This is a genomic window from Longimicrobium sp., assembly GCA_036389795.1.
Taxonomy (GTDB): domain Bacteria; phylum Gemmatimonadota; class Gemmatimonadetes; order Longimicrobiales; family Longimicrobiaceae; genus Longimicrobium.
In genome coordinates, this window is sequence record DASVWD010000189.1 from 1 (window position 1) to 54,940 (window position 54,940).

Annotated in this window: 42 protein-coding genes; 14 read left to right on the forward strand and 28 right to left on the reverse strand. The window is 73.3% G+C overall.

The window, feature by feature from the left end:
• Both VF746_23035 and VF746_23040 read right to left on the reverse strand, forming a co-directional pair.
• Positions 1-1,046: glycine betaine ABC transporter substrate-binding protein (locus tag VF746_23035; protein ID HEX8695305.1), on the reverse strand; the 1,046-nt coding region annotated here is incomplete at its 3' end.
• A gap of 328 nt (positions 1,047-1,374) precedes the next feature.
• A complete protein-coding gene (locus VF746_23040; GenBank protein ID HEX8695306.1) occupies positions 1,375-2,127 on the reverse strand; it encodes an ATP-binding cassette domain-containing protein in 753 nt (250 codons plus the stop codon).
• 213 nt (positions 2,128-2,340) lie between these two features.
• Here VF746_23040 and egtB point away from each other — a divergent pair, with 213 nt between their 5' ends.
• The 5 genes from egtB (at position 2,341) to VF746_23065 (ending at position 6,779) form a co-directional block, all read left to right on the forward strand.
• On the forward strand, positions 2,341-3,663 hold the full coding sequence (gene egtB / locus VF746_23045; protein ID HEX8695307.1) for an ergothioneine biosynthesis protein EgtB: 1,323 nt from the start codon (positions 2,341-2,343) through the stop codon (positions 3,661-3,663).
• Positions 3,656-4,621 carry an L-histidine N(alpha)-methyltransferase gene (gene egtD, locus VF746_23050; GenBank protein ID HEX8695308.1) on the forward strand — a complete coding sequence of 322 codons (966 nt, stop codon included), beginning with the start codon at positions 3,656-3,658 and terminating at the stop codon, positions 4,619-4,621. The genes egtB and egtD overlap by 8 nt, the downstream gene beginning before the upstream one ends.
• An 8-nt stretch (positions 4,622-4,629) precedes the next feature.
• Entirely contained in the window at positions 4,630-5,910 is a 1,281-nt protein-coding gene (locus tag VF746_23055; GenBank protein HEX8695309.1) for a glutamate-cysteine ligase family protein, read from the forward strand.
• Between the two features lie 277 nt (positions 5,911-6,187).
• Entirely contained in the window at positions 6,188-6,469 is a 282-nt protein-coding gene (locus tag VF746_23060) for a hypothetical protein (GenBank protein ID HEX8695310.1), read from the forward strand.
• A gap of 34 nt (positions 6,470-6,503) precedes the next feature.
• Entirely contained in the window at positions 6,504-6,779 is a 276-nt protein-coding gene (locus VF746_23065; GenBank protein HEX8695311.1) for a type II toxin-antitoxin system HicB family antitoxin, read from the forward strand.
• 99 nt (positions 6,780-6,878) lie between these two features.
• On the opposite strand, the gene VF746_23070 is transcribed toward VF746_23065, so the two are convergent.
• The 16 genes from VF746_23070 to VF746_23145 all read right to left on the reverse strand — a co-directional run bounded on the left by VF746_23070 (position 6,879) and on the right by VF746_23145 (position 24,425).
• Positions 6,879-7,772: a hypothetical protein gene (locus tag VF746_23070; protein HEX8695312.1), complete on the reverse strand. Its 894-nt coding sequence runs from the start codon at positions 7,770-7,772 to the stop codon at positions 6,879-6,881.
• A gap of 193 nt (positions 7,773-7,965) precedes the next feature.
• Entirely contained in the window at positions 7,966-9,300 is a 1,335-nt protein-coding gene (locus tag VF746_23075) for a dipeptide ABC transporter ATP-binding protein (GenBank protein HEX8695313.1), read from the reverse strand.
• Complete coding sequence (locus VF746_23080; GenBank protein ID HEX8695314.1) at positions 9,300-10,463, reverse strand: ABC transporter ATP-binding protein; 1,164 nt, start codon at positions 10,461-10,463, stop codon at positions 9,300-9,302. The genes VF746_23075 and VF746_23080 overlap by 1 nt, the downstream gene beginning before the upstream one ends.
• An 82-nt stretch (positions 10,464-10,545) precedes the next feature.
• Entirely contained in the window at positions 10,546-11,160 is a 615-nt protein-coding gene (locus VF746_23085; GenBank protein ID HEX8695315.1) for a Uma2 family endonuclease, read from the reverse strand.
• 3 nt (positions 11,161-11,163) lie between these two features.
• Positions 11,164-12,381, reverse strand: coding sequence for an oligopeptide ABC transporter permease (gene opp4C, locus VF746_23090; GenBank protein HEX8695316.1), 1,218 nt, complete (start codon positions 12,379-12,381; stop codon positions 11,164-11,166).
• Positions 12,382-12,387: 6 nt separating this feature from the next.
• Positions 12,388-13,371: an ABC transporter permease gene (locus VF746_23095; GenBank protein ID HEX8695317.1), complete on the reverse strand. Its 984-nt coding sequence runs from the start codon at positions 13,369-13,371 to the stop codon at positions 12,388-12,390.
• 1 nt (position 13,372) lies between these two features.
• A complete protein-coding gene (locus tag VF746_23100) occupies positions 13,373-15,106 on the reverse strand; it encodes an ABC transporter substrate-binding protein (protein HEX8695318.1) in 1,734 nt (577 codons plus the stop codon).
• A 20-nt stretch (positions 15,107-15,126) separates the two neighbouring features.
• A complete protein-coding gene (locus VF746_23105; protein ID HEX8695319.1) occupies positions 15,127-16,791 on the reverse strand; it encodes an ABC transporter substrate-binding protein in 1,665 nt (554 codons plus the stop codon).
• A gap of 246 nt (positions 16,792-17,037) precedes the next feature.
• Positions 17,038-18,687, reverse strand: a complete 1,650-nt coding sequence (locus VF746_23110) for an ABC transporter substrate-binding protein (GenBank protein ID HEX8695320.1) — start codon at positions 18,685-18,687, stop codon at positions 17,038-17,040.
• Between the two features lie 64 nt (positions 18,688-18,751).
• Complete coding sequence (locus tag VF746_23115) at positions 18,752-19,591, reverse strand: lipoate--protein ligase family protein (GenBank protein HEX8695321.1); 840 nt, start codon at positions 19,589-19,591, stop codon at positions 18,752-18,754.
• A 131-nt stretch (positions 19,592-19,722) separates the two neighbouring features.
• Positions 19,723-20,136: a hypothetical protein gene (locus VF746_23120; protein HEX8695322.1), complete on the reverse strand. Its 414-nt coding sequence runs from the start codon at positions 20,134-20,136 to the stop codon at positions 19,723-19,725.
• 29 nt (positions 20,137-20,165) lie between these two features.
• Positions 20,166-20,900: a hypothetical protein gene (locus VF746_23125; protein HEX8695323.1), complete on the reverse strand. Its 735-nt coding sequence runs from the start codon at positions 20,898-20,900 to the stop codon at positions 20,166-20,168.
• Positions 20,901-20,993: 93 nt separating this feature from the next.
• Positions 20,994-22,214, reverse strand: coding sequence for a hypothetical protein (locus VF746_23130; GenBank protein HEX8695324.1), 1,221 nt, complete (start codon positions 22,212-22,214; stop codon positions 20,994-20,996).
• A 99-nt stretch (positions 22,215-22,313) separates the two neighbouring features.
• Positions 22,314-23,003, reverse strand: coding sequence for a metal-dependent hydrolase (locus VF746_23135; protein ID HEX8695325.1), 690 nt, complete (start codon positions 23,001-23,003; stop codon positions 22,314-22,316).
• 111 nt (positions 23,004-23,114) lie between these two features.
• Entirely contained in the window at positions 23,115-23,507 is a 393-nt protein-coding gene (gene gcvH / locus VF746_23140; GenBank protein HEX8695326.1) for a glycine cleavage system protein GcvH, read from the reverse strand.
• 246 nt (positions 23,508-23,753) lie between these two features.
• Complete coding sequence (locus tag VF746_23145) at positions 23,754-24,425, reverse strand: hypothetical protein (protein HEX8695327.1); 672 nt, start codon at positions 24,423-24,425, stop codon at positions 23,754-23,756.
• Between the two features lie 443 nt (positions 24,426-24,868).
• On the opposite strand from VF746_23145, the gene VF746_23150 reads away from it, so the two are divergent.
• From VF746_23150 to VF746_23160, 3 genes are read left to right on the forward strand one after another with little or no spacing between them, the layout of a single operon-like run.
• Positions 24,869-26,032 carry an HlyD family efflux transporter periplasmic adaptor subunit gene (locus VF746_23150; protein ID HEX8695328.1) on the forward strand — a complete coding sequence of 388 codons (1,164 nt, stop codon included), beginning with the start codon at positions 24,869-24,871 and terminating at the stop codon, positions 26,030-26,032.
• Positions 26,029-28,812, forward strand: a complete 2,784-nt coding sequence (locus VF746_23155; GenBank protein HEX8695329.1) for an ATP-binding cassette domain-containing protein — start codon at positions 26,029-26,031, stop codon at positions 28,810-28,812. The genes VF746_23150 and VF746_23155 overlap by 4 nt, the downstream gene beginning before the upstream one ends.
• Positions 28,809-30,944 carry an ABC transporter ATP-binding protein gene (locus VF746_23160; GenBank protein HEX8695330.1) on the forward strand — a complete coding sequence of 712 codons (2,136 nt, stop codon included), beginning with the start codon at positions 28,809-28,811 and terminating at the stop codon, positions 30,942-30,944. Before VF746_23155 ends, VF746_23160 begins: the two co-directional genes overlap by 4 nt.
• Before the next feature lie 2,917 nt (positions 30,945-33,861).
• Here the strand turns inward: VF746_23160 and VF746_23165 are convergent.
• The 4 genes from VF746_23165 to VF746_23180 form a co-directional block, all read right to left on the reverse strand.
• On the reverse strand, positions 33,862-35,700 hold the full coding sequence (locus tag VF746_23165) for a serine hydrolase domain-containing protein (protein HEX8695331.1): 1,839 nt from the start codon (positions 35,698-35,700) through the stop codon (positions 33,862-33,864).
• A 171-nt stretch (positions 35,701-35,871) separates the two neighbouring features.
• A complete protein-coding gene (locus VF746_23170) occupies positions 35,872-37,659 on the reverse strand; it encodes a serine hydrolase (GenBank protein HEX8695332.1) in 1,788 nt (595 codons plus the stop codon).
• 66 nt (positions 37,660-37,725) lie between these two features.
• Complete coding sequence (locus tag VF746_23175; protein HEX8695333.1) at positions 37,726-40,359, reverse strand: ABC transporter permease; 2,634 nt, start codon at positions 40,357-40,359, stop codon at positions 37,726-37,728.
• A gap of 62 nt (positions 40,360-40,421) precedes the next feature.
• Entirely contained in the window at positions 40,422-40,757 is a 336-nt protein-coding gene (locus VF746_23180) for a PadR family transcriptional regulator (protein HEX8695334.1), read from the reverse strand.
• A gap of 2,649 nt (positions 40,758-43,406) precedes the next feature.
• Here VF746_23180 and VF746_23185 point away from each other — a divergent pair.
• The gene (locus VF746_23185) at positions 43,407-43,538 is read left to right on the forward strand and encodes a hypothetical protein (protein ID HEX8695335.1); all 132 of its coding nucleotides are present in this window, start codon (positions 43,407-43,409) and stop codon (positions 43,536-43,538) included.
• A 211-nt stretch (positions 43,539-43,749) separates the two neighbouring features.
• Here the strand turns inward: VF746_23185 and VF746_23190 are convergent, their stop codons facing one another.
• Together VF746_23190 and VF746_23195 are read right to left on the reverse strand one after the other, a co-directional pair.
• Entirely contained in the window at positions 43,750-44,640 is an 891-nt protein-coding gene (locus tag VF746_23190) for a hypothetical protein (GenBank protein HEX8695336.1), read from the reverse strand.
• 132 nt (positions 44,641-44,772) lie between these two features.
• Positions 44,773-45,150: a hypothetical protein gene (locus tag VF746_23195; protein ID HEX8695337.1), complete on the reverse strand. Its 378-nt coding sequence runs from the start codon at positions 45,148-45,150 to the stop codon at positions 44,773-44,775.
• A 350-nt stretch (positions 45,151-45,500) separates the two neighbouring features.
• On the opposite strand from VF746_23195, the gene VF746_23200 reads away from it, so the two are divergent.
• Positions 45,501-47,279 (forward strand): hypothetical protein, encoded by a 1,779-nt coding sequence (locus VF746_23200; protein HEX8695338.1) that lies wholly within the window; start codon positions 45,501-45,503, stop codon positions 47,277-47,279.
• 346 nt (positions 47,280-47,625) lie between these two features.
• Here VF746_23200 and VF746_23205 read toward each other — a convergent pair whose 3' ends face one another.
• Positions 47,626-48,309 (reverse strand): GntR family transcriptional regulator, encoded by a 684-nt coding sequence (locus tag VF746_23205; protein HEX8695339.1) that lies wholly within the window; start codon positions 48,307-48,309, stop codon positions 47,626-47,628.
• 320 nt (positions 48,310-48,629) lie between these two features.
• On the opposite strand from VF746_23205, the gene VF746_23210 reads away from it, so the two are divergent.
• A complete protein-coding gene (locus VF746_23210) occupies positions 48,630-49,349 on the forward strand; it encodes a phytanoyl-CoA dioxygenase family protein (protein ID HEX8695340.1) in 720 nt (239 codons plus the stop codon).
• Between the two features lie 150 nt (positions 49,350-49,499).
• Here VF746_23210 and VF746_23215 read toward each other — a convergent pair whose 3' ends face one another.
• From VF746_23215 to VF746_23225, 3 genes are all read right to left on the reverse strand, one after another.
• Complete coding sequence (locus VF746_23215) at positions 49,500-50,117, reverse strand: hypothetical protein (protein HEX8695341.1); 618 nt, start codon at positions 50,115-50,117, stop codon at positions 49,500-49,502.
• 284 nt (positions 50,118-50,401) lie between these two features.
• Positions 50,402-51,214, reverse strand: a complete 813-nt coding sequence (locus VF746_23220; protein ID HEX8695342.1) for an undecaprenyl-diphosphate phosphatase — start codon at positions 51,212-51,214, stop codon at positions 50,402-50,404.
• Between the two features lie 36 nt (positions 51,215-51,250).
• Entirely contained in the window at positions 51,251-52,711 is a 1,461-nt protein-coding gene (locus tag VF746_23225; protein HEX8695343.1) for a sodium:solute symporter, read from the reverse strand.
• A gap of 255 nt (positions 52,712-52,966) precedes the next feature.
• Here VF746_23225 and VF746_23230 point away from each other — a divergent pair, with 255 nt between their 5' ends.
• The 3 genes from VF746_23230 to VF746_23240 all read left to right on the forward strand — a co-directional run bounded on the left by VF746_23230 (position 52,967) and on the right by VF746_23240 (position 54,830).
• Complete coding sequence (locus VF746_23230) at positions 52,967-53,986, forward strand: sigma 54-interacting transcriptional regulator (protein ID HEX8695344.1); 1,020 nt, start codon at positions 52,967-52,969, stop codon at positions 53,984-53,986.
• A gap of 293 nt (positions 53,987-54,279) precedes the next feature.
• Positions 54,280-54,507, forward strand: a complete 228-nt coding sequence (locus VF746_23235; GenBank protein HEX8695345.1) for a hypothetical protein — start codon at positions 54,280-54,282, stop codon at positions 54,505-54,507.
• Positions 54,508-54,605: 98 nt separating this feature from the next.
• A complete protein-coding gene (locus VF746_23240) occupies positions 54,606-54,830 on the forward strand; it encodes a hypothetical protein (GenBank protein HEX8695346.1) in 225 nt (74 codons plus the stop codon).
• The last annotated feature ends 110 nt before the right edge of the window (positions 54,831-54,940 follow it).

The following is a 54,940-nucleotide window of genomic DNA, read 5'->3' on the forward strand; positions in this document are numbered from 1 at the left end:
ACCGCGCGGACCCATGCCTCGGCCCCCGCCGGCCGCACCCGCTCCAGCGCCACCCCCAGCGGCACCGCCACCACGATCGCGCCCAGCAGCGAGGCGGCCACCAGGAAGAGGTGCCGCAGCGTGAGCCCGGCCAGCAGCGTCCGCCGCTCCCACAGGTATCCGCCCAGCGACCCGCCGCCTCCCCGCGCCGCCGGGCGCGCGCCCGGAGCGGCCTCCCCCTCCAGCAGCCCCAGCTCGCGCAGCGCGTCGGCGGCCACCCGCGCCACGGGCTCGCCGTCCACCTCCACGCGGCGGTTCAGCACGCGCATCCGCCGCTCGTCGAGCCGTCCGCTGAGCCGCGACAGCTCCGCCACGCCGCGCGGCGAGTCGCGCCACATCCGCGGGCCCACGAGCGCGGCGGCCTGGTAGGGCGGGAAGAAGCGGCGGTCGTCCTCCAGCACCACCAGGTCGTAGCGGGCGAGCAGGCCGTCGGTCGAGTAGCCGTCGACCACGTCCACGGCGCCCTCGGCGAGCGCGCGGTACTTCACCGCCTGTACCAGCGAGCGCACCTCGCGCGGGCGCAGGCCGTACGCGCGCGTGAGCCCCGGCAGCCCGTCCGGCCGCCCGATGAAGTCCGGCGTGAGCCCCGCCACCAGCCGGGGCGAGGCGCGCGCCAGGTCCGAGAGCGTGGCGAGCCGGTAGCGCCGCGCCGTCTCGCGCCGCACGGCGATGGCGTAGGTGTTCTCGAAGCCGAGCGGAGGCAGCCAGTGCACCCCCCAGCGCGCCTCGAACTCGCGCGACACGATCCCGAAGACCGAATCGGCATCGGGGATCGGCTGGCGGTCCAGGATCGCCAGCAGCCCGGTGCCCGTGTACTCGGGGTAGACGTCGATCGCCCCGGAGCGCAGCGCCGCGAACGCGATCTCCGTCGCCCCCAGCCCCAGCCGCCGCTCCACGGCGAGCCCGCGCGCCTCCAGGAGCTGCGCGAACATCTCCGCCAGCAGGTAGCTCTCCCCGAACGGCTTCGACGCCACGATCACCGGCCGCCCGCCCCCCGCCTGCCGCATCGGGCCCGCCTGCGCCGCCGTCCCGGAGACGACGAGGCAGTCGAGGAGCAGGAGGAGGAATCCGAACTGGAGCAGAAGCCTCAGCGGTGAGACTCGGCTCGATCTCCGGGCGGTTGAAACCGCGGCAACGACCACACGCAGTCCGCCTGCGCGGACGAGCGGGCTGCGCCCGCGCGCTTCGCGCCTGGAGCCAGCCTGCCCGTGCCGGAGCCGGCCCCCGCGCTGGAGGAGTCCGCGAAGGCGGACTTTGCGCAGTTGTCGCCGCGGATTCATCCGCCCCCGGTCGGAAGCGGGACGACGGAAGACCCGAGAGGATGAACGGGCTTTCTCATCGCTGAGATTCCTCCCCTCTCAGCCTCGCCCGCGCCAGCAGGTCGCGCACGTACTCCGTCGCCGGCGCGGCGACGAGGGTGGCCGGCGCGGCCACCTGCTCGATGCGGCCGTTGCGGAGGACGGCGATGCGGTCCGCCAGCAGCGCCGCCTCGTGCAGGTCGTGCGTGACGAAGAGGGCGGTGATGCCCAGCCGGCGCCGCAGCTCGCCGAACGCCTCCTGCAGCTCCGCGCGGGTGATGGCGTCCAGCGCCCCGAACGGCTCGTCGAGCAGCACGATGGACGGGCTCGCCGCCAGCGCCCGGGCGATGGCCACCCGCTGCCGCTGCCCGCCCGACAGCTCCCGCGGCCACCGCCCGCCGAACGCCTCCGCCGGCAGCCCCACCCACCCGAGCGCCTCCGCCGCCCGCCGCTCCGCCCGGCCGTCGCGCAGCAGCCAGGGGACGAGCGCCACGTTGCGCAGCACCGTCCAGTGCGGCAGCAGCCCCCCGTCCTGCGGCACGTAGCCCACGCGCCGCCGCAGTTCCACCGCGTCCACCGACCGCGCGTCCGCGCCGTCGACGCGTACGGCGCCCGCTTCGGGCTCGGTCATGCGGTTGAAGCAGCGCAGCAGCGTCGTCTTTCCCGACCCGCTCTCGCCCACCAGCGCCACGCACTCCCCCGCGCCGACCTGGAGCGACACGCCGTCCAGCGCCACGGCCGGGCCGTAGCGCTTCGTCACCCCTTCCGCGGCGAGGACGACGTCGCGCAATGCGCTCACGGGGAGGAGGGGTGGGGCGGGAACCGTCTGGTCATGGGATGGATTCTCCTGGTGCGCTTGCGCCGAATCCCCCGGCCCGGATCTTGTGACAAAGCCGGCACAGGGACGGCGCGACGTGCGCAAGCAGAGCGTGGCGCGGGGGAGCCCGCGCACGTAGCTTACAACGCGCCCTTCCACGCTGACAACGCCCTCCCCGCCCGATCGATGCCCGCGAGCAACGGAAGCACCCCCACGCCGCGCGAGATCGCGGCCCTGCTGCTGGACGCCCGGGAGCGCACGCTGCTGCTGGTGGCGCCGGTGTCCGAGCCCGAGCTGCAGGCCCAGCACAGCAGGCTGATGAGCCCCATCGTGTGGGACCTGGGGCACATCGCGCACTTCGAGGAGCTGTGGCTGCTGCGCAACCTGGAAGGGCCGGTGGAGTTCGGGGAGATGCCGGGGATGTTCAACCCCTTCGAGAACCCCCGCTCCACCCGCGGCGAGCTGCGCCTTCCCGGCCTGGCCGACAGCCTGGAGGTGATGGCCGAGGTGCGCCGGCGCGTGCTGGAGCGGCTGGAAGACGGCGGCGCCCCGGGCGAGGCCGGCCCGCTGCTCCGCGCCGGCTACGTCTACCGCATGGTGGCGCAGCACGAGTACCAGCACAACGAGACCATCCTCCAGGCGCTCCAGCTGAAGGAGGAGCCGCCCTACCGCGCCCCCCGCGCCATCCGCCCCCCCCGCGGCCGCCCCGTCCCCGCCGACGCCGACGGGATGGTGCGCTTCCCCGGCGGCCCTGTGGAGATCGGCACCGACGACCGCAGCGCGGCCTACGACAACGAGCGCCCGCGGCACCGCGTGGAGCTCGCGCCGTTCCGCATCGGCGCCTGGCCGGTCACCGGCGGCGAGTACATGCGCTTCATCGCCGACGGCGGCTACGAGCGCGCCGAGCTGTGGACCGAGGCCGGGTGGAAGTGGCGGCAGGAGGCGGACCTCACGGCACCGCAGTTCTGGGAGAAGCGCGGCGAGGAGTGGCGGTCGCGCAGCATGGACCGGGAGACGCCGGTCGATCCCAACTGCCCCGTCTGCCACGTCTGCTGGTACGAGGCCGACGCGTACGCCCGCTGGGCCGGCGGCCGCCTCCCCAGCGAGCAGGAGTGGGAGGCCGCCGCGTCGTGGGACCCGGCGACGCAGACGAAGCGCGCCTACCCCTGGGGCGACGAGCCGCCCACCGCGCTCGACGCCAACCTCGACCAGCTCTCCTTCGCCACGGCGCAGGTGGGCGCCTACCCGCGCAACCTCTCGCCGATCGGGTGCTACGGGATGATCGGCGACGTGTGGGAGTGGACGTCGAGCGACTTCGGCGGCTACCCCGGCTACGAGACCTTCCCGTACCGGGAGTACTCCGAGGTCTTCTTCGGCCCCGAGTACAAGGTGCTGCGCGGCGGGAGCTGGGCCACCCGGCCCGGCGCCGTCCGCAACACCTTCCGCAACTGGGACTACCCGATCCGCCGGCAGATCTTCAGCGGCTTCCGGATCGTGCGCGATGACTGACCCCGCCGCCTCCCTCCCGGCCGCCGCCGCCGACCCCGCGGTCCTGGCCGACCTGCGCGAGGGCCTGTCGCGCCCGCAGAAGGAGCTGCCGCCCAAGTACTTCTACGACGCGCGCGGCTCCGAGCTGTTCGAGGCGATCACGCGGCTCCCCGAGTACTACCTGACCCGCACCGAGCGCGCGCTGCTGCTGCGCTGGATGCCGGAGTGGGTCGGCGAGCTCCGGCCGCGCGCCCTGGTGGAGCTCGGCGCCGGCAGCGCCGAGAAAACGCGCATCGTGCTGGACGCCATGCTGGGCGCCGTCGGCTTCGCGGCGTACGTCCCCGTCGACGTGAGCGCCGAGTTCCTCGACAGCGCCGCCGCGCGCCTCGCCGCCGAGTATCCCACCCTCGACGTCCTCCCGGTGGTGGCCGACATCACGGCGGAGTTCGAGTTCCCCGACATCCTGCCGCGGCCCACGCTGCACGCCTTCCTGGGGAGCACCATCGGCAACTTCACCCCGGCCGAGGCGGTGGCGCTGCTCGGCCGCGTGCGCCGCCGCATGGCCGCGGGCGACGTGTTCCTGATGGGCGTGGACCTGCGCAAGGACCCGGCGGTGATCGAGGCCGCGTACAACGACGCCGCGGGGGTGACGGCGGAGTTCAACCGCAACATGCTGCGCGTGCTGAACGCCGCCGCGGGAACCGACTTCGATCCCGACGCCTTCGAGCACCGCGCCTTCTACGACCGCGGGCGTCACCGCATCGAGATGCACCTGGTCTCGCGCCGGCCGCAGACGGTCGACGTGCCGGGGCTGGGCCCGGTCCGGCTGTTCGCGGGGGAGACGATCCGCACCGAGATCTCCTGCAAGCACGACCGCGCCAGCGTGGACGCCATGCTCGCCGGCGCGGGGATGAAAGTCCGCGCGTGGGAGACGGACGGCGCGGGCCTCTACGCGCTCCTCCTGGCCACCCCCGCCTGACCACCGCCGTGCCGCTCGACCCCGCCCTCCTGGCCGCGGACCTGCGCGACAACGCCTTCGGCTTCCGCCGCAGGACGGTGCGCCCGCCCGCCATCGGCGCCGAGGTGGAGCTGATCCCGGTGGACGCCGACACGCGCGCCCCGGTCCCCATCGTCTCCGACGGCGGGCCGTCGACGCTCGCGCTGCTCAGGCGCCTGGCCGGGCGCAACGGCTGGCGCGAGGAGCCCTCGCCGTACGGCGCGCCGCGCTTCGTGGTCCCCGACGGCGGCGTGCTCTCCTTCGAGCCGGGGGGGCAGATCGAGCTCTCCGCGCCGCCCTTCCACTCGGCGTCGGCCCTGCTCGCGAGCCTGCGCGTCACGGTGTACCCGCTGGTCCGCGAGGCGCTCGACCAGGGGATCGACCTGCTGAGCGTGGGCGTCGACCCGGTGAGCCCGGTCGAGGCCGTCCCGCTGCAGCTCCCCGGCGCGCGCTACGCCCGGCTGACGCGCTTCATGGAAGACCTGGGCACCGGCGGCGTGCGGATGATGCGGCAGACCGCGGCCTTCCAGTGCAACCTGGACTGGTGCGGCGACGCGCTGGCGCGCTGGCGCTTCCTGAACGCGCTGGCGCCGTACGCCACCGCCGTCTTCGCCAACTCGCCCGTGTACATGGGCGCCGACACCGGCGAGAAGAGCTTCCGCGCGCGCGTCTGGCGCGAGCTGGACGGCGGCCGCACCGGCATCTTCCCCTGCGGCGGCGATCCCGTCCGCGAATACCTGGACTTCGCGCTCGACGCGCCCGCCATCCTGCTGGGCGAGGCGGGCGAGTGGGAGCCGTTCCGCGACTGGAACGGGCGCGGCGCGGCGGCGCTGGACGACTGGCACGCGCACCTGACCACGCTCTTCCCCGACGTGCGCCCCAAGGGCTTCGTGGAGGTGCGTTCTCTCGACGCCGTGCCACCCGAGTGGTACGCGGCGCCGCTCGTCTTCCTGGGCGGCCTCACCTACCACGAGCCCACCTTCGCCGCCGCGCGCGAGCTCGCCGGAGATCCCGATCCCGCCCTCCTGGAGCGCGCCGGGCGGCTCGGCCTGCGCGACGAGCGGATCGCGTCCACCGCGCGCGGCCTGTTCGAGCTGGCGCTCGCGGGGGCCGAGGCGCTGGGCCCCGCCTTCCTCTGCCCCGCCGACCTGGAGGAGGCCCGCGCCTTCCTCGCCACCTACACCCGCCGCGCCCTCTCCCCGGCGGACGACGCGCTCCCCGCGTCCGCGTCCACGTCGGAGCCCGTAGAGCCCGCCCCCGCTGCCGTTTAGCCCGTCACGCCTCCCATGGCGGTTTGGCCTCTTGCGCCGGGTGTCCACCACGTGCATTTTTCAGCCGTTTCGTGCCTTCCCATTCGTCTCGGCAGACAGGCCATGGCGGATCTTGGTGAGAAGACCTTCGGAGAACTCCTAGTGGAAGCCGCCGAGGAGATGCTCGCAGTTCATCGCGGCGAGAAGCAACCCGCGCGCGTCGATTACCTGCCGATCATCAATCGGCAGCACGACGTGGAGGCCGCCTCCGCACTACGACGCGGAACGGATCGCGAGGGTGCGCACGTCGATGGGAGTCTCCCAGCCGATCTTTGCCAAGCTGCTGAACGTCAGCCTGAGCACTGTTAAGGCGTGGGAGAACGAGTACCGCGAGCCGGACGGAGCCACGAAGCGGCTGCTCGAGGTGGCGGAGAAGCATTCCGAAATCCTGCTTGCCTCGCTGGTGGGACATCAGGCTGATCCGCCATATCACATACCAGACCTGGAAAACAGCGGGCCTCACGCAGAGTCAGCAGAGTTAGCAGAGAACTTCTCCGCTGACTCTGCTGACTCTGCGTGAGAAAGTCTTTGCCAGATTCAGCATCAGAGGCGGAATGACGCGCGACATGCAGCACTACCTGCGGCTCCCATACACGACGCGTGTGGCGCCCGACCAGGGGACGCGCGGCGAGCGGCTGTTCCTGGCTTCCGTGGAAGAGCTACCGGGGTGCCAGTCTCACGGAGACACGCCGGAAGAGGCCCTGCTGAACCTGAAGGACGCGATGGAGCTGTACATCGGCTCCATGCTCGAAGATGGGATCGAGCCGCCGGAGCCACGGGGCGAACCGGTTTCCTGGGGCGTGAAAACTGATCGTCCCTCGGCCGCATAGACCGATAATCCGCAGACAAGAGCGGGCCGCCCGGATCATCGGGTGGCCCGCTCTCATCTCGCCTTTCCGCCGCCCCGCGCGCGGCGTTCCGGGCCGGGATCACCTCCCGAGCGGGGGCTCGTTACCGGGGAAGCATTGCGCGAAGCGTGCGGACGAGGAGGCGTCGCGCAGCCGGAGCGCGATCATGGCGCCGAGCAGGGCGGGTGAAAGGCCGACGCTACTGCTGTAGTTAAAGCCGTGTGAATGGCACGTTCCCGCCTGCGGATGCACCACGGCCAAGGAGAGCCTGAAGTCGGCGCCGGCCCTCTGTTCGAACGACACCTGGACGTGCGCGAGCCGTCCCAGGGCCGGCGTGCCCGGGTGCAGCGGCAGCGCCGTCAGCCTTTCTCCCGGGACGCTGAGGGCGTCTTCCGCGATCCGCTCCAGCTCCCTTTCCGTCAGGTCCGCGCGCGGCTCGCCGCTCCACCGGACCACGAAGGGGACCCGCACCGGGGGCCGGGTGTCCGCGAGGGAGGGAGGGAGGGCGATCCGGGCGCCGGGCTCGACGACCGTGACCGTGGAAGAGCCTTCCGACGCGCCGAACGGCGACTGCCTCCCCATCACGAAGGCCCCGTTGCGCAGCCCCGCCCGGTACTCTCCTGGCGGCGAGGTGACCACGAAGGCCCGCTCGGTCCAGAGCGAGTCCCCGGGCGCGACCCGGACGGGGTCCGCGCGGCAGTCCCGCTCGCCGCCCACGTCCGCGACCGCCAGCTCGCCCACGAAGCGGATCTCGCACGGGCGCACATCCACCGCGAGCGTGCTGTCGGAGAGGTTGATCAGGACCGAGCGCACGCGCACGGTGTCGCCCGTGGCGAGCGGCGACGCGTACCCCGAGGTGAGCCGCGCGGCGAAGCGGGGGAGCAGGTCCAGGCCCTGGGCCGCCGCCGGGGCGGGCGCGCCGGACAGCCCCGCCAGGAGCGGGAAGAAGACGAGGGACCGCGGAAGGATGCGCATGACCGCCCTCCGGCCGGGGAAAAAGTCTGGCTCGCGCCGATCCGGCGAGAGCGCCGGCTCCTGAGGCACGATGCTCCCCGGACCGCGCTCGCGTCAAGACATTTCGTACCGCGAGAACGGTCGGGCGGCGCGAACGGAAGCGGGCCGCCCGGCGGTCGGGCGGCCCGCTCCCGGTCTCCGCCGGCCCGGCGGCTCAGGCCGGCGGAGGAGGAGGCGCGCTCCGCTCCGGCGGCGGCGGGCCGCCGGGCGAGGGAACCACCGGCAGCCCGTTCGGCCGGCCGCCGTCGCCGTGGTAGCCGGCGCCCAGCGGCACCTTGATGCACGCGGCGAAGTGGCCGCCGCCCTTGTCGGCCAGCGGGGGGACGATCTGCGCGCACTCGGCGTCCTTGAGCGGGTGCTGGCAGCGCGGGTGGAACGGGCACCCGCTCGGCGGGTTGGCCGGCGAGGGGACGTCGCCCTCCAGCACGATGCGCTGGCGCCGGGCCCGCGGGTCGGGGATCGGCACCGCCGAGAGCAGCGCCTGCGTGTACGGCATCAGCGGGTTGCGGTACAGCTCCCGGCTGTCGGCCAACTCCACGATGCGGCCCAGGTACATCACCGCCACCCGGTCGGAGATGTGCTCCACCACCGACAGGTCGTGCGCGATGAAGATGTAGGTGAGCCCGAACTCGTTCTGCAGGTCCTGCAGCAGGTTGATCACCTGCGCCTGCACCGACACGTCGAGCGCCGACACCGGCTCGTCGCACACGATCAGCTCGGGCTCCACCGCCAGCGCCCGCGCGATCCCCAGCCGCTGCCGCTGCCCGCCCGAGAACTCGTGCGGGTAGCGCACCGCGTGCTCGGGGCGCAGCCCCACCACCGAGAGGAGCTGGGCGATGCGGTCGGCCGCCTTCTGCCCGCGCGCCAGTTTGTGGATGGCCAGCACCTCGCGCAGCATGTCGCCCACCGTCATGCGCGGGTTGAGCGAGCTGAAAGGGTCCTGGAAGACGATCTGCGCCTTGCGGCGGAGCCGCCGGAGCTCGCCCCGGTCCATCTGGAAGATGTCGCGCCCGTCGAAGAGCGCCGCCCCCGCCGTGGGCTCGATCAGCTTCAGGATCGAGCGCCCCGCGGTGCTCTTGCCGCACCCCGACTCGCCCACCAGCCCCAGCGTCTCGCCCCGGCGCAGGTGGAAGCTCACCCCGTCCACCGCCCGCACGTCGCCCACGTGGCGGTTGAAGAAGCCCTTGTGGATCGGGAAGTACTTCTTGAGCCCCTTCACCACCAGCAGCGCGTCTGGGGGCGGCTCCAGGTCGTCGGGCGTCTGGCCGCGCAGGTCGCTGTCGCCCTTGGCCGGGGGGAGCTCGCGCCGCTCCGGCGCCTCGCCCTTCCAGTCCACCGGTGCGTGCGAATGGTAGCCGCCGGCGCTCCGCTCGATCCCCTCGCCGACCAGCCCCGTGGCCGGCTCGCCCGGCCGCTCGCCGCCGCTGCGCTGCCCGTCGCCCGCGCCGCGGCCGCCCGCGGGGGTGCGCCCCTCCGGCGTGGACGCCATCAGGCCACCTCCCCCGTGCCGGGGTCCAGGTCGTCGGGGTCGGCGGCCAGCGGCGTCTGCGCGCCGGTGCCGGTGAGGGCGCCCTCCGGGGTGAAGCCGCCGGTGGTGCGGCGGATCTCCTCGCGCCGCTCCGGGTGCTCCACCAGCCAGCACTTGTTCCTGCGCCCGGGGCCGATCTCGAAGAGCGGCGGCTCCTCGCGCTCGGTCTTCTCCCACCCGTACGGGCAGCGCTCGTGGAAGCGGCACCCCACCGGCCAGTTCGTCGGCGACGGGACGACGCCCGGGATCACCGCCAGGCGCTCGATCTGCTCGCCCAGCTTGGGCATGGAGCGCAGCAGCCCCTCGGTGTAGGGGTTCTGCGGGTCGTGGAAGACGTCGTCCACCGGGCCCTCCTCGAACACCTGCCCGGCGTACATCACGATCACCCGGTCGCAGGTCTCGGCCACCACCCCCAGGTCGTGCGTGATCAGGATGATCGACATCCCCAGCTCTTCCTGGAGGCGGTTGAGCAGCTCCAGGATCTGCGCCTGGATGGTCACGTCGAGCGCGGTGGTGGGCTCGTCGGCGATCAGCAGCTTGGGGTCGCACGCCAGCGCCATGGCGATCATCACCCGCTGGCGCATCCCGCCCGAGAGCTGGTGCGGGTACTCGTCCACCCGCTGGTGGGGGATGGGGATCCCCACCAGCTGCAGCATGTCGATGGCCCGGGTGCGGGCGTCGCGCTTGTTCAGCCCCTGGTGCAGCATGAGCGACTCCATGATCTGGTCGCCCACGGTGAACACCGGGTTCAGCGAGGTCATCGGCTCCTGGAAGATCATGGCGATGTCGTTGCCGCGGATCTGCCGCATCCGCCGCTCGGGCGCCACCGCCAGGTCCTCCATCTCTCCCGCCTCGTTGCGGAAGAGGATGCGCGAGCCGGGCTCGATCCGCCCCGGCGGCACGGGGATCAGCCGCATCACCGAGAGCGAGGTGACGCTCTTGCCGCTCCCCGACTCGCCCACGATCCCCAGCGTCTCGCCGGGGTTCACGTGGAAGCTCACCCCGTCCACCGCCCGCGCCACGCCCGAGTCGGTGCGGAAGTAGGTCCTCAGGTTCTCCACCTGGAGGATCGGCCGGTCTGCGCGGCCGGGGGCCGCTGGCCGGGCCCGCTCGTCCCTCGTCACGTTGATCTCGGTCAAATCAGCCCCCCGTTCCCGGCAAGCTTCCCATGTTCGGCCACCTCGTCCTTCCCGGACTGGACGACGATCACGCGAGCCCCCACTGCTCACGGACCCACGCCTGCTTCGGCAGGGGCTCCGCCCAGAGCCACTCCACGGCGATCCCCATCCCGGGGAGCGCCTCGGAGCGCAGTACCGGCGGCTCGCCGAGCGGCACCGGGTCGTACGCCCCCCCCTCGCCGCCTCGCCGATACGCCTCAACCCTCTTCCGCTCCGGATCGATCAGCCAGTACTCCGCTACTCCGGCTTCCGCGTACTCGAAGAACTTCTCACCACGGTCGAGCCCCCGGCTCCCCGGACTGCTGATCTCGATCACCAAATCCGGCGGGCCGTCCACGAAGGTGCCGTGAAGACGGTCCATGTGCTCGCTGCGGAGAAAGAACACGTCCGGCTCGCGGGCCGCCCGTTCTCGAACCCGCACGGTGTACGGCGCCACGAAGACCTCACCCAGCTCGTGCGCCTCGGCCCAATCCTGAATGATCGACGCCAGGAAGCGCGTGAGCCTGGACTGCGGCTTGTTCCCCGGACTCATGACGTAGACCTGCCCATCCACCCACTCCGCGTGCACCCCGTCATAGGCGTCCAGGAACTCTTCGAAGGTCAGCTCGGCCGGGGGGACGGCCGGGACGGACTGCGTCGCCATGGCTCACGTCCTCAGGCGCGGGTCGAGCGCGTCGCGCAGGCCGTCGCCCAGCAGGTTGAAGGCGACCACGGTCAGCACGATGGCGATGCCGGGGAAGGTGGCGATCCACCAGGCGTTGATCAGCGCGTCGCGCCCGTCGCTCACCATGTTCCCCCAGCTGGGCGTGGGCGGCTGCACGCCGAGGCCCAGGAACGACAGCGACGCCTCGGTCAGGATCGTCTGCCCGATCCCCAGCGTGGCCGACACGATCACCGGCGCCATGGTGTTGGGGATGATGTGCCGGAAGATGATGCGCCCGTCCCCCATCCCCAGCGCCCGGGCCGCCTGGATGAACTCCCGTTCCCGCAGGCTGAGCACCTCCCCGCGCACCAGCCGCGCGGTGCCCATCCACCCGGTGAGGCCCAGCACCGTGACCACCAGGTAGATGTTGGGCTCGAAGAGCGCGATCACCACGATGAGCAGCACCAGGCGGGGGAAGGAGAGCATCATGTCGGTGAAGCGCATCAGCAGGCTGTCGACGATGCCGCCGAAGTACCCCGCGAAGGCGCCCACCAGGGTGCCCAGCGTGATGCTGATCCCCACCGCCACGAAGCCGATGGAGAGCGAGATGCGGGCCCCGTAGAGGACGCGCGAGAAGATGTCGCGCCCGAACTTGTCGGTGCCCATCAGGTGCTGGAGCGACGGCTCCAGGTAGCGGTTGAGGATGATGTTCCCCTGCTCGGCGGGGTCGTACGGCGCGATGAGCGGGGTGACCAGCGTGACCACGTAGAGCAGGAGCATCACCGCGAGCCCCGCCATAGCCAGGCGGTTCTTGCGGAAGTGCCGGGCCGCGATCGACCACTGCGAGTCGCCGTGCAGCCGCTTGGGCCGCTTCGCCCGCACCGTCAGGTCGTAGAGCGCCCACCCCCACACCACCAGGAGGAGGGCGGCCAGCGAGGCCACGGCCACGTACATGTCGACGGGGACGCGGCGCAGCGCGCGCATCCCCACGATGCGGCTCCAGGAGAGGAAGAGGAGCCCCAGCAGGATCCCCCAGGAGATGAGCAGCGTCATCCCCAGCCGCCACTCGCCGCGCAGCAGGTGGCCGAGCCCCGGCAGCAGCGCGGACGCAGCGTAGTGCGCCGGGGTGGTGGGGGCGCGGCCCTTGAGGCCGGCGGCGGGAGGAGCCGTCTGCTGGATCGGCTCGGGGGGCAGGGCTTCGACGTTCGGCGAGGCGCGCATCGGCGGCTACTCCGTGCGGATGCGGGGGTCGACCACCGCGTAGAGGACGTCGGACAGGAGGTTGCCCGCCACCACGATCGCCGCGATCACGAAGCTGGTGGCCATCACCATCGGGTAGTCGCGCTGGAGGATGGCGTCCACGATGGCGCGGCCCATCCCCGGCCAGCCGAAGATCGTCTCCACCAGCACCGCGCCGGAGAGCAGGAACGGCAGGTAGAGCCCCAGCAGGGTGATGATGGGGATCAGCGCGTTCCTGAGCGCGTGCTTGAAGACCACCTTCCGCTCCGAGAGCCCCTTCGCCCGCGCGGTGCGGATGAAGTCCTGATGGATCACCTCCAGCATGCTCCCGCGCATGTAGCGCGCGACGCCGGCCGCCGAGCCGATCCCCAGCGCGATGGCCGGCAGCACCAGGTGCATGACGCGGTCGCCGATCTTCTGCCCTGTCGACATGAACTCGTAGCCCACGCTGGTCATCCCGCTGGCGGGGAACTGCAGCGGCCAGCCGGACTGGTTCGCCTTGAGCGAGAAGAGCAGGATCAGCATCAGCGCGAACCAGAAGCTCGGCATCGAATAGAAGAAGAGCGCCACGAAGGTGAGCACGTTGTCGGCCAGCGAGTACTGCCGCACCGCCTGCACGATCCCGATCAGCATCCCCACCGCGAAGATCACCACCAGCGAGATCAGCGTGAGCTGCACGGTGTTCCAGAGCACCTCGGGGAGGATCTCGCCGATCGGGCGCATCTGCCCGAAGGAGTAGCCGAAGTCGCCGCGCAGGAAGCTCCACAGCCACTTGAAGTACTGGATGTGCAGCGGCTGGTCGAGCCCCAGGTTGCGCCGCATCTGCTCGATCACCTGCGGGCTCACGTTGGGGCTCACGAAGCGCTGGACGGGGTCTCCCGGCGCCAGGTGGATGATGAAGAAGATGAGCGTGAGGATCCCCAGCAGGAGCGGGACCGCCCCCAGGATGCGCCGGGCCAGGTAGCCGATCATCTCACCTCCTCGCCGTGTCTGCCGGGGTGTCGGCCGGCGCTGCGCCGGCCGCGGGCCCGCGCTGCTCGGCGCGCGGGATCCACCACTCCCAGGTGTTCTGGTACGCGCCGAAGGTGTCGACGCGCACCCCCTTGAGCCGCGGGGCCAGCCCCACCACGATGTCGTAGTGGTAGAGCCAGGTGTAGGGCTGGTCCCGCACCACTTCCTCGGCCGCCCGCCGCCAGAGCGGGTTGGCCTCCCGCGCCGTGGGCGCCGCGCGCGCGGCCTCCATGAGCCGCGCCGCCGCGGTGTCGGCGTAGGAGACGATGTTGAACGGCGACCCCGGGGTGAAGAGCGCCGAGAGGTCGGGGCTCAGGTTCACCGCCCAGCTCCCCAGGAGCACCTCGAACTCCCTGTTGATCTGCCGCGTCTGGTAGGTGTTGAACTCGAGCTGCTGGAGCCTGAGGTCCACCCCCACCGCCCTCCACTGCCGCTGCAGCACCTGCGCGAAGTCGGCCCGCCGCTGGTTCCCCGTGTTGAAGAGCAGCGTGAAGCGGAGCCGCCTGCCGTCCTTCTCGCGGACGCTGTCGCCGTCCGCGTCGGTCCACCCCCGTCGCTCCAGGGTGCGCCGCGCGCCCTCGGGGTCGAAGGGGAGCGGCCGCATCGCCCGGGGGTCGTACAGGTCGCGGAAGATCGGCGGGTACGGCCCCGCCGCCGGCACCGCGAAGCCCTCCATCCCCAGCGCCCGCACGGCGCCGGGGACGTCGACCGCCATCCCCAGCGCCCGCCGCACCTCGGGGTCGTCGAAGGGCGGCCCCCGGCGCGGGTTGTAGGCCAGGTACTCCCAGTAGCGCTTCTCGATCGGGGCGAAACGCAGGTTCGGTGCCCGACGCCTCAGGCCCGGGATGGCGTCGAAGGCGATCTGCTTCACCATGTCGACGTTCCCCGTCTGCAGCTCCACCAGGCGGGTGGTGGCGTCGGGGATCACCCGGATCACCAGGCGGTCCAGGTGCGGCCGCACGGGAAAGTGGGGATTCCTCTCCAGCACGATCTGCTGGTCGGGAACCCACTGGCCGACGCGGAAGGGCCCGCTCACCACCAGCGTCTCGGGGCGGCTGAACGCCGGGTGCGTGGCGAGCCCCGCCGGCCCCGCGCCCTCGTACGCGTGCCTGGGCGCCACGGGGAAGCTGGAGACGAAGTGCATCTCCGGCGTGCGGCGGCGGAAGCGGAACAGCACCGTGGAGTCGTTCTCGGCCACGACCGAGTCGAGCGCCGCCAGGTCTTCCTGCCGGGGCGAGGCCGCGCGCTGGTCCTTCATCGCCCGGAACGTCCAGACCACGTCGTGCGCGGTGATCGGCTTCCCGTCGCTCCAGCGGAGCCCCGACTTCATCCGGTAGCGCAGCGCGGAGGAGTCCGGGTACTCCCTGGCGTACTCCCAGTGCCACGCCAGCGCCATCGGGCTCTCGATGGAGGTCAGGAACACCAGCCGCCCGTCCCGCCAGGCGCCCCGGGTGAGCCCCATGTACATGACGTCGACCAGGTCGCCGTCCATCTCCGAGCGGTAGACCACCGGCATCGGGGCTTCCAGGTCGTGCAGCTCGGCGGTGACGGCGGTGCCCCCCGGCTCGGGCTGTCCGCCGCCCGGCGCGGCCCGGCGCGCGTCCTCCTTCTCCCCGGGAGGCTCCCCGCAGGCGGCCAGGAGCAGGAGGAGGACGGGGATCACCGCGAGCGGGGCACCGCGTCTGGCGTTCGGCATGGTCTTCCGGAAAGGGCCGCCTAGCGCGCGCCGCGCTGGCCGGGGGCCAGGTACCACCCGCGGGCCCCCACCCAGTCGCCGCGCGCGTCGGGGTGCACGTTGCGCAGCCGCTCGTGCACGCCCTCCAGGCGGCGGGTGAAGTACAGGAACGTGTACGGCTGGTCCGCCGCGATCTTGCGCTGGTACCGGGCCCACACCGGCTTCGCGGCGCCCCGGTCGACGATCCTGGGCAGCGTGTCGAGGAGCGCCTCGGCCTCGGGGTCGCAGTAGCCGACCCACTGGTACGGGTCGTCGAGCTTCTTGCAGCTGAACAGGTCCGAGTCGTCGATGCGGAACTCGGTCACCCAGCCGATCACCACCGCGTCGAAGTCGCGCCGCTCCACGTCGTTGATGCGGTCGAGCAGCGTCCCCCACTCCAGCAGCTGGGGGCGGACGTCGACGCCCACCTGCTTGAGCTGGGCCTGCACCACCTCCATGATGTCCTGCCGCTCGCGGTTGCCCTGGTTGGTGATCATGGTGAAGCGGAACGGCCGGCCGTCCCTGTCCAGCACGCCGTCGTTGTTCGTGTCGCGCCACCCGGCCTCGGCCAGCAGGCGCCGCGCCCCGGCGGGGTCGTGCTTCAGGTCCGCCCCCGCCTGCGGGTCGTAGTTCCAGTAGAAGGGCGGCACCGTGCTGTTGGCCGGCTCGCCGTAGCCCATGCGCACGCCGCGGATGATGGCGTCGCGGTCGATGGCCATGGTGAGCGCGCGCCGCACCCGCACGTCCTTGAAGAACGGCCGCCGCTCGTTCCAGCCGATGATCAGGAAGGCGCGGTCGGGGAAGGAGAGGAGTCGCGCGCCGGGCGAGCTCTCGATCTGCTCGCCCTGGTCGGGGTTGGGGGCGATGTAGTAGTCGATGCGCCCGGAGAGGAGCTCGGTGAGGAGCGTGGTGGGCTCGGGGATGGCTCGGTAGACCAGGCGGTCCACGTAGGGGCGCCCGCCCAGCTCCCTGGGCCAGCGGTCGTTGGCCTCGAAGACCCAGCGCTGGCCGGTGACGTGCTCCACGAACTTGAAGGGGCCGTTCCCCACCGGGCGCCGGGTGTTGAAGGGGTGGTTGCGCATCTCGGCCGGCCGGGTCCCCTCCAGCACGTGCCGGGGGACGGGGGAGAAGGAGCGCCAGGGGTCCAGGAACTCGGCGTGCGGCTCCATGCGGAAGCGGATGGTGAACGAGTCCACCACCGTGGCCTCGCCGTAGTGGGTCCAGAACGCCGTGTTGGGGAAGCCGGTGTCGGTGTCGCGCACCATGTTGTACGACCACTTCACGTCGTAGGCGGTGGTCTTCACCCCGTCGTGCCAGTAGACGTCGTTGCGCAGGTGGAAGGTGAGCTCCGTGGTGTCGGCGTTCACCTCCCAGCTCCGCGCCAGCCAGGGGACCGGCTCCAGCTTCTCGTTGTAGGTGACCAGCGGCGCGAACAGCACGAACTGCTGCACCTGGTTGGCGGTGTGGTCGGTGGAGGTGAGCGGGTTGATGTCGGGGATCTCGCCGATGGCGCCCACCACCACGGTGCCGCCGAAGCGCTGCTGCTCGGGCACCTCCGGCTCGGCGGCGGCCTTCCCCGCCTCCCCCTTCTCCCTCCCTCCCCCGTCGCCGCCCCCGCAGGCGGCGAGGGCGACCAGCATCCACGCGGAAATCAGGGTCCGCTTCATCGGTAACGGCTCCGGGTGCGGCACTTCGGGACGAACGTCCGTACGACGGACGAGCCCCGCCGCTCGGCGGGGCCGCGTCGGTCTACCGGGCGCGCCCGCCCGATGTTCCGAACGCCGAGTGCTTTAGTCCTGAGTCCTTGGTGTTTTAGTCGTAACTTACAGGTCGTGGAGTGGTGGCTCCACACGCGCCCTGACCCGGCGACCAAGACTAAGGACTAAGGACTAAGGACTAAGCACTAAGCACTATCACCGCCGACGGTCGGCCGGGATCCACCAGTCCCGGATGTTGACGATCTTGCTGCGGACGTCCGTCTCCACGTTCCTGAGCCGCTGCCCCACCCCGGCCAGGTCCTCGGTCCAGTACAGGAAGGTGAGCGGCTGGTCCTGCTGCAGGAGCCGCGAGAAGCGGTCCCAGACCTGCTTGGCCTGCGCGGCGTCGGTGGTCGTGAGGCCCTGCTGCATCAGCGCGTCCGCCTGTGGGTTGCAGTAGCCGGTGCGGTTGGCCGAGTTGGCGACGCGGGCCTGCGCGCAGGAGAAGATCGGGGTGGGGTCGACCTTGAAGGTGTCGAGGCTCCAGTTGGCGATCACCGCCTCGTAGTTGCGCGCCTTGTACTGCTGCAGCATCGACTGGAACTCCTGGGTGCGCACCTCCACGCCCACGCCCACGGCGGCGAGCTGCTGCTGGATGACGGTGGCCATGTCCTGGTGCAGCCGGTTGGCCGAGTTCACCAGCAGGACGAAGCGGAAGGGCTTGCCGCCCTTGTCCAGGACGCGGTCGCCGTTGGAGTCGGTCCACCCGGCCTGCTGCAGGAGCTGCCGGGCCTGGGCGGCGTCGAAGGGGAGCGCGCCGATGTCGGTGTACATCGGGCTCCACGACGGGATCACCCCGAAGGCGGGGACGGCGAAGCCCGGCAGGAGCGCGTCGATGATCTGCTTGCGGTCGATCGCCATGGTGAGCGCGCGGCGCACGGCGGGGTCGCGGAAGAGCTCGTGATTGCCGTTCCAGGCGATGAAGGTGAACTCGCGCGACGGGTAGTGCCGGAGCTCCACCCCCTGCCCCTGCTGCTGGCGGATCTGCTGCGCCTGGTCGGGCTGCAGCGTGTAGCCCACCATGTCGGCGGCGCCGGAGAAGAGCTCGGTGACCATGGTGGTGGCCTCGGGGACCACCCGGAAGACCACGCGGTCCAGGTTGGGGCGGCCGCCGAGCCCGGCGGGGAAGCTCGGGTTGGCGTCAAGGGTGAGCGACTGGTTGGGGCGCCACTCGGCGAACTTGAAGGGCCCGCTCCCCACCGGGTTGCGGTTGTAGGCGTGCTGCGCGAGCCCCGCGGGGGTCACGCCCTGCAGGAGGTGCTTCGGCAGCGGCGGCCACCAGAAGCCGTCGAGCGCCTGGGCGTGCGGGGCCACGAAGTCGAAGCGGATGGTGCGCGGGTCCACCACCGTGGCCGACTTCACCATGTTGAGGTACGCCGAGCCCAGCAGCGACCCCGAGGTGGTGTCCTTGGCCAGGTCGAAGGTGAACTTGACGTCCTCGGCGGTGACGGGCTGCCCGTCGTGCCAGCGGACGTCGGTGCGGAGCGTGAAGGTGACGCTGCTGTCGGAGAGCTGCCAGCTCTCGGCCAGCCAGGGCTTCGGGGCCAGCTTCTCATCGTACTGGATGAGAGGCGTGAACAGCATGTGCTTGATGACGTCGTCGGTGGCGAGGTGGGTGTTCACCACCGGGTTGAACGCCTGGAAGTCGGCCGACACGTCGATGACGGCCGTCCCCCCCGGCTGCGGCGGCCCCGCATCCTTCTCCTTCCCGCTGCCTCCGCGCTGGTCTCCGCCGCCCCCGCACGCCGCCGCCAGCAGGAGCGCGCCCGCGGCCAGCCACGCCTTCGCCCGTCTCGCTGCGCTCATCCCTTCCCCCCCGTCCTCGTCCGGATCCCGCGGCGAGCCCCCCGGCCCGCCGTGCCAGGCGGCGTCACAGATGCCAGGTCCATGCCGGATCGGCGTAGCGCCCGGCGATCCGCCCCGCGCGCTCCGCCTCGGCCCCGGTGAGCCCGCCGGGAGAGAGCTCGATCCCCAGCGCCTCCTCCCACCCCGCGGCCAGCGCCGCGGTCAGCTCGTCCCATCCCGGAGCGCGCCCCAGCAGCGCCGCCAGGCTCGCCGGCGCGCCGTCCGCCGGCGGCTCGCGCTCCGGGCCGCCGGCGTCCCGGTCCCCGGCGGCGAGGACGAAGGAGGCGAGCGCCGACTGGTCGTCTTCGATGGGGAGCGAGCCGTGCTGGAGCACCACGTCACCCAGGCGCCGCTGCGCGCTCCCCACCAGCTTGCGCCCGGCGGCCACCACTTCGCCCTCGACGGGGAGCGCGAAGCAGGGGGCGAGCGAGGGGCCGGGCGCGCGCGTCTGCGTGGCCGGCTGCAGCGCGGCGGGCGCGCCCAGGCGCGCGAGCCCCGCCACCAGCGCGCCGTTCATGGCGGCGTAGGCGGCGCGGGGACCGCCGGACCACGACGCGGGGAAAGCCGCCGCGTAGGTCAGCTCGCGGTGGTGCAGCACGGCGCGCCCGCCGGTGGGGCGGCGCACCACGTCGATCCCGCGCGCGGCGAGCGCCGCCAGGTCGTAGCGCCCGCGCGCCGGCTGGTGCCGTCCGAGGGAGAGGCAGGCCGGCCGCCAGCGGTAGAAGCGCAGCACGGGCGCGCCGCCCTCCGCGACCGACTCGGCGAGGGCCTCGTCCACGGCCATGTTCCACGCGCCCGGCGCCGGGGGCGTGTCGAGCAGGCGCCAGCACGGACGCCCGCGCGCCGCCTCGGTCGGGGGGTGCATGGGGCCCGACGATAGGCGGCGCGCGGGGTGGAGTCAAGGCGGAGTCACCGGCTTCAGGGCCGGACGTGAAAACAAAGGAGCGGCAGGTCCGCTGCCGCTCCACGCTCGTCTCCACCCGTCCAGGCCGGTCGTCAGCCCGCTGCCCTCAGGAGGTCGGCCAGGGGGAAGCGGCGCAACTCCAGGTTGTAAGCCGGCGCGCCGCCCTCCCGGCCCAGCAGGTCGATCAGCCGGCGCGCGGCTTCGCTCGCGTACCAGCGCCGGAACTCGGCCTCGTCCTCGAAGACGAACTGCGCCACGAGCCGGGCCTCGGCGCGGTCCTCCGGCTTCTCCACCGAGAGGCTGGCCAGCCGCGGCTCGGCCGAGAGCCGCTCGAGGAGGGTCGCCGGCACCGCCGGTGCGCCGTCTCCGCGTACGATGGTGGAAAGGGTGTAGACGACCACCGTCCGCGTGACCGGCTGCGGCCGCTGCTGCGCCGCCCCCCGGGCCGGACCGGTGGCGGCGAGCAGAGCCGCGAGGAGCAGGGCGACACGCCAGAGAGATTTCATGAGCCTGGGCTCCATGGTCGGTCCGGCGGTCAGCCGGGGACGTTCGGCTTGATCTGCTTGACCGTGCAGGTACAGACGCAGTAGACCTTGTCGCAGCAGGAGTAGTAGCCGTCGTCGCAGGTCACGGAGCAATTTCCTCCGCCCGGACAGTACGTCGAGCAGGAGGTCGAGCCCACCCCGCCCGACGTGCAGACCGTCTGGCTGAACAGGGGTGATGCGGCGTCCGCGGGCTGCCGGGAGCACCGGCCGAGCGCCTGTGCCGCGTCGGACGAGGCCGACACGGGCACCTGCCACTTCCCGGTCCGCCGGGCCAGCCCGTATCCCGTCCAGGTACGGCCGACCGCCACGTTCGAGCTCGCCAGCCGCCCTCCGGGACCGCCGACCTTCGAGCCGAGGAACAATCCGGCGACGTACGCGTTGCCCGACGCGGAAGTGACCACCAGGCCCGCCGGGTCCGCCACGACTCGCGCGCGCTCGACGCGCGTGAATTCCGGAACCGACGTTGCGTAGCCGCGCTGGAGCACGAAGGCCACGTCCGCGTACCCATCGGCCGGGGCGCCGCGCTCTCCCCCATCGACCGCGACGACGATGTCGCTGCTTCCCGGCAGCGGGTACAGCACGACGGAGCCGTACAGGACCTCGGTGCCGGAACGCTGCGCTGCGCCGGCATCCAGGGATTGCGGCTCCACGGCAACGGGTGGGCCCATCTCCTGGCAGCCGGAAAGCACGGTTGCGCAAACCAGGATTGGAATGAGTCTTTTCATGGAACGAGCGGAGCAGAGTTGTCAAGGGAAGCTTATGTTCACAGTGTACGACAACTCACGTTTCATGTCAACAATTTTGAACCGAATCAGGAGCTATTCGCCGGCCTCCGGTTTCCGAAGCGGGTAGACGCGTACTTCCTCAATCCCCGTATCCGGTGCCTGCCGGACTCCGAGAACGTAGTCCGCTCCGACCTCCAGCACCCGGAATCCTGCAGGGACTTCCACCGTGCCCAGCCACACGCCGTCCGGGTCGAAGACGCTCCAGCGGAACCGCGGATCGTCGTCCGCTTTCGTCTCGAGCACCCACAGGCTGCCTTCCGCGTCCACCAGCATCCGTCCGTGCGCCGGCTTGCGGTCGGGGAAGGGTATGCTGGCCAGGACTCGCTCCAGGCGCGCGCGATCCGGTCCCGAGACTCCCTCCAGCATCTGCTCGCGATACTCCCGCACATCCTCGTCCGTCACGGCGACCGGCTCCTGCCGCTTCCGGAACACGGCCTCCAGTCTCCCGTCCGGCCGGAACCGGCGGACCTCGAACGCATCGGCGGCCGAATAGTAGAACGCGTCGCCGCCGACCGCCGTCTGTGGAGCGGGCGCGAACGGGCGAGCGTACGCAGAGACCCCGGGCCCGTCCTTCACGTAATAAGCCTCTCCGTCGAAGAACGACCCCAGCTTCCGGACCGGCGAGCCGTCCAGCGCGGCGCGCGCATAGGTCGCCTCCCGCCGGTCGAGGCCCTCGCGGGTGTCCGGAGAGAGCTCGGCGCCCGCCTTCACCAGCACGCTCCCGTCGGCGAAGCGCCCGAGCAGCAGGGTGGCGCCGGGCCGGCCCTCCACGACGGGAAGCGGAAGCGTGGCCGCAACGCGTCCGTCCGGAGCGAAGACGGTGAACCGCCGCTGGATGGCGTCGTACGCGATCAGCGTGTCTCCACCGGCCGCCCACAGCCGGTCCAGCCCCTCGAACTCCCCGGGCCCGCTCCCCCGACGGCCGAGCGTGGCGGCGTGCTCCCCGGCGGCGGCGTAGATGCGGATCTCGCCCGTCCCGCCGTTCGCCACGGCGATGCGCCCGCCACTGAGCCGGACCGCCGCCTTCACGTTGTCGAGCAGGTACTCCGGGGGGCCGTCCTCCACGCCGATCACCACGGAGGGGGTGTCCGCCACCCGCCAGGCGGAGGCGCTGTCCCAGGCGGGCGCGGCGCTCTCGACGATGCGGACGTCCGCGCTGTCGCGGACGACGGACGAGCCTCGCGCGTCGACGCCACGGTCGCAGGCGGCCGGGACGAGGCAGGCGATCAGCAGGCCTGGGATCTTGAGTCGCATGGAGGACGAGGGGAAACTGGAGCGTTTTTCGGCACGAAAGCCGCGCCCATGGAGCCACGGAGAAGGGCCGCGCTCACGACGCGGCCCTTCCGTGTGGAATCACACCGTCAGCGTGCCTCCGGGCTGGAGCACCTCGACGCGGGCGCGGTCGCCGACGAGCTGGCGGAAACCGTCGGTGCTCTGCTCGATGAGGGGGAAGGTGTCGTAGTGCATCGGCACCACCACCTCGGGCTGGATCATCTCCACGGCGCGGGCGGCGTCTTCGGGGCCCATGGTGAAATTGTCGCCGATGGGGAGGATCGCCACGTCCACCGAGCCGCGCAGGAGCTGCATGTCCATGATCAGCGCGGTGTCGCCGGCGTGGTAGATCCGCTGGCCGGTGTTCAGGCTGATCAGGAACCCGGAGGGGTCGGTGGTGAAGGTGCCGTCCTTGTCGCCGTCCACGCTGCCGGTGTGGAGCGCCGGCGTCAGCTTCACGCGCCCGAAGTCGAAGAGGTGCGCCCCGCCGATGTTCATCCCGTGCCCGTTCTTGGCCCCCTGGCTCTGGCAGAACGACACCAGCTCGAAGGTGGAGACGACCGTGGCGTCGGTCTGCTTGGCCAGCTTCACGCAGTCGGCGAAGTGGTCGAAGTGCCCGTGCGACACCAGGATGTAGTCGAGCTTCCCGACGTCCTTCACCTTGATGTCGGACTTCGGGTTCTCGTCCAGCCAGGGGTCGATGATGATGCGCGTCCCCTCGTCGGTCTCGAGGGTGAAGCAGGAGTGCCCGTGCCAGGTGAGCGTCGCCATCGGTTTGGTCTCCGGGTCAGGGACGGAAGTGCGAAAGTGCGAAAGTGCGAGCGTGCGAGAGTGCCGTTCTACTTTCGCACTTTCGCACTTCGCACTCTCGCACTGCTGTTCTCAGGCGTCGCCGATGAGCTGCTTGTACGCGGCGGCGTCGAGCAGCGAGTCGACCTGGGAGGGGTCGGAGGCGCGCAGCTTGATCATCCACCCCTCGCCGTAGGGGTCGCTGTTGACCAGCGCGGGGTTGGCGTCGAGCGCGCCGTTGGCCTCCACCACCTCGCCCGTGACCGGCGCGTACAGGTCGGAGACGGCCTTCACCGCCTCGATGGTGCCGAAGGAGGCCATCTGATCGAACGTCTGCCCGGCCTGCGGCAGCTCCACGAACACCACGTCGCCCAGCTCGCCCTGGGCGTAGTCGGTGATCCCCACCAGGTAGACGCCCTCCTGGTCGGTCTTCTTCAGGTACTCGTGCTGCTGCGTGTAGCGCAGGTCGTCCGGGACGTTGGCCATGGGTCCTCCACGCGGATTCCGGTCCAGAAGTCGGGGAGGGTCAGAATACGCGCCGGGCAGGCGGACGGAAAGTGCGAAGTGCGAAGTGCGGGGTGCGAAGTGCGCGGGACGAAAGAGAAGCGCCGGGACCCGGCGAGGGCCCCGGCGCCGCGGCGGCGCGGGAGAGGGTTACGCGAAGCTGCGAGAGCGCGGTTCTACTTAGCACTTAGCACTTCGCACTTCGCACCTCGCACTTCGCACCGGGGTTCAGCGGATCGGGATGCGCAGGCCGAACGTGAGCGGCCACTCGGTCTGGCCGTAGCTCGTGAAGCGGGTCGACTCCAGCTTGAACTCGCCGGTGTAGATCCCGCTCTCCACGTACAGGCCGTAGCGCCCGACGTCCCACTCCAGCCCCGCCCCCAGGTGGAAGACGGGCGCCGTGTAGTCCCGCGCGAACGGGTCGTCGCCGGCGGCGCCGAGCTCCTCCTGGTCGAAGTCGTAGTGCTTGACCCCGCCGCCCGCCACCAGGTACGGGCGGACGTCCAGCACCCGCGGGGCGCGCACCACCGCGTCAAGCGTCAGCAGCGTGACGGAGGTGCGGCTGCGCGTGGTGAAGTCCTCGTCGTCGGGCCGCAGCACGGGGCGCGAGTGGAGCACGCTCCCCCGCAGGTCGATGAACCGCACCGGGGTACGGAGCTCGGCGGCCAGCCCCAGCACCGGCGCGCGGGTGAGCGTCGCGTAGTTGCCCTGCGCATGCTGCCCCAGGACCGTGAAGCCGCTGCTGCCGAGGCTCGGCAGCAGGTGGATCGATGCCCTGCGTGCCCCCGGCGTGGTGTCGGGCGGCTCCTGCGCGGCCGCCGCCCCCGCGAGCGCGAGGAGGGCGAGGGCGAGGGCGAGGGCGAGGGCGGCGGGCATCGCACGAACGAAGGTTTTCTGCATAGAGGTCTCCCTTCCGAAGGGTGACTGCCGGCCCGTGCCGGACGGCGCGGGCCGCCGCGCTGCCGCGGCGCAACACACCCTGCGGGAAGCGCCGGGGTTCCCCGCGAAGGACAAAATGGGACCGGGCGTGTCGCCCCCACACGGCGTTCGTCCCACGACGCGGACGCTTTGCAGCCGCCGCCTGCGTGCTCGTCCCCTGCCCGCGCATCTCGTCCCATCATCGTCTCCGGGTGTTTTCCGCCGATGCAGATTCGAGCGTGGGGCCGTGCGCGCAGCGAGCGCCGACCGCGAGCGCCGGTGACGAGCGCCGATTAGCGAGCGCCTGAAGACGCTCGCTGGAACTACGGGAAGCCCTTCGGGCTGATCGGCGCGACCTCCGGCACCGGCAGCGAATCTCGTCTGCTCCACTTTCGCACTCTCGCACTTCGCACTTTCGCACTTCCATGGCCGTTCCGTTTTCACGCACGACGCGGGCGCTGCGCGCGGATGGGGCGCGGCGCTCCATCGCGCTTCAAGTAGCCGGCGTGCTGCTGCTGGCGGCGTGGGCCGCGTGGCTGGCGGCGGCGCGGCTCACGCTCTACGAGACCTCGGCGGGGGCGCGGGTGGAGGCCGGGCGCGCGGTGCACCCGGTGGACGCGGCGGCCGGCGGACGCGTGGTGGCCGCGCCGGGGCTCAGGCTGGGCGCGGCGGTGCGCGCGGGCGAGGTGCTGGTGGTGCTGGACGCCGGCGCGGAGCGGATCGAGCTGGAGCGCGAGCGCGCCCGCCTGGCCTCGCTCGCGGCGCAGCGCTCGGCGCTCGTGGCGCGGCTGGGCGACGAGGGCGGCGCGCTCGCCCGCTCCCGCGAGGCGCTCGCCGCCGCGGCGCGCGAGGGGGCGGCGCGGGTGCGCGACGCGGAGGTCGGCGAGCGGCTGGCCAGGAGCGAGGAGCAGCGCGCGGCCGCCCTGCACGCCGCGGGCACCCTCGCCGACGCGGAGCTGCAGCGCGCGCGGGCGGCGGGCGACCGGGCCGCCTCCGCCGTCGACGCGGCGCGCTCCACGGCGGCGCTGGAGGAGGCGCGCGGGCGGCAGGCGGTGGCCGAGGCCGAGGCGCGGCTGAACGCGCTCCGCGGCGAGATCGCCGCGGCCGAGGCCGAGGCCGCGCGGCTGCGGGCGGCGGAGCGGCGGTGGACGCTGGAGGTGGAGCGGAAGACGATCCGCGCGCCCGTGGACGGGCGGCTCGCGCGCGTCGAGCCCCTGCGCCCCGGCGGCGTGCTGGCGGCGGGCGCGCGCGTGGCGGAGGTGGTGCCGGACGGGCGGCTGCGCATCGTGGCGGAGCTGCCGGTGCGCGCGACGGGGCGGGTGCGCGCGGGGCAGACAGCGCGGCTCAGGCTGGCCGGCTTCGAGCCCACGCGCTACGGGAGCGTCCTCGCCCGCGTGGCGCGGGTGGGGACGGAGCCGCGCGGCGGCCGGGTGCGCGTGGAGTGCGAGGTGGTCGACGCGCCTCCGGCCATCCCCCTCCAGCACGGGCTGGCGGGGACGCTGGAGATCGCGGTGGCGCGGGTGACGCCGGCGGCGCTCTTCGCGGGCAGGGTCGCCCGGGCGCTGCGCGGGGAGGAGGAGGCGCGGTGAGGCTGCCGTCGGTTGACCGCCCGCGCCGGCTGCTGGCGCCGGAGGTGATCCAGAGCTCGGCGCTGGACTGCGGGCCGGCGGCGCTGGCCGCGCTGGCGGCGGGCTTCGGCATCCCCGCCGGCTACGGCCGCCTGCGCGAGGCCTGCCAGACGGACGTCGACGGTACGTCGATCGACTCGGTCGAAGTCGTGGCCCGCCAGCTCGGGATCGACGCGGAGCAGGTGATGCTCCCGGCCGACCACCTCCTCCTCCCCGAGGCGAACGCGCTCCCCGCCATCGTCGTCGTCCGCAACCCCGGGGGGACCACGCACTTCGTCGTCGCCTGGCGGGCGCACGGGCGGGTGGTGCAGGTGATGGACCCCGCGGTGGGCCGGCGCTTCCACTCCCGCGCGAAGTTCGTCTCCGACCTCTACATCCACGCGCTCCCCGTCCCCGCCGCCGCCTGGAAGGAGTGGGCGCGCGGCGACGAGTGCACCGCCGCGCTCCGGGCCCGCCTGGCGCGCCTGGGGTTGCGGCGCGAGGCGGAGTCGCTCCTCGCCGAGGCCGCCGGCGGTCCGTGCTGGCGCGGGATGGCGACGCTGGACGCGGCGGTGCGGCTCACGGCGTCGCTCGCGGCGGGGGGCGCGCTCGCACGGGGGGCGCAGGCGGGGCGGGCGCTGCGCACGCTGGTGGACGACGCGCTGGCGCTACCGGAGGGGGAGGAGACGGAGGTCGTCCCCGCCGCCTACTGGATGGTGCGCCCCCACCCGCCGGGTCAGGACGGCGAGGAGCGGCTGCTGCTGCGCGGCGCCGTGCTCGTCCGCGCCAGGAGGCTCGTCGACCGGGAGAAGGCGGCCGCCTCGGGCGCCGAGCTGCCGGAGCCGTCGCGCGAGGTGCGGGCGGCGCTCGAGGAGCCGCGGACCAGCCCGGGACGGCGGCTCCTCGGCTTCCTGCGCGAGGACGGCGCGCTCGCCCCGGCGGTGCTCGCCGCGGCGCTGGCGGCGTCCGCGCTCGGCGTCGTGCTGGAGGCGCTCGTCTTCCGCGGGCTGCTGGACGCCGGGCGCGAGCTGGGGACGCCGCTGGCGCGCGGGGCGGTGTTCGCGGCGGCGGTCTTCCTCTCCCTCGTCCTCCTGCTGCTGGACTGGAGCGGCGCCCAGGGGCTCCGGCGCGCGGGGCGGCACCTGGAGGCGCGGCTGCGGGTGGCGTTCCTGGCGAAGCTGCCGCGCCTGGGCGACCGCTACTTCCACAGCCGCCTCACCAGCGACATGGCCGAGCGCGGGCACGCCGTCCACGCCCTCCGCTCGCTCCCCGACCTGGCCGGGCGCATCGTCCGCACGGCGTGCGAGCTGGCGCTCACCACGGGGGCGATCGTCTGGCTGGACCCGCGCAGCGCCGTCCCCGCTCTCATTGGTGTCCTCATCGCGCTCGCCGTCCCCTTCGCGCTGCACGGCTTCGTGGCCGAGCGCGACCTGCGCGTGCGCAGCCACCTGGGGGCGCTCAGCCGCTTCTACCTGGACGCGCTGCTGGGGCTCACGCCGGTGCGGGCGCACGGCGCCGAGCGCGCCGTCCGCCGCGAGCACGAGATGCTGGTGACGGAGTGGGCGCGCGCCAGCCTGGGCCTCTTCCGCGCGCTGGCCGCCGCGGGGGCCGTCACCGCGGCGGCGGGCTTCGGCGCGGCGGCGTGGATCGTCCTGGCGCACGCGGCGCGCGAGGGGGCCTCGGCGGAGCTGCTCCTGCTGGCGTACTGGGCGCTCTCCATCCCCGTCCTGGGCCAGGCGCTGGGCCTGCTGGCGCGCCAGTACCCGATGTACCGCAACGTCGCGCACCGGCTGTTCGAGCCGATCGATGCTCCTGAGGAGAAGTGCGTGAGTGCGGAAGTGCGTGAGTGCGTTAGTGCGAAAGTGCGAGAGTGCGAAAGTGCGAAAGTGGGGGATGGCGATGCGCCTCGGCCCACCGTGCCGTTGCGCACTCACGCACTCACGCACTCACGCACTGGGGTTGAAGTTGAAATGCGCGGGGTGCGGGTCGAGGCGGCGGGGACCATCATCCTGCACGACGTCGATCTCACGATCCCGGCGGGGAGCCACGTGGCCATTGTCGGGGCGAGCGGGGCGGGGAAGTCGAGCCTGGTGGGGCTGCTGCTCGGGTGGCACCGGCCGGCGCGCGGCGTCGTCATCGTCGACGGCGAGGAGCTCGACGCGGAGACGCTGGCGCGGCTCAGGGCGGAGACGGCGTGGGTGGACCCGGCGGTGCGGCTCTGGAACCGGCCGCTGGCGGAGAACCTCCGCTACGGCGCGCCGGCGGGGTCGCTGCACCGCGTGGGCGCCGCCGTGGACGCGGCGGACCTGCGCGGCGTGGTCCAGCGCCTCCCGGCCGGGCTGCAGACGCCGCTCGGCGAGGGCGGCGGGCTCGTCTCCGGCGGCGAGGGGCAGCGGGTGCGCTTCGCCCGCGCGCTGCTGCGCCGGGACGCCCGCCTGGCGATCCTGGACGAGCCGTTCCGCGGGCTGGACCGCGAGCGGCGGCGCGCGCTGCTGGCCCGGGCGCGCCGGGCCTGGCGCGGCGCCACCCTCCTCTGCGTCACCCACGACGTGGGCGAGACGGCGCGCTTCGACCGCGTGCTGGTGATGGAGGACGGGCGGGTGGTGGAGGACGGCGCCCCCGCCGACCTGGCCGCGCTCCCCTGCTCGCGCTACCGCGGGCTGCTCGACGCCGACGCCGAGGTGCGCGAACGGCTCTGGTCCGCCGCGCGCTGGCGCCGCCTGGTGCTGGCGGACGGCACGCTGCGCGAGGAGGACCGGTGAGCGCCGCCGCGCGTCTGGCCTGGGAGCCCGCCGCGCTCGCCGAGGCGCTGCCGCTCCTCCTGCGCGGCGCCGGGCTCGCCGCGGACGCGCCCGCCACGCTCCCCCCGCCGCCCGCAGCCGGCGCCTCCGCGCACGAGGTGGAGCGCTGGCTCTCCGCCGCCGTCGAGCCGCTGGGGCTGGAGGCGGAGCCGGTGGACAGCGCCTACGCCGAGGTGGAGGGGATGCTCGCCGGCTGCGCGCCCGCCCTCCTGCACGTCCCGTCGGGGGAGGGGGAGCGCTACCTCGCCGTCGCCCGCGGCGGGCAGCGGGAGGTGCGCGTGCTCGCCCCCACGCGGCGCGTCGAAGCGCTCCCCGTCGCGGAGCTGCGGGCGGCGGTGTGCGGGCCGATCGAGCGGCCGCTGGCGGAGGGAGTCGACCGGGTGCTGGCGCGCGCGGGCGTCCCCGCGCGGCGGCGGGAGCGGGCGCGGGCGGCGCTGCTGGCGGAGCGGCTGGGCGCGCGGCGGGTGGGCGGCTGCTGGCTGCTGCGCCCGCGGCCCGGCGCTCCGCTGGCGCGGCAGGCGGCGGAGGGCGGGCTCGGAGGGCTGCTGGCGCGGCTGGTGGCGGCGCACGCGGCGGAGTACGCGCTCTGGCTCGCCGCCTGGGCGCTGATCGGCGCGGGGGCGCTGTCGGGGCGCATCGACCGCGGCTGGCTGGCCGGGTGGGTGCTGGTGCTGGCGGCGGCGGTGCCGCTGCGGGCGCTCTCCACCTGGTGGCAGGGGCTCCTGTCGGCGCGCGCGGGCGTGCTGTTGAAGCGGCGCCTGCTGGACGGCGCGCTCCGGCTGCGGCCGGACGAGATCCGCCACCAGGGCGCGGGCCAGCTCCTGGGGCGCGTGGTGGAGTCGGAGGCGGTGGAGGCGCTGGCGCTCTCCGGCGGCTTCGCGGCGGTGCTGGGCGCCATCGAGCTGGCGGCGGCGCTCTTCGTCCTGGCGGCGGGCGCGGGCGGGTGGCCGCACGCGCTGCTGCTCCTGGCCTGGCTGGGCGTGGTGGGCGCGCTGGCGTGGCGCTACCACCGCGTGCGCAGGCGGTGGACGGGGGCGCGGCTGGAGATGACGCACGACCTGGTGGAGCGGATGGTGGGCTACCGCACCCGGCTGGCGCAGGAGGAGCCGGAGCGCTGGCACGATGCCGAGGAGGAGCAGCTCGACCGCTACCTGGACCGCTCGGCGCGGATGGACGGCGCCGCCGCGCGGCTCTCCTCGCTCGCCGGGCGCGGGTGGCTGGCGGTGGGGCTGCTGGGGCTGGCGCCGGCGTTCGCGCGCGGGGGCGGCGGCGCGGCGGAGATCGCGGTGGCGCTCGGCGGCGTGCTGCTGGCCTGGCAGTCGCTCGCCCGCCTGGCCCCGGCGCTGGCGCAGCTCCCCGATGCGGCCATCGCCTGGGAGCGCGTGGGCGAGCTGTTCCGCGCCGCCGCGCGCACGGAGCCGGTGGGCGCCTGGGAGGCGCGGGCCATGCCCGGCGCATCGTCGTCTCACGAAGACGAGGCGGCGCCGGTGCTGGAGGCGGCGGGGCTCGGCTTCCGGCACGGCGGGCGGGGGGCGCCGGTGTTCGAGGAGGTGGCGGTGCGCGTCGTGCGCGGGGACCGCGTGCTGCTGGAGGGCCCGTCGGGCGCCGGGAAGTCGACGCTGGCCTCGCTGCTCGCCGGGCTGCGCGAGCCGGAAGCGGGGTCGCTGCTGCTGGGCGGGCTCGACCGCTGGACGGTGGGCGCGGCCGAGTGGCGCCGCCGGGTGGCCGCCGCGCCGCAGTTCCACGAGAACCACGTCCTCACCGAGACCTTCGCCTTCAACCTGCTGATGGGCCGCGGCTGGCCGCCCTCGCCCGACGACCTGGAGGCGGCGGAGGAGCTCTGCCGCGCGCTGGGCCTGGGCGAGCTGCTGGACCGCATGCCCGCGGGGCTCATGCAGATGGTGGGCGACGGCGGATGGCAGCTCTCGCACGGGGAGAAGAGCCGCCTCTTCCTGGCCCGCGCGCTCCTGCAGGGCGGCGACGTGGTGGTGCTCGACGAGAGCTTCGCCGCGCTCGACCCCGGGAACCTCGCCCGCTGCCTGCGCGTGGCCGTCGAGCGCGCGCCGTCGCTGCTGGTCATCGCCCACCCGTAACCATTCGTCGCGACAGCGCTTGGGCCGCCTGTCGGATCGTCCCGCATCTCCCCGCCACGTCCCTCCTTACGGCGCTTCGGACCATCGCCGTTCATCCCCCGCTTCCGCCTGGCGATCTTTCCTCTGGCGGCGCGCACCTCCGCGCGCCGCGGGCTTCGTCCACCGGAGCCTGAGACCACCACGCCGCACTCCAGGAAGGGAGGCTCCGATGCACGCACGGACCAGCCTCCGCGCCGGCTCCCGCGGCACCATGGACCCGAACGGCTGAAAGAGGATCACGATGAAGACGTCCACGACGCTCAGGGCCGGCTTCGGGCCCCGCATCGACGGCAACGGCGCACCCTGAAGAGGAGACCATCATGCACACGCGGACGAGCGTCCTCGCCGGCAGTCGCGGCGGGATGACCCGAACGGCTGAAAGGCGGCCGCGATGAAGACGAACACGACGGTCAGGGCCGGGGCCGGGATGGACATCGACGGCAACGGCGCGCCCTGACGACTTCCGCACCGGGAGGTGGACGATGGACACACGGACGGGAATCCGGGCGGGCGAGGGCTGGCTGATCGACCCCAACGGCAAACCCTGACGGGGAGACGACCCATGCGCGCAGCTACCGGCACGCGCGCGGGCGAAGGGCCCGGGATCGATCCCCACGGCGACCCCTGACCCGCCTGGCGCGGGAGAAGGAGAACGAGCGATGGACACCACGACGAGCATCCGCGCCGGCGAAGGGGTCCTGATCGACCCCAACGGCAAACCCTGAACAGCGAGGCGACCATGCACGCCGCCACAGGCCTTCGCGCGGGCGAGGGATCGCAGATGGACCCAACGGCTGATCCACCGCGCTTCGGGAGGACGAGATGAACACCGCCACCGGCATCCACGCCGGCAAAGGGGTCCTGATCGACCCTAACGGCTGAGTCCCCAGGACAGAGGCGAACCATGAGCACGCACACACACGTCCGCGCCGGCGAGGGGTCGATGATCAACCCCAACGGCGCCCCCTAGCCCGCCGCGGCTTCGGAGATCCCTTCGACGCCCGTAGCCGCTCGGGCAAGAGAGGAGAGCGAGATGAGCACCACGACGAGCATCCGCGCGGGACTCGGTCCCTGCATCGACCCCGACGGTTGAAGCGCCTTCCACTTCGACCAGGAGAAACAGCCATGCGGACGAGCACCCACGTGAGGGCCGGCACCGGCGTTCGCATCGATCCCAACGGCGCACCCTGACGCACACCAGGCGAGGCAGCGATGAACACCCCCACCGGACTGCACGCGGGGCAGGGGTTCGGCGTCGATCCGAACGGCGCACCCTGACGCACACAGCTGACGAGGCAGCGATGAAAACGACCACCAGCCTTCAGGCGGGGAAGGGTCTCGGCGCCGATCCGAACGGCTGAGCGCCTCCCCTCACGACGAGGGAAAACGAGATGAACACCACCACCGCCATCCACGCGGGGCGAGGCTTCGGCATCGACCCGAACGGCTGATCGACGACGCAGCCGACCGCGGCGCCCACCCGGGCGCCGCGGTTTTTCGTACGTTCTTCACGCCGCTTTCCATCTCCCTCCAGGCGCGCCGAACGCAATTCAGTGAATGCCCGGGTCGGTCCACCCCGGCCCGCGCCACCTCGTCACACGCGACGCGGAACCTGGTGTCCACGCATGCAGATTGATGGGCGAAGCAGGCGGAAGCCCTCGCCTGCTCCGCCGGGCCGGGCGCCCCGCCGGCAGCGGACCGGACCGGCAACCCACTTCAACCACATGGAGCCATCCATGAACGTGACTACCCAGGTACGCGCGGCCGCAAAGGCCATTTGGGACGAGAACGGCTGATCCACGCCGTAGGCCGCGGTGCCCGACCGGGCGCCGTGGCCTTTTTTGCCCACGCACATCCTTCCCCGGCTACCTCTCCGGTCGTCCCCCCGCCGTTACCGCTTGTCTCCTCCCTGTTTGCGCCCGTACCGCGGTCCTGCCCGGCATGCCCGCCCCGCGTCTATCCATACTGTGCCGCCCGTCGTTCCGATGGGCGGCGGAATCACAGTCCGAACGGAGGTGGAGCGTGAGACTGCAGACCGCCACCAGGGCCGGCGACGGCACCGGCATCGACCCGCACGGCTGAGCCGATTCGAAGGAGGCTGAGATGAAGATCCTGAGCACCATCAGCGCCGGCGACGGAGCCGGCCTCGACCCGCACGGCTGAGCCGGCGCGGACCACCGGAAGGGAGGGCACGATGCAGATCCGCAGCGCGCTGAAGGCCGGCGAAGGCGCCGGTCTCGACCCGCACGGCAGCCACTAGCGCGGCTTCGCGCCACCGTGGCTGACCGATCGAGCTCAGCTCGAACGGAGGAAATCATGGACGTCGACAGCGGCATCCGGGCCGGTGAGGGAACCGGCATCGACCCGCACGGCTGACCCGGCATATCAGGAGGACGCGATCATCCAGGCGGTGCTCTCCCGCACCCTCGACCCGCGTCCGGCTTCACCGGCGGCCCGTGCCCGGCCGCCGCGGGACCGGACCAGCCTCCGGAAAGGAGCGACCGATGCGCGTCCAGACCACAGTCGCGGCCGGCGTCGGCTGCGGCATCGACCCCAACGGCTGATCCCGACCCGCCGGCGGCGCACCTCCGCGCCGCCGGCACCCGCCACCCTCTCGTCAGGCGATGATGAAGACCAGCACGCAGCTCCGGGCCGGCATGGGCCCACGCATCGACGACAACGGCTGAGCCGACCCCGCTGGCCGCGCACTCCACGCCGCCGGCCATCCATCCACCCAGCTCGTCGACCACGATGAAGACCAGCACCCAGCTCCGCGCGGGCGCAGGCCCCCGCATGGACGACAACGGCTGAACGCCGCGGGCCGGCGCGAGAACACGCGCCGGCCCACGCTCTTTCGAGGGCCGACCCCACCACAGGCTCAGTCCCGGATGGCCGGGATGATCTCCCCGCCCACGATGTCCGGCCCCCAGCGGCCCCACACTCCGCCCTGCCGGTAGTTGCCGCCGGTGAACACCACGGCGAGGTCGAGCTCGGGGACCACGAGAAGGATCTGGCCGCCGTTGCCGGTCGCCGCGTAGGCGAAGTAGCGGCGGCCGCGATACGAAAGCGGGTTGGCGTGCCAGGCGAGCGCGTCCTGGCCGTGCCCGTAGAAGTTGCCGAAGCTCTCGGCGCTGAGCCCGGTGGTCTCTTCGTTGATCTCCACCCGTGGCGTGGTCGAGCGCCGGATCCACGCGGCGTCCACGATCCGCCGCCCGCGCCAGACGCCGCCGTCGAGATACGCCTGTCCCACCTTGAGCAGGTCGCGCGGCCGCAGGAAGGCGCCGCCGCCGAGGTAGCCCTCGCCGTTCGGCGCCAGGTTCCAGTGGTAGCGGCCGAACTGGAGCGGCCGCGCCACCTCCCGGTCGAACAGCTCGGGAAGCCAGGTGCCGGTCGCCACGGCGAGCGCCCCGCCCGCCAGGTTGATGTTGGCCGAGCAGTACGCGTAGCGCCACCCGGGGTCGTGCGCCAGCGGCAGGTCCAGCGTGTACCTCCACCAGTCCGGCTGCCCCTCCTGGCTCCACAGCGTCCCTTCGTTCCCCGGCGAGTCGGGATCGTTGTCGTCGCAGGCGAGCCCCGCCGTGTGCGTCAGCAGGTGGGCGAGGGTGATCCGGTCCTTGCGCGGGTCCGGGTTCGCGAAGGGGCCCCGCGGGCGGAAGAGGTCGTAGACGCGCGTCTCGGGCGAGATGCGGGCGCCGCGCATCGTCGCGGCCCCGAGCAGGACCGAGGCGAAGGTCTTCCCGGCGGACCTCACGTCGTGCGGCGTCTCGCGGCCGTGGCCGAAGAAGTACTCCTCCAGCACCAGCCTGCCGCGGCGGGCCACCAGGAGCGAGTGGATCAGCACCGGGGGGCGGGCGGCGGGGTCGGAAGCGGCGATCCGCTGCACCAGCCGGGCGAGCGCCGCCTCGTCGAGGCCCACCTCGCCGGCCGGCGCCGTCTCCCAGCCGTCCTCCGTGGCCGGCGGACGGCGGTAGACGTAGGGAGGTTCCTCCGGCGGTCGCGGGAAGAACGCGGCGGCCTCGGCGGGCGTGCGCCGCGTGAGCTCGAGGGTGCGGCCGAGGTCGGGCCAGGCGATGCGCAGCCGGTCCGGCGAGCGGAGGAAGGCCGCCGCGTGGCTGATCTCGCCGCCCTCGTAGCGTACGACGAAGCGGACGGAGTCGCGGCCCTGCGTCACCTGGAACTGCGAGGCGCCGCCGTTCGAGTTGAGCTCCGGGTTGCGGAAGGCGCCCACCAGCCCCTCCCCCTGCCGGAAGACCTTCAGGTAGAGGGTGAAGCGGTCGTCGAGCGGCACCACCATGCCGCGCCAGGCGTCCGGGCCGGCGCGGTTCAGCACCAGCGGGGTCGCGAACGGCTGTCCCGAGCCGCCCGGGTTCCGCCGCTCCTCGGTCTCGCCCGACGGCTGCAGCCAGAAGCCGGAGATGGTGCGCCCATCCTCCGCGAGCCTGCCGCGGAAGCCGCCGCGGCCGCCCGGCAGGGAGAAGCGGATCTCACCGGGCCGGGCCGGGAAGTCGTGCTCGGCCCCGGCGAGGGAGGCGTGCCAGCGGCCGCCCTGCCGGCGGAGGGTGAGCTCGCCGCGGAGCGCGGGGCCGAAGTGCGTCTCGCTCGCCCACAGCCCGACCAGGGAGTCCGGATCGGCCGGAGCCTGCGCGGGCGCGGGGCGGACGGCGCCCAGCACGAGCACGGGCGCCAGGAGAAGCGGGGCGAGCGGGCCTGCCGTCATCGGTCCTCCGCGAGGTGAGGGGTCGAACCGGGCGGCCGGGCCGGGAAGCCGTGCTCGGCTTCCGCGGTGACGGCGTCGCCGCGGCTGCGCACGGGGCGGGCGTTGCGGCGGGTGGAGCCGCGGCGACCGAAGTCCGCCTGCGTGGCTCCCGGTGTGCCGGACGCGCCGCCCTCAACGCGATGCCCGCACGGCCGGCAGGATGTTGGGAATGAGCTCGCCCCCGAGGTAGCGCCAGCCGCGGCTGGAGTAGCTTCCGCCGTTGGTCGCGACCACCAGCTCGAGCTCCGGGAACACCATGACGATCTGGCCGCCGGCGCCGAGCGCGGCGAACCCCTGCACCGTGCCGTTCCGATAAGGCTTCTCTTCACGCCACCAGGCGAGCCCGTACCCGCGCTCGCCGATCCGGTACAGGGGCGAAGTCGCGCGGGCGACGAACTCGCGGCCGAGAATCCTGCGGCCGCGCCAGGTGCCGCCGTCGAGCATGAGCTGTCCGAACTTCATGAAATCGCGCGTGAAGAAGGCCATGCCGCCGCCGCCGTAGGGGTTGCGGGCGCGGTCCAGCGTCCAGGCGTAATGGCCGATGTCCAGCGGGGCCGCGACCAGGCGGTCGAACAGGTAGAACGGCGACTCCCCCGCCGCGCGGCCCGCGACGCCCAGCGCCAGGTTGGGATTGATGCTGCAGTAAACGGCCTTCTCGCCGGGCGCCGTGGCCATCGGCAGCTTCAGCGTGAACGCGTAGAAGTCGGGCTCCTCCGTCTGCTGCCACATGCCGTCTTCCCTGCCCGGAGCGGCCTCGTCGTTGTCGTCGCAGAAGTAGCCGGACGACATCGTCAGCAGGTGCTCGAGCGTCATCGCGCGCTTGCGCGGCTCCAGGCCGGGCGGGAACGCACCGCCGTTCATGGCCTGGTAGACGGGCGTGGACAGCCGGAGCGGCGCGCCCGCGAGCATCGCCGCGCCGACGATGGTGGCGGTCACGCTCTTCGAGCCCGAGCGCTCGTTGTGCAGCTTGCCGCGGTGCTCGCCGTGGAAGTACTCCTCGAGCACCAGCCTGCCGCCGCGCGCGATCAGCAGGCTGTGGACCTGCGGCGCGTTGATCGAATCCATCGACATGTCGGCGAGCTGCTGGACCAGGCGCTCGACGGCCGCGCGGTCGATCCCGACTTCGTCCACGCTCGCGGTCGCCCAGCCGTCGTCCAGGGCGGGCGGCACGCGGTAGACGTAGCGGGCCGGGCGCCTGCCGCGCGGATAGAAGGCGCTCTGGTCGTCGTCGTCGCGGCGGAAGTCGTAGCTCCCGCCGCGGTAGGGGAAGTCGAGCGTGATCACCTGCCGCGCGGAGTCGAACGACCCGGCGACCAGCACGGTGTCACGGGTCTGCGCGCCGCGTCTCCCGACGAGCTCGATCGCGTTTCCGGTACGGACCAGGCCCCTGACGCCGAGCAGCGCGCCGTAGTCGCGCTCGATGTTGCGCAGCAGCGCGGCCAGCGAGCCGTCCGGCCGCCTGCTCACCAGGAGGTAGAAGGTCTGCTCGTCGTCCAGCGGCACCACCTGCCCGGACCACCGGTTCCGTCCTTTCGGCAGCAACGTCACGGGCGTGGCGGCGCCCAGCGACCCCCCTCCGATCGCGCCCGGGAACCAGAAGCCGCGGATCGCACCTCCGGCCCGCGGCCTGCCGCGGAAGGCTCCCTCCCGGTTCGGCAGCTCGAACGACAGCTCGCCGTCGTTCACGCGCACGGGAACGGTGAACCCCATCATGTCGGCGGTGTAGCCCGCGCCGGTGCGCTCCACGATCAGCGGGCCCCGGGCATCGGGACCGAAGCGCCGCTTCGCCTTCCACAGGCCGACCAGGTCGGACGCCGGGTCGCCGGCCTGCGCCCGCAGCTCCGCGGCCGGCGCCGCGCAGGCCGCGAGGAGCGCGGCCGCGGCCGCGTAGAATCGTGCGCGCGAGATCATGATCCTCATCGATCCTCCGGTGAGGTGAGTCGGTAGGGTTGGACTTCCCGCGGGACTCCGGACCCGGCCTGCGGCCTACTCGACGGTGATCGCCTCCACCGGGTTCACGCGGGCCGCGCGGCGGGCGGGGAGCCAGCACGCGAGCAGGGCCACGGAGAACAGGAGCGCCGTCACCGCCGCCACCGTGGGCGGGTCCGCGGCGCCCACCTCGAAGAGCACGCCCTTCAGCACCCGCGCGGCCGGCACCGCCACGGCCACCCCGAGCGCCACCCCCAGCAGCGCGCGGCGCATCCCCCGCCCCACCACCAGCCCCACCACGGCGGCCGGCGTGGCGCCCAGCGCCATCCGCACCCCGATCTCCTGCCGCTGCTGCGCCACCGTGTACGACATCACCCCGAAGATGCCGATGGCGGCCAGCAGCACGGCGGCCGCGGCGAAGGCGCCCAGGAGCCGCGTCCACCGGCGCGGCCCGGTCATCGAGTCGTAGAGGCGCTCCTCCATCGTCGCCATCCCCTCCAGCGGCAGGTCGGGGTCCAGCGAGCGGATGCGCGCCCGCACCCCCGCCGCCACCTCTCCGGGGTCGCGCGCCGTCCGCACCACCAGGTTCATCGCCGTACGGGTGTCCTGCAGGAAGGGGAGGTACATCGCCTCGCCGCCCCCCTGCAGCCCGTAGTACTTCACGTCGCCCACCACCCCGACCACCGTCCGGGGCGGGCACTCGCTGCAGCCGCCCGAGCGCAGCCGCCGTCCCACCGCCCGCTCGCCCGGGTAGTAGCGCCGGGCCCAGGCGCGGCTCACCACCACCACCGGCGGCGCGTCGCCGTCGTCGCGGGCGTCGAACAGGCGGCCCTCCAGGAGCGGCACGCCCAGCGCGCGGAACAGCTCCGGCGTGGCCGGAGAGTAGGGCGCCACGGGCTGGCTGCCGTCGTCGCGCGGGCGGTCCAGCAGCTCGAAGTTGTTCTCGTCGCCGGGGTCGTCGGGCGGGAGCGAGAGCGTCAGCCCGGCCTCCGCCACGCCGGGGACGCCGCGCACGCGCCGGAGCGCCTCGTCCCAGAAGCGCTGCACCGCCAGCGAGTCGGGGTAGCGCGTATCGGGGAGCGAGACGCGCACGGCGAGCAGCCGCTCCGGGTCGAAGCCGGGGTCCACGCGCTGCAGCCGCACGAAGCTGTGCAGCAGGAGCCCCGCGCCCATCAGCAGCGGCAGCGCCAGCGCGAACTCCGCCACCACCAGCCCGCCCTGGAACCAGCGCGTCTTCCGCTCCGCCGACGCGTGGCGCCCGGCGCCGCGGAAGCTCGACGCCAGGTCGCGCGAGAGGGTGAAGACCAGCGGATACGCCCCCACCAGCACCGCGCTCCCCAGCGCCGCCAGGGCGGCGAACGCCACCGTGCGCAGGTCCAGCCGCGCCTCCGCGATCCGCGGCAGCCCCGGCATCAGCCGCGCCAGCGCCCGCACGCCGCCGTACGCCACCAGGAGGCCCGCCGCCCCGCCCAGCGCCGCCAGCACCAGGCTCTCCACCGCCAGCAGCCGCGCCAGCCGGCCCCGCCCCGCCCCCAGCGCCGAGCGCAGCGCGATCTCCCTGCGGCGCCCCGACGCCCGCACCAGCACCAGGTTGGCCACGTTGGCCACGCCGATCAGGAGCACCAGGACCACGGCCCCCGAGAACACCGCGAGCGGGCGCCGCGCCCGGCCCACGATCGTCTCGCGCAGGGGCACCGGCGTCAGGCGGGAGGAGCGGTCCTGGTAGCTCGAGGCCCACAGGGGGAAGATGCGCTCGCTGATCCCCGCCAGGTCGCGCGCCGCCGCCTCGGGCGCCACCCCGTCCCTGAGCCTCGCGAACCCGCGCAGGAGGAAGGGTCCGCGGCGCGGCGGCGGCTCGACCGTCAGGACCGGCCACACGTCGGCGCGGAACCCCGCCAGGTCGCGGACCCCGGGGGGCAGGACGCCCACCACGGTGTGGCTGGTCCCGTCCAGCACGATCTCGCGCCCGACGGCGCCGGCGCCGCGGCCGAAGCGGTGCTCCGCGAACGCGTGGGTGACCACGGCCACGGGCGGCGCGCCGGGGCGGTCCTCCCCCGCGCCGAAGTCCCGCCCCTCGGCGACGCTCACCCCCAGCGTCCGGAGGAGCCCCGCCGTCACCCGGCTCGCCTGCACCCACTCCGGCTCGCCGCCGCCCGTGAGCGCCGCCTCGCCCGGGACGGTCAGCGCCGCCACCGACACGAAGCTGCGCTGCTGCTCCACGACGGCCAGGTACTCCGCCATCGAGATCCCCCAGAGGCTCTGGGGCCCGCTCCCCTGGTAGATGCGCACCAGCCGGTCGGCGCGCGGGTAGGGGAGCGGCCGCAGCAGGGCGATGTCCACCGCGGCGAACATGGCCGAGGTGGCGCCGATCCCCAGCGCCAGCGTGGCCACGGCCACCACCGCGAAGCCGGGGGAGCGGCGCAGCGCGCGCACCGCGTAGCGCGCGTCGGCCCAGGCGTCTTCCAGCCACCCCACGCGGCGCCCGTCGCGCAGCGCCTCGCGGGTCCCCTCCACGCCCCCGAAGTCGAGGCGCGCCCGCCGCGCCGCCTCGTCGGGCGCCATCCCGGCGCTCAGGTTCTTCTGGGTCTCCATCTCCAGGTGGAAGCGCAGCTCCTCGTCCATCTCCGCGTCGCGCTCCTCCCGCCGGAGCAGCGAGCGGAGCCTCGCCGCCAGCCCGCGCAGGCGTCCCATGGGTGGTCTCCGGGTCTTTCGTGTGTGTCCTGGCACTCAGCACTTCGAACCGACGTTTCGACCTACGCCGTCCCGAGGATCGACTCCACCGCGCCCACGTAGCGGCGCCAGCTCTCCGTCTCCTCGCCCAGCGCCCGGCGGCCGGCCGGGGTGAGCGCGTAGTAGCGGGCCCGGCGGTTGTTCTCGCTCGCGCGCCACTCGCTCTCGATCCACCCGCGGTGCTCCAGCCGCTGCAGCGCGGGGTAGAGCGAGCCCTGGTTCACGTCCAGCACCCCCTGCGAGAGCTGCTGGATGCGCTGGCTGATCCCCCACCCATGCATCGCCTGCAGCGCCAGCGTCTTCAGGATCAGCAGGTCCAGGGTGCCGCGGAGCACATCCGACGGCGGCGGCTGGGTCATGTGCGGCTCCGGCTGCGGGGGCTTTCCTGTCGAAACACAACAGGAGAGTGCGTCCGTTCCTGTCGGAAGTCAAGAGGAACGATTCGAGGGGGACCTGTGGAGGCGAGGAAGGTTGGCTGATCCCTAATCCGGAAAACGGCAGGGCCTCACGCAGAGTCAGCAGAGAAACCTCTTCAGTCGACTCTGCTGACTCTGCTGCTCTGCGTGAGACATTCGGCTCAGATCTGACTCCAGACCGAATCTCAGCGATTCAGGATCACATCTCGTCCCTCTCCAGCACCGCCCCGGCACGCGCCAGGGGAACTCGTACCGCCGCTGACGAATCCGCCCCGCCTCGCTCGTTCTACTCATGAGCCCCGGCACCCCGCCGGGGCGGCGCCACCCCGGAGGAGAGGACGATGAAGATCCGCAGCGGCGTACCGGCCGGGGACGGGAACGGCTTCGATCCCCACGGCGGCCGGTGACCACACCAGCAGCGACGAGGGAGAGGGACGATGAAGACGACCACGCATGTGCGCTCCGGGGAGGGACCCGCCCTGTGTCCCCTCGGCAACCGCGGCTCCGGCTCCAACTCCGGACCGGGCGGCGGAAGCGGAAGCGGGTGAGCCCCCGGACGCAGATCGAAAGGAGCGGCGATGAAGACCAGCAGCGGCGTTCTGGCCGGCGATGGGAACGGCCTCGATCCCCACGGCGGTCGGTGACCACGCGAGGCGCCGCCCGGCATGGTGCCGCGGCGGCCGAACCCGGGAGACGGACGATGACGACGACGACGCACGTGCGCGCGGGGGGACGCGGCGGCTGGGACCCCAACGGCGATGCATGACACCTTTGCACCGGACGTGAAGATGAAGACGGCCACCAGCATCCGCGCGGGCGAGGGCAACGGGCTCGATCCGCACGGCAACCCCATCGGCGGGTGAATCCACCCGGGAAGGCATAGATGAAGACCACGACGAGCATCCGCGCCGGCGAGGGGAACGGGTTCGACCCGCACGGCACCCCGATCGGCGGGTGAGAGCTTCGAGGAACCACGGATGAAGACCGGCACCAGCATCCGCGCGGGCGAAGGCAGCGGCCTCGACCCGCACGGCAACCCCATCAGCGGGTGAATCCACCCGAGGAGGCATAGATGAAGACCGCGACGAGCATCCGCGCGGGAGACGGCTCCCACATCGATCCCAACGGCTGAACGCCGGGAGGGGCGGCGGGCGCGGGGCGCGGCCCGGCCCCGCGGCCGGTCCGCGCCCCGTCGTCCGGTCCCCGCCGGGCGCGCCTCGGCCCGGCGAACCGCGCCTCGCACCGCACGCGTCCTGCTGCTCGCCGACCTGCGCTATCCTGCATCCGTCCCGCGCACGCGGCGCGGGGCGCCACCCTCACGCGAGGTGCGCGATGACCACCACGACCAGTGTTCGCGCCGGCGAGGGCTCCGGCATCTGCCCCAACGGCAACCCCGGCCCCGGCAGCGGCTCGGGCTCCAGCTCGGGGCCCGGCGGCGGCTGAGCCGGCGCTTCACCGTTCCAGATCGAGAGGAAATCGATGCGAGTCACCACCACCATCCGCGCCGGAGAAGGTCCCGCCATCTGCCCCAGCGGCAGCGGAGGGTCCGGCGGCAGCTCCGGGAAAGGCGGGTGACGACCCGCCGCACACCACGACAGGCGAGGACGAAGACATGCGAATCACCACCACGGTCCGCGCGGGCGAAGGCTCCGGCCTCTGCCCCAACGGCAACTCCGGCTCGGGGAGCTCCAACTCCGGCTCGGGGAGCGGATAACCGTAATCAGAAGAGGAAGTTAGACGGATGAAGACCGACAGCGGCGTGCGTGCCGGAGAGGGGTCGATCATGGACCCCGACGGGCGCGCCTGACCATCAGCCCAGGAGGGACGGATGAACACCACCACGAGCGTGCGCGCCGGGGCCGGCTCCACCGTCGACCCGGACGGCCACGCCTGATCGAACGCGGAGTCACATCATGCGGACCACTGCTCACGTCCGCGCCGGCGAGGGTGTCGTCATCGACCCGAACGGCGGGTGACAGATCCAGCCGGGGGCGGGCGTCGCGGCGCCCACCCCGGCCACGGCGGCAGGTCCTGTGAAGAGGAGGGTGTGGATGGCGGCTGATTCGTTCGCGGCAGGATGCGCGGAAGCGGCGCCGGAGCCGGCCGGCCTGACTCCCGCTCGAAAGTGCGGCGGGCTCAACCCCGCCAGCGGGCTCCGGGCGAACGGGGCTCGACAACGCTGACCGGCATTGTATGGGAGGCCGCACGGCCGTCCCTGGCGCCGCCCCGCGCGGGGCGGCAGGAGCGTGGAAAGGACGAGTGCCCGTCCCGTCGAGGCGGCGTTCGCGGATGGCGCCGCGGCACGTGGGCGGCGGCCTCGTCCGGTGCTCGACCTGGCCCCGCCAGGACCACACATCGCAGCCGAACGCGCGAGCGGAAGCTTTCGCGCGGCATGGGCCCGGCCGGACTTCTCGCGTGGAACCGATGCCGTCCGGCCGGGCCTCCTCTCCCCCCGAAGAATTCACCCGTCCCCGCCCCGCTCGCCCCGGCCCTTCCCGGCGGGGCTCGTCCCCCGGCCCCGGCGCGGGCCCTCGCATCCGCTTACACTGGGACCCGCAGGACCGTCACGGAAACCCTTCCCTGGAGCGGACGATGAGACTCTCCACGCAAGTGCGCGCCGGCGGGCGCCAAGATCGACGGCAACGGCTGAGCGCCGTCCCCACCCTCACACCGGACGATGACAGTGAAGACGGCGCGCGCATCGACGACAACGGCGCACCCTGACGCACGCGGCCGTACGACGAGCGGGGCGCCCGGCACGATCCGGGCGCCCCGCCGTCGTCTTCATGTCGACCCGCAACTTCGACTGTTCAGATGTCATCCCGAGGGGAGCGGTAGCGGCCCGAGGGATCTGCTCGACGGTTCTGGTGGATGGCGAGCCGAGCAGATGCCTGTCGCCACCTTCCGATCACCCGCAGCTCATCCGGACCCGCCGTCAGAAGCGCAGGTTCAGGTTCACCCCCGCACCGCGGGTGGAGGCCAGGGGAGTGGCGCTGAGCGTCAGGTCGCGGCCGGGCGCCAGGCGGATCTCGCGGCGGAGGGCCGTGTCCGCGCCGTTCCTGCCCGTCAGCGTCTGCAGCCCGAGCGCGGCGGCCACGGAGCCGATCCCGAAGTTGAACGCCACGTAGGGGATGCCGGCGTCGCCGTGCGCCCCGGCCATCCCCAGCCCCACGCTGGCCAGCCCCGTCGCCACGGCCAGCGCGCCCCGCCCCACGCCCCGCGAGCCCGGGAGGTTGAGCGCGATCATGGCGCCGTTCACCACGCCCGAGGCCGCCGTGGCGATCTCGTAGTCGTGGTTTTCCTCCTCCGGCTCCGGGCAGGGAGTGGCGAAGCCGCAGGCGTACTCGGGCTGCACGCGCGCCGCCTCCTCCAGGGTGAGCCCGTTCTCCTCCAGCCAGGCCACGAGCTCCGCATCGCCGGCCAGCTCGCGGACGCGGGCGTTGTTGCGGGTGGCGGCCACGCGGCGGACCAGGTCCCCGCGCCCCGACGCGGCGATCAGGTACGCCATGGCGCAGGGCGTCCCGTGCCGGTCGACGAAGTAGGGGACGCGCCGGCCGGGGAAGTCGTGGTTGTGCGGGAAGCGCCCCGCGTCGCGGTACCGCTGCAGCCGCTCGACCGCGCGCGCCCGCGCAGCCCGCTGCGCGGGGGTGAGGGCGGAGACGTCGCGCGCGCGCAGCCGGGCCAGCGCGCCGTCCAGGTGCGCCTGGACGCGCGCCGCCTCGGAGGCCGCGCGCGTCGGCGGGCCGGCGTGCACCGCGCGCGCCCAGGCCAGCACGGCCAGGGCCGCGCCGACGGCGAGGAGCTGGCGGACGAAGGTACGCGGCATGGCAGTCCTCCTGTCACGTGGTGGTCGATCGAACCGCTCACGAACAGGAAGGAGAATGCCCGCCCTCGCGCGGATGTGACAGGTGGAGCCGCTCCGACGTGCGCAATCCGCGGGCGCCGTCCGGCGCGCCGGCTACCCGGCCGGGTCGAGGTCGCCCACCCACGCGGGCGGGGGGACGCCGCTCTCGCGGTACGCCTCGGAGAGGGTGCCCAGCAGCTTGGCCGCCGTCTGGTCGCGCAGCGCCTCGGGGAGGTCGTTCACCAGCACGGCCAGCGAGGCGCGCGCGGTGTCGGCCGTGACGCCGGGGCGGCGGGCGGCCCACCCCACGTACCAGGCGTTCAGCTTGCGCAGGGTGGCGGGGTACGGGCTGCGGCCGCCGATGAAGTGGCTGAGCCCCATGGCGCTCAACCCCACCTCGCGCGCCACCGCCCGCAGCGAGACGGCCTCCACCGCGAGCCGTGCCGCCTCGCGGATGGCCTCGATGGGCGCACTGCGCTCAGGCGATGCCATGCGGCCTCACCCGGCAGACGGCCCGCGGCCGTCTAAACTGTATAAATTGGTTTGTCTTACACTGGAAAGAACTAGCCCGCATTCGCGCGTTCCACAAGGGGTCTGTTCAGAGTCCCTTCGTACACTTCGTAATCGTGTGCGGCGTTGACACGGCCGGTCGGGGACGCTGCAGCGGGGAAGACGAGCCGGATCGCGCGAGACGCGGCCCGTGGACCCGCCTCCGCGCGCCTCCTGTCCGGCGGGAGCCGGGTCGTTCGTCTATATTCCACCGCGGTGCCCGATGCCGCTGGCGCGCGGGATGCGGCGGCTGGCGGCGGAGCGTCCTTCCACGCCTTCCCCGGAGCCTGCCGATGCGACCCGCCCTGGCCCGAGTCCTCGCCGCCGCCGCGTGGACGGTGCTCGCCGCCGGGGAGGGCGCGGCGCAGGGGCGGGCGTCGCCGGTGAGCGCGGTGCGCGAGCAGCGGGCCGACTCGGCGCGGGCGCTGCGCGGCGCGCGCCAGGCGCAGGCGCGCTTCGAGTCGCTGCGCTTCCGGAACCTGCCGTGGACCGACGACTCGGGCGGCGGCGGCCGCCACTGCGACGAGATCATCGGGCGCTTCTGCGTCTGGCACGACGAGGAGGAGGACGACTGGACCCCGCCGCCCGAGAAGGAGGCGGTGCGGAGCGGGCGCGCGGAGCTGGTCGCGCGGCTGGACGAGGCGGCCGCCCGCATCCCGGGCGACGGGTGGGTGGCGGGCCAGCGCGTGCGCTACCTGGTGCAGGCGGGGCGCGCGTCCGACGCCGCGCGGGCGGCGCGCGAGTGCCGCGCCGCCCGCTGGTGGTGCCGGGCGCTGGAGGGGTACGCGCTGCACGCGGCCGGCGAGTACGGCCGCGCCGACAGCGCCTTCACGGCGGCCCTGGAGGCGATGCCCGAGGCCGAGCGGCGCGAGTGGACCGACTTCGGCCCCGTGCTCCCCGACGGCGACGCGCGGGACCTGCGCCGGATGGACCCCGCCGCGCGCGCCGCCGCGGTGCGGCGCCTGTGGTGGCTGGCCGACCCGCTCTGGACGCTCCCCGGCAACGACCGCAAGACCGAGCACTTCTCGCGGCTGATGGTCGACCGCTTCCAGGACCGCGCGCGCGAGGTCGACGGCATCCCCTGGGGCGACGACCTGCGCGAGATCTACCTGCGCTTCGGCGAGCCGGTCGGGTGGGAGCGGATCCGCACCCCGCACATGACCGCCGGCCGGCCGCAGGTGGTCATCCACCACGCCCCGCACGGCAGCGAGTTCTTCCCGCGCCTGGAGCAGGTGCGCCAGCCCGCCGGCGCCCGCGTCGACGACTGGCTGGACGACGACCCCCGCCGGACCCGGACGGCCTACCTGCCGCGCGCGGTCCGCTCGCTGGACGGCCTCCCGCACCAGGCGGCCGTCTTCCGCCGCGGCGACAGCGTGCTGGTGGTGGCCGCCTTCGAGATGGAGCACGACAGCCTCCCGCCCGCCCCGGAGCTCGAGGCCGGGCTGGTGCTGCAGCGCGACGAGGCGGCCGAGCCGCGCATCGCGCGGACGCGGGTCTCCGGACGGCGCGGCGTGGTGCGCCTGGGGGCGCCGCAGGAGGAGGCCATGCTGAGCCTGGAGGCGCTGGAGCGCACCAGCCGCCGGGCCGCGCGCGCCCGCTACGGCGTGGACCTGCGCCGGCCGGCGGCGCCGGGGCTCGCCCTCTCCGACGTGCTGCTGCTGGCCGACTCCGCCGCGCGCCCCGCCTCGCTGGACGAGGCCGCGCCGCTGGCGCGCGGCACCACGCGCTTCGCGCCCGGCGAGCGGCTGGGGCTCTTCTGGGAGGTGTACGGGCTGGACCCGCGCGCCGACACCCTCACGCTCGCGGTGGCGCTCTCGCGGCGCGGGGTGGGGGGGCTGCGCCGCACGGCCGAGCGGCTGGGGCTGGCGCGCGCGGCCACGCCGGTGCGGATGCGCTGGTCCGAGGAGGTCGAGGCCGGCGCCGTGCTGCCCCGCTCGCTCGCCATCGCGCTCCCCGACGTCCCCGACGGCGACTACGTGATCGAGGTCTCCGTGCGCACCCGCGCCGGCGCCACCGCCTCCGCCACGCGCGAGATCAGGGTGGAGAGGGAGAAGGCGCAGAGGAAACCGTAATGGATTCTCGTGCTTCGGAACCCGGCGATGACCGCGCCCTGGACGAGCGGCTGCGCGCGGGAGGGGTGCGGCTGGCGACGCGCTCGCTGGACCGCCCGCGCGTGGTGGTCAAGCCCCGCCCCGCCTGGCTCGCCCGCCTGCTCACCCTGTTGAGGGCGCGCGCCTGGAATGCCGGGCGCCTTTCTCAAGCGCAATCCAGATCCATAACTGAATGTCTCAAACGGAGGAAGCGGAGTTAACGGAGAACTGCGGGGGTTCTCTGTTGACTCCGTTGACTCCGTGTGAGGCCTTTTCGCCGTTCGTGGAGGATCAGAATCCATCCAGAACGATCCCTGGAAATTTGGTGTCAGGCGGTCGCCTCGCGCTGCGCCGCCGCCACCCGCCCGCTCCCGCCGTTCTCCAGCCAGCCGAGCAGATCCTCCATCCCGAAGCGCCAGTTCTCCTCCAGCAGCGGGACGGCCGTCTCCAGGTCGCCGTCCTCCACGGCGCGGGCGATCTGCTCGTGCTGGCCGGTGGAGACGGGGACGTGCGCGGCGTTCTGCATGTAGGCGTACTCGTAGCGCCGGATCACCGCCTTGAGCCCGGCGATCATCTCCAGCAGGCGCTCGTTGCCGCACCCCTCCAGCAGCGCGCGGTGCCACTCCACGTCCAGGTCGATCCTCCGCTCGGGGTCGGCGGCGGCGCCGGCCATCTCGGCGTTGATGCGGCCCAGCTCGGCCAGGCGGGCGCGCGGCGGCGGGGGCGAGGTGCGCAGCGCCAGGATCTCCAGCGTCCACAGGATCGGGTACACCTCGCGCACCTCGCGCGCCGAGAGCGGCTTCACGAAGAAGCCGCGCCCCACGTCCACCTCCAGGAACCCCTCGCGCTCCAGCCTCAGCAGCGCCTCGCGGATCGGGGTGCGGCTCACCCCCAGCTCGCCGGCCAGCACCGAGTCGCTGAGCCGGCTCCCCGGCGCCAGCTCCTCGCGCAGGATGCGGCCGATGATGGCGTGATGGACCTGCTCGCGCAGGGGAACGCGGGTGATGGCCATGGTCGGGGGCTCCGATGGTCGTAAGCCGTCCCCCGCGCGGCGAAGGTGCGCCGCGGGCGGAGAGACGGCGTCGTTGCGGTGGCGGTCGTGCGGACAAAATCGGCCGCCTGCCGCCGCTTGGCAACCGAAGCGTCCGGGTCCGGGGGGCGGGCGGCGGCGCGTGACGGCGGCGGCGCGCGCCCGTAGATTGTGGGAAACGCATCGCGGAACAGATTGGGCTCTCACAGAGGGCACGGTGGGACACAGAGGACACCAGCAAGCCAGCAGTTCTCCGTGGCCTCTGTGTCCTCCGTAATAAAATCATTCGCCGAATGGACCACATGACGACGATCACCACGGAAGACTGGCTGGAGACCCTCGAAGCCGACGGGTACGCCATGGTCCCGTACGTCCTCTCCCGGGGCGAGATCGGGGAGCTGCTGGCGGCGCTGGAGCGCGCCGAGGGCGGGGGCGTGCGGCGGCGCGAGAGCGTCTACGCCATCCGCGGCCTGCTGGAGGCGGTCCCCGAGGTGCGGGCCCTGGCGCGCTCGGCGGCGGTGCGCGCGCTGGTGGAGCCGGTGCTGGGGCCGGGGTGCTTCGCGGTGCGCGGGATCCTCTTCGACAAGACGCCCGACGCGAACTGGAAGGCGCCCTACCACCAGGACCTCACCATCGCCGTGCGCGAGCGGCGCGAGGTGGCGGGCTTCGGGCCGTGGTCCGAGAAGGCGGGCGTGCCGCACGTGCAGCCGCCCGCCGAGGTGCTGGAGCGGATGCTCACCGTGCGCCTGCACCTGGACGACTGCGGCCCGGGGAACGGCCCCGTGCAGGTGGTCCCCGGCTCGCACCGCGCCGGCCGCCTGAGCGCGGAGCAGGCGCGGCACTGGCGGAAGGGGCGCGGCGCCGTCTTCGCCTGCTTCGACGCGGGCGGCGCCCTGCTGATGCGCCCGCTCCTCCTGCACGCCTCCTCCCCCGCCATCCTCCCCGCCCACCGCCGCGTCGTGCACCTGGAGTTCGCCGTCGACGACCTCCCCGGCGGCCTGGAGTGGCACGGCCGCTGGTAGACTGATATCGCGTCCCCGAGCATTGCTCTGGTTCCGAACAGATTGGGATCACACGGAGAAACAGAGAAACAGAGGTACTTCGGTTCTCTGTTCCTCCGCTTCTCTGTGTGAGACCCTTTCAGAGCCGGTATCGAAACGACGTCCCGACGCCTACCGCGGCTTGCGGACGAAGTGGTCGGTGAGGGCGGCGGCCGTGGTCGAGAGCGCCACGCTCCCCAGGAACAGCGGCTCGTTGTCGGAGGGGTTGCCGATCACCATCGGCAGGGCGCCGGCGGAGGCCGCGAGCAGGGTGTAGAGGAAGTCGCCCTTGCTGGCGCGCCTGAGCCCGCCGAAGTGCGCCCCCGCGGCCGAGCCCACCGCCATCAGCAGGCCGGAGAGCCCCCACTCCGAGTTGTCGGGCCCCGTCTCGCACGACGACGACTCGTCCTGGCACCCCAGCAGCACCAGCCCGCCGCCGTAGCCCACCAGCGACCCGCCGACGCTCCCGAGCACGGCCAGCGGCACCGAGTAGAAGAGGTGGCTCTTCGGCAGCGCCCCCTGGAGCGCCGGGTCTTCGCCCCAGGTCTCGGCGAGGAGAACGACCCCGGCGCCTTCGACGGTTCCCTGCCCGTCGGAGAGAAGCGCGGGCGCCCAGGCGAGGGCCGGGGCCTGGCGCGGGAGGGCGGGCGCCGCGAGCGGGCCGGCGGCGGACGCGCCCGTCTGGGCGGCGCCGCGCGCGGGGAGCGCGGCCAGCGCGACGAGCAGGGCGGCGGCGAGGCGTGTGCTCATGTGGGTACGCGGGTGAGGGGGGACGCGTCGCACGGTGGCGCGCGGTGCGATGGGAGCGCGAGGGTCGGGCGGGCGCGGCGGGTGGAGAGAGCGACGCATGATACGATGTCCAACCGCGCGGGTTCCACGGCGCCGCGTGAGAACGTCCGGACGCGGCGTGAACGGACCTACGCTGCTCGCGCGGAAACCCGCCCCCACGCCGCCCGAGCCCGCGCAGGCGGGCTTTTCGCCGTCGTCGCCGCGGGCTCACCGCCCCTCCCCCGCCGAGCCCCGGCGATCCGGCGTCAGAACCCCCGCGCCTTCCAGTAGACGGCGATCAGGACGAGCCCGACGACGATCCGGTACCAGGCGAAGGGGCGGAAGCTGTTGCGCGACACGTAGCGCAGCAGCGCGTGGATCACCAGCAGCGCCGAGACGAACGCCACCGCGAAGCCCACGCCGAAGACGGGGATGTCCGCCGGCGTCATCACGTCGGCGATGTCGCCCACCTTGATCAGCGAGGCGCCGAACATGGCCGGGATGGCCAGGAAGAACGAGAACTCCGTGGCCGCCGTGCGCGAGAGCCCCAGCGCCAGCCCGCCCATGATGGTGGCCCCCGAGCGCGAGATCCCCGGCCAGAGGATCGCCAGCACCTGGAAGAGCCCCACCCCCAGCGCCAGCTTCCACGGGATCGCGTCCACGTCGCCCACTTTGTCGTGCCGGACGAAGCGCTCCACCAGCAAAATGCCGATCCCCCCCGCCACCAGCGCCGCCGCCACCAGGAACGGCTTCGACATGTGCGTCTCGACCCACTTCTCCGTCGGCAGCCCCACCACCACCGAGGGGATCGTCGCGATCACCAGGTTCAGCACGAGCCGCTTCGACTCGGGCGAGCGCCAGTTCCTCAGCACGTCCAGGAATTTCTTCCGGTACATCCACACCACGGCCAGGATGGCGCCCAGCTGGATGAAGATGACGAAGGCGAACTCCTTGTGCCCCTCGAAGTCGAGCCAGTCCGAGAAGAGGATCAGGTGGCCCGTGGACGAGACGGGGATGAACTCGGTGATCCCCTCCACCAGCCCCAGCACCACCACCTTGAATAGCGCCACCAGTTCCACGTCGGCCGTCCGATCCGTTCACGAGCGAAAGAAAAGTCACCCCGGCGCCGCGGCCGGTCTCGATCCGCGCAGCGCGGCGCCCGCCGTGCCGACGCCCACGGTGAGCGCCGAGCCGAGCAGGCTGAACCAGAGCGTGTCCACGAGCTTCGGGATCGCCCCGAACTGCTGCGCGGCCCAGAGCGAGGCCATGGCGGCGATGGCAACCCCCATGCCCGCCAGGGCGTCGCGCGTCCCGGCGCGCTTCGAGACCAGCCCCAGCAGGAAGCCGCCCAGCAGCCCCCCGTAGGTGAAGCTGGCGATCTGCAGCGCCACGATCACCAGCGGCGTCCCCGGCCTCACCAGCTGGAAGGCGAGGGAGACCAGGATCAGGATCACCCCCCAGAACAGGGTGAATCGCTTCCCCACCTTCAGCAGGTGCTCCTCGCCGGTCCGGCCGGTGAGCGGCGCGTAGATGTCGTGCACCGACACGGCCGCCAGCGCGTTCAGCGAGCTCGACATGGCCGCCGCCAGGATCGCCGCCACCACGAGGCCGGAGACGCCCGGCGGCAGCTCGCGCACGGCGAAGGTGGGGAAGACGGCGTCGGGGCTGTCCCACGCCGCGCCGCGGTAGAACACCCACAGCGCCGCGCCGATCACCAGGAAGAGCGCGAACTGCAGCAGCACGATCACCCCCGACCCCACCAGCGCCCGCCGCGCGTCTTTCAGGCTGGGCGAGGCGAGCAGCCGCTGCACGATCAGGTGGTCGGCCCCGTGCGAGGCCATGGTGAGGAAGGCCCCGCCCAGCAGCCCCGTCAGCAGCCACTTCGGGTCCGCGAAGCCGCCGGAGAGGTGGACGACGTCCAGCTTCCCCGCCGCGCCCGCCCTGTCCACGATCCCCGCCCACCCGCCGGGGACGCGGTCGATCAGCACCCAGAGCACGGCGATGCCGCCCACGATGTAGATGAACATCTGCGCCACGTCCACCCACACCACGGCGCGCAGGCCCCCGTAGTAGCTGTAGACCAGGGTGAAGACGCCGATGGCCAGGATCGACTGCCAGGTGGGGAGCCCCGTGATGACGGCCAGCGGGATGGCGGTGGCGTAGATGCGCACCGCGTCGGCCAGCGTGCGCGTCACCAGGAAGACGAGCGACGCCAGCCGCCGCACCGGCAACCCGAAGCGCCGCTCCAGGAGCGCGTACGCCGTGACCAGCTCGCCCTGGAAGTAGCGCGGGAGGAGGAAGACGGAGATCGCGATGCGGCCGATCAGGTAGCCGGCCGCGAGCTGCAGCATCCACAGCCCGCCCCCGTACGCCGTGGCCGGGACGGAGATCACGGTGAGCGCGCTGGTCTCGGTGGCCACGATGGAGAAGCACGCCGCCCACCAGGGCACCGCGTGGTCGGCCAGGAAGTAGTCCGAGGCGTCCTTCTGCCGCCGCCCCAGCAGGCTCCCCAGCGCCGCCACGGCGCCGACGTAGGCGAGGACGACCGCCAGGTTGGCGAGGGAGAAGGAGGTCAACGCGCGCTTCGTCGGAGTGGGTCGCGTGAAGCCGCGGAAAGAGAGCGGCGAAGGCGCGGGTGCGCAACCGCCTCTACGCCGGGCCGGGAGCGGGATGCGCCGTCTGCACGTTTGTGGACATGTTTAGCTCCTGGCGCCAATCCCGCAAGACGTCTCCCGGACCAGCGAGGTTGTGCGATCCCGCAGGCGCGACTACCTTGTGCCGGACATGCTCTTCCCCTCTTTCGGCAAAACCCCCGAAGTCCGGGAGGTCCCGTGCCGCCACGAGCGCCGCAGGTCCCAGATGGAGACCTTTGGGGCCATCGCAGTGAAACATCTGGCGAGATCGAGCTCCTTCCACCCGAAGCCCGCGCCTTCGCGCAGCTCGCCGCCGCCTCGCCCGATGCGGTGCTCCTGCACGGCGAGACCGGGGCGGGAAAAACGTACCTGGCGCGGCTGATCCACCGGCTGGGGCCCTCCCCGGAGCGCCCCTTCGTGCACGTCAACTGCGCGTCGATTCCCGAGAGCCTGTTCGAGCGCGAGATGTTCGGGCACGTGCGGGGCGCGTTCACCGACGCCCGCGAATCGCGCCCGGGGCTGGTGGAGGCGGCCGAGGGCGGGACGCTGTTCCTGGACGAGATCGGCGAGCTTCCCGCCGCCGCGCAGCCCAAGCTGCTGCAGGTGCTGGAGGAGGGCGCGGTGCGCCGGCTCGGGGCCACCCACGCGCAGCGGGCGCACTTCCGCCTGATCGCGGCCACCAACCGCGACCTGGGCGAGATGCTGCGCCAGCGCGCCTTCCGCGAAGACCTGTACTACCGCTGCGCCGTGCTGGAGTACCGCGTCCCCGCGCTGCGCGAGCGCAGGGGCGAGGTTCCCGCGTTGCTCGAGTACTTCCTGGCCCGCAACGCCCCCCCGGGCGCCGGGCGCCCGGAGATCACCCCCGCGGCCCTCGCCCTTCTCTCCGCCTACCCCTGGCCCGGCAACCTGCGCGAGCTGGACAACTGCATCCGGCGGGTGCTGGCGTACGCCCGCGGCGGTCCCGTGGAGGTGCGCCACCTCCCCGAGCGCTTCCACGCCCCGGAGAGCGTCGCCGCGGCCGCGGAGCGGGGGGCGCCGCGGAGCGCGTCCGCGTACGTGGCGCCCGACGACCCCGACCAGGAGGTCCGGATGATCGAGGAGGCGCTCCGCGCGGAAGGCGGCAACCGCACGCGCGCGGCGCGCCGCCTGGGGATGTCGCGCGCCACCCTCTGGATCAAGCTGCAGCGCCACGCCCCCCGCCTGGCCGCCCCCGCGTAGGCCGGCGGGCCGGCTCCGCCCCCTGCCGCCCCACGGCACCCGGACCCGTCCCGGCGCCGGCTTCCGCCGTGCTCCCCGCGTCCCCCTCCGCCTGCCTCCACGGGTGGGCGTCTAGACGCCTAGAGGGTGTCTAAACCCCCCGCTCCCGCCCCGCCGCCCCCCTTCCACCGGCATCGTAGCTGGTTGGGCTGCAACGGGTTGCGCCTCCCGCCACCGCGGGCTTGGGTCTTGCCCGTGCGGCCCGGCGAGGCGCGCCGGGTCCGCCCTCTACCCTCCCCCGGAAGGAGCATCCCATGACCAAGCGACTCCCATTCTTCCTGCTGGTCGCCATCGCGGCGGCGGGCGCCGGCTTCGGCGCGAACCTGGCCGCCCCCGCGGCGCTGCGGGCCACGGATGCCATCGCAGCCCCGCAGTACGGCAACGTCTACACCGACCCCGACGGTGTCCCCAAGCAGATCTGCATCTGCCGCGACAACGCCACCGAGTGCGACCCGTGCCGGACGCTGACCTCGGCCGAGTGAGCGCAACCACGCCCGCTCGGGGCGCACGACGCGTGTGAACGGCGCACCCGGCGCGTCCCGCGTCGCCCAACGCGAACCCGTCCGCCGAGGCAGGACCCATGACCACCCACACCCGGCTGTTCGCGGCGGCCGCCCTGGCGGCCGCCGGCACCGGCGGCGCGGCGCCGGCGCTGCTCCCCGCGTCGATCGGGGAGGGCGCCGGGCCGCAGCCGGTCCTGTACGGATCGCTGGATCAGAGTGAAGATGGCGAGCGGCCCTGCATCCTCTGCGCGGGGAAGGCGTGCGCGCCCTGCTACCACCTTCAGCCGGAGACCAGCCCGTGACGCCGTCCCGCTTCCCCCCACGCCCCCCGCGGGGGGACCTGCGGCCCGGGCTGGCCCGGGCGCTCCTGGCGGGGGTGCTGGCCGCGCTCCCCGCGGCGTGCGGCCGCCCC

What these genes read in the sequence shown, in the direction of transcription:
- VF746_23085 (HEX8695315.1), bottom strand. Translation starts at nt 11,160, where the DNA reads ATGGCGACGCAGTCCGTCCCGGCCGTCCCCCCGGCCGAGCTGACCTTC.
- VF746_23185 (HEX8695335.1), top strand. Translation starts at nt 43,407, where the DNA reads ATGAGACTCTCCACGCAAGTGCGCGCCGGCGGGCGCCAAGATCGACGG.
- VF746_23150 (HEX8695328.1), top strand. Translation starts at nt 24,869, where the DNA reads ATGGCCGTTCCGTTTTCACGCACGACGCGGGCGCTGCGCGCGGATGGG.
- VF746_23215 (HEX8695341.1), bottom strand. Translation starts at nt 50,117, where the DNA reads ATGAGCACACGCCTCGCCGCCGCCCTGCTCGTCGCGCTGGCCGCGCTC.
- opp4C (HEX8695316.1), bottom strand. Translation starts at nt 12,381, where the DNA reads ATGCGCGCCTCGCCGAACGTCGAAGCCCTGCCCCCCGAGCCGATCCAG.
- egtB (HEX8695307.1), top strand. Translation starts at nt 2,341, where the DNA reads ATGCCCGCGAGCAACGGAAGCACCCCCACGCCGCGCGAGATCGCGGCC.
- VF746_23105 (HEX8695319.1), bottom strand. Translation starts at nt 16,791, where the DNA reads ATGAAGCGGACCCTGATTTCCGCGTGGATGCTGGTCGCCCTCGCCGCC.
- VF746_23110 (HEX8695320.1), bottom strand. Translation starts at nt 18,687, where the DNA reads ATGAGCGCAGCGAGACGGGCGAAGGCGTGGCTGGCCGCGGGCGCGCTC.
- VF746_23145 (HEX8695327.1), bottom strand. Translation starts at nt 24,425, where the DNA reads ATGCAGAAAACCTTCGTTCGTGCGATGCCCGCCGCCCTCGCCCTCGCC.
- VF746_23240 (HEX8695346.1), top strand. Translation starts at nt 54,606, where the DNA reads ATGACCACCCACACCCGGCTGTTCGCGGCGGCCGCCCTGGCGGCCGCC.
- VF746_23205 (HEX8695339.1), bottom strand. Translation starts at nt 48,309, where the DNA reads ATGGCCATCACCCGCGTTCCCCTGCGCGAGCAGGTCCATCACGCCATC.
- VF746_23235 (HEX8695345.1), top strand. Translation starts at nt 54,280, where the DNA reads ATGACCAAGCGACTCCCATTCTTCCTGCTGGTCGCCATCGCGGCGGCG.
- VF746_23180 (HEX8695334.1), bottom strand. Translation starts at nt 40,757, where the DNA reads ATGACCCAGCCGCCGCCGTCGGATGTGCTCCGCGGCACCCTGGACCTG.
- VF746_23190 (HEX8695336.1), bottom strand. Translation starts at nt 44,640, where the DNA reads ATGCCGCGTACCTTCGTCCGCCAGCTCCTCGCCGTCGGCGCGGCCCTG.
- VF746_23095 (HEX8695317.1), bottom strand. Translation starts at nt 13,371, where the DNA reads ATGATCGGCTACCTGGCCCGGCGCATCCTGGGGGCGGTCCCGCTCCTG.
- VF746_23070 (HEX8695312.1), bottom strand. Translation starts at nt 7,772, where the DNA reads ATGCGCATCCTTCCGCGGTCCCTCGTCTTCTTCCCGCTCCTGGCGGGG.
- gcvH (HEX8695326.1), bottom strand. Translation starts at nt 23,507, where the DNA reads ATGGCCAACGTCCCGGACGACCTGCGCTACACGCAGCAGCACGAGTAC.
- VF746_23210 (HEX8695340.1), top strand. Translation starts at nt 48,630, where the DNA reads ATGACGACGATCACCACGGAAGACTGGCTGGAGACCCTCGAAGCCGAC.
- VF746_23165 (HEX8695331.1), bottom strand. Translation starts at nt 35,700, where the DNA reads ATGACGGCAGGCCCGCTCGCCCCGCTTCTCCTGGCGCCCGTGCTCGTG.
- VF746_23125 (HEX8695323.1), bottom strand. Translation starts at nt 20,900, where the DNA reads ATGAAAAGACTCATTCCAATCCTGGTTTGCGCAACCGTGCTTTCCGGC.
- VF746_23200 (HEX8695338.1), top strand. Translation starts at nt 45,501, where the DNA reads ATGCGACCCGCCCTGGCCCGAGTCCTCGCCGCCGCCGCGTGGACGGTG.
- VF746_23170 (HEX8695332.1), bottom strand. Translation starts at nt 37,659, where the DNA reads ATGAGGATCATGATCTCGCGCGCACGATTCTACGCGGCCGCGGCCGCG.
- VF746_23120 (HEX8695322.1), bottom strand. Translation starts at nt 20,136, where the DNA reads ATGAAATCTCTCTGGCGTGTCGCCCTGCTCCTCGCGGCTCTGCTCGCC.
- VF746_23065 (HEX8695311.1), top strand. Translation starts at nt 6,504, where the DNA reads ATGACGCGCGACATGCAGCACTACCTGCGGCTCCCATACACGACGCGT.
- VF746_23175 (HEX8695333.1), bottom strand. Translation starts at nt 40,359, where the DNA reads ATGGGACGCCTGCGCGGGCTGGCGGCGAGGCTCCGCTCGCTGCTCCGG.
- egtD (HEX8695308.1), top strand. Translation starts at nt 3,656, where the DNA reads ATGACTGACCCCGCCGCCTCCCTCCCGGCCGCCGCCGCCGACCCCGCG.
- VF746_23130 (HEX8695324.1), bottom strand. Translation starts at nt 22,214, where the DNA reads ATGCGACTCAAGATCCCAGGCCTGCTGATCGCCTGCCTCGTCCCGGCC.
- VF746_23115 (HEX8695321.1), bottom strand. Translation starts at nt 19,591, where the DNA reads ATGCACCCCCCGACCGAGGCGGCGCGCGGGCGTCCGTGCTGGCGCCTG.
- VF746_23100 (HEX8695318.1), bottom strand. Translation starts at nt 15,106, where the DNA reads ATGCCGAACGCCAGACGCGGTGCCCCGCTCGCGGTGATCCCCGTCCTC.
- VF746_23195 (HEX8695337.1), bottom strand. Translation starts at nt 45,150, where the DNA reads ATGGCATCGCCTGAGCGCAGTGCGCCCATCGAGGCCATCCGCGAGGCG.
- VF746_23075 (HEX8695313.1), bottom strand. Translation starts at nt 9,300, where the DNA reads ATGGCGTCCACGCCGGAGGGGCGCACCCCCGCGGGCGGCCGCGGCGCG.
- VF746_23135 (HEX8695325.1), bottom strand. Translation starts at nt 23,003, where the DNA reads ATGGCGACGCTCACCTGGCACGGGCACTCCTGCTTCACCCTCGAGACC.